This window comes from Pseudomonas sp. REP124 (assembly GCF_020164475.1).
Lineage (GTDB): Bacteria > Pseudomonadota > Gammaproteobacteria > Pseudomonadales > Pseudomonadaceae > Aquipseudomonas.
Map to the genome: position 1 here is coordinate 1 of NZ_JAIQWX010000014.1, position 57,671 is coordinate 57,671.

General features: G+C 60.9%; 50 protein-coding genes (1 of these 50 running past the window's edge). 22 read left to right on the top strand and 28 right to left on the bottom strand.

Annotation, left to right across the window (positions count from 1 at the left end):
* Positions 1–25 precede the first annotated feature (25 nt).
* The 3 genes from rssC to K9857_RS05625 all read right to left on the bottom strand — a co-directional run bounded on the left by rssC (position 26) and on the right by K9857_RS05625 (position 2,755).
* A complete protein-coding gene (gene rssC / locus K9857_RS05615) occupies positions 26–508 on the bottom strand; it encodes an anti-sigma factor antagonist RssC (protein ID WP_110967230.1) in 483 nt (160 codons plus the stop codon).
* Positions 505–1,689: a two-component system response regulator RssB gene (rssB, locus tag K9857_RS05620; RefSeq protein ID WP_224533868.1), complete on the bottom strand. Its 1,185-nt coding sequence runs from the start codon at positions 1,687–1,689 to the stop codon at positions 505–507. The genes rssC and rssB overlap by 4 nt, the downstream gene beginning before the upstream one ends.
* Before the next feature lie 376 nt (positions 1,690–2,065).
* Positions 2,066–2,755, bottom strand: coding sequence for a VacJ family lipoprotein (locus tag K9857_RS05625; RefSeq protein ID WP_224533869.1), 690 nt, complete (start codon positions 2,753–2,755; stop codon positions 2,066–2,068).
* Between the two features lie 197 nt (positions 2,756–2,952).
* Here K9857_RS05625 and K9857_RS05630 point away from each other — a divergent pair, with 197 nt between their 5' ends.
* Positions 2,953–3,573 carry an HAD family phosphatase gene (locus tag K9857_RS05630; RefSeq protein WP_224533870.1) on the top strand — a complete coding sequence of 207 codons (621 nt, stop codon included), beginning with the start codon at positions 2,953–2,955 and terminating at the stop codon, positions 3,571–3,573.
* A gap of 108 nt (positions 3,574–3,681) precedes the next feature.
* Positions 3,682–3,945: a DUF4404 family protein gene (locus tag K9857_RS05635; protein ID WP_175378007.1), complete on the top strand. Its 264-nt coding sequence runs from the start codon at positions 3,682–3,684 to the stop codon at positions 3,943–3,945.
* 163 nt (positions 3,946–4,108) lie between these two features.
* Here K9857_RS05635 and queF read toward each other — a convergent pair whose 3' ends face one another.
* The gene (queF, locus tag K9857_RS05640; protein ID WP_224533871.1) at positions 4,109–4,939 is read right to left on the bottom strand and encodes an NADPH-dependent 7-cyano-7-deazaguanine reductase QueF; all 831 of its coding nucleotides are present in this window, start codon (positions 4,937–4,939) and stop codon (positions 4,109–4,111) included.
* 61 nt (positions 4,940–5,000) lie between these two features.
* Positions 5,001–5,519 (bottom strand): plastocyanin/azurin family copper-binding protein, encoded by a 519-nt coding sequence (locus K9857_RS05645; RefSeq protein WP_411961547.1) that lies wholly within the window; start codon positions 5,517–5,519, stop codon positions 5,001–5,003.
* Positions 5,520–5,692: 173 nt separating this feature from the next.
* On the opposite strand from K9857_RS05645, the gene K9857_RS05650 reads away from it, so the two are divergent.
* Positions 5,693–6,373, top strand: coding sequence for a heavy metal response regulator transcription factor (locus K9857_RS05650; protein ID WP_224533873.1), 681 nt, complete (start codon positions 5,693–5,695; stop codon positions 6,371–6,373).
* Positions 6,373–7,722, top strand: a complete 1,350-nt coding sequence (locus K9857_RS05655) for a heavy metal sensor histidine kinase (protein ID WP_224533874.1) — start codon at positions 6,373–6,375, stop codon at positions 7,720–7,722. The genes K9857_RS05650 and K9857_RS05655 overlap by 1 nt, the downstream gene beginning before the upstream one ends.
* Before the next feature lie 100 nt (positions 7,723–7,822).
* Here the strand turns inward: K9857_RS05655 and K9857_RS05660 are convergent, their stop codons facing one another.
* From K9857_RS05660 to K9857_RS05670, 3 genes are all read right to left on the bottom strand, one after another.
* Positions 7,823–9,067, bottom strand: coding sequence for a lipoprotein-releasing ABC transporter permease subunit (locus K9857_RS05660; RefSeq protein WP_224533875.1), 1,245 nt, complete (start codon positions 9,065–9,067; stop codon positions 7,823–7,825).
* 67 nt (positions 9,068–9,134) lie between these two features.
* Positions 9,135–9,818, bottom strand: a complete 684-nt coding sequence (lolD, locus tag K9857_RS05665; RefSeq protein WP_224533876.1) for a lipoprotein-releasing ABC transporter ATP-binding protein LolD — start codon at positions 9,816–9,818, stop codon at positions 9,135–9,137.
* A 7-nt stretch (positions 9,819–9,825) separates the two neighbouring features.
* On the bottom strand, positions 9,826–11,076 hold the full coding sequence (locus K9857_RS05670) for a lipoprotein-releasing ABC transporter permease subunit (RefSeq protein WP_224533877.1): 1,251 nt from the start codon (positions 11,074–11,076) through the stop codon (positions 9,826–9,828).
* Positions 11,077–11,170: 94 nt separating this feature from the next.
* Here K9857_RS05670 and K9857_RS05675 point away from each other — a divergent pair, with 94 nt between their 5' ends.
* Positions 11,171–11,752 (top strand): PilZ domain-containing protein, encoded by a 582-nt coding sequence (locus K9857_RS05675; protein WP_224533878.1) that lies wholly within the window; start codon positions 11,171–11,173, stop codon positions 11,750–11,752.
* A gap of 14 nt (positions 11,753–11,766) precedes the next feature.
* On the top strand, positions 11,767–12,489 hold the full coding sequence (locus tag K9857_RS05680; protein ID WP_224533879.1) for a glycerophosphodiester phosphodiesterase: 723 nt from the start codon (positions 11,767–11,769) through the stop codon (positions 12,487–12,489).
* 42 nt (positions 12,490–12,531) lie between these two features.
* Here the strand turns inward: K9857_RS05680 and sthA are convergent, their stop codons facing one another.
* The 4 genes from sthA to K9857_RS05700 form a co-directional block, all read right to left on the bottom strand.
* Positions 12,532–13,926: a Si-specific NAD(P)(+) transhydrogenase gene (sthA, locus tag K9857_RS05685; protein WP_020798487.1), complete on the bottom strand. Its 1,395-nt coding sequence runs from the start codon at positions 13,924–13,926 to the stop codon at positions 12,532–12,534.
* A gap of 207 nt (positions 13,927–14,133) precedes the next feature.
* On the bottom strand, positions 14,134–15,144 hold the full coding sequence (locus K9857_RS05690) for an FAD:protein FMN transferase (protein WP_224533880.1): 1,011 nt from the start codon (positions 15,142–15,144) through the stop codon (positions 14,134–14,136).
* Positions 15,145–15,374: 230 nt separating this feature from the next.
* Entirely contained in the window at positions 15,375–16,838 is a 1,464-nt protein-coding gene (locus K9857_RS05695; protein WP_224533881.1) for a glyceraldehyde-3-phosphate dehydrogenase, read from the bottom strand.
* Between the two features lie 98 nt (positions 16,839–16,936).
* Positions 16,937–17,089: a hypothetical protein gene (locus tag K9857_RS05700; RefSeq protein ID WP_224533882.1), complete on the bottom strand. Its 153-nt coding sequence runs from the start codon at positions 17,087–17,089 to the stop codon at positions 16,937–16,939.
* A gap of 111 nt (positions 17,090–17,200) precedes the next feature.
* Here K9857_RS05700 and mfd point away from each other — a divergent pair, with 111 nt between their 5' ends.
* Genes mfd through K9857_RS05715 form a run of 3 tightly spaced genes read left to right on the top strand, consistent with a single transcriptional unit; the run spans position 17,201 to position 23,932 of the window.
* Entirely contained in the window at positions 17,201–20,650 is a 3,450-nt protein-coding gene (mfd, locus tag K9857_RS05705) for a transcription-repair coupling factor (protein WP_224533883.1), read from the top strand.
* A gap of 10 nt (positions 20,651–20,660) precedes the next feature.
* Positions 20,661–21,227: a CsiV family protein gene (locus K9857_RS05710; protein WP_224533884.1), complete on the top strand. Its 567-nt coding sequence runs from the start codon at positions 20,661–20,663 to the stop codon at positions 21,225–21,227.
* A gap of 11 nt (positions 21,228–21,238) precedes the next feature.
* Positions 21,239–23,932 carry a DEAD/DEAH box helicase gene (locus K9857_RS05715; protein ID WP_224533885.1) on the top strand — a complete coding sequence of 898 codons (2,694 nt, stop codon included), beginning with the start codon at positions 21,239–21,241 and terminating at the stop codon, positions 23,930–23,932.
* Between the two features lie 142 nt (positions 23,933–24,074).
* On the opposite strand, the gene K9857_RS05720 is transcribed toward K9857_RS05715, so the two are convergent.
* From K9857_RS05720 to psrA, 3 genes are all read right to left on the bottom strand, one after another.
* Complete coding sequence (locus tag K9857_RS05720) at positions 24,075–24,812, bottom strand: S-methyl-5'-thioinosine phosphorylase (protein WP_224533886.1); 738 nt, start codon at positions 24,810–24,812, stop codon at positions 24,075–24,077.
* Positions 24,813–24,824: 12 nt separating this feature from the next.
* Positions 24,825–25,823 carry a beta-N-acetylhexosaminidase gene (gene nagZ / locus K9857_RS05725; RefSeq protein WP_224533919.1) on the bottom strand — a complete coding sequence of 333 codons (999 nt, stop codon included), beginning with the start codon at positions 25,821–25,823 and terminating at the stop codon, positions 24,825–24,827.
* A 170-nt stretch (positions 25,824–25,993) separates the two neighbouring features.
* Complete coding sequence (gene psrA, locus K9857_RS05730; protein WP_175377992.1) at positions 25,994–26,701, bottom strand: transcriptional regulator PsrA; 708 nt, start codon at positions 26,699–26,701, stop codon at positions 25,994–25,996.
* A 229-nt stretch (positions 26,702–26,930) separates the two neighbouring features.
* On the opposite strand from psrA, the gene lexA reads away from it, so the two are divergent.
* On the top strand, positions 26,931–27,539 hold the full coding sequence (lexA, locus tag K9857_RS05735; RefSeq protein ID WP_175377991.1) for a transcriptional repressor LexA: 609 nt from the start codon (positions 26,931–26,933) through the stop codon (positions 27,537–27,539).
* 10 nt (positions 27,540–27,549) lie between these two features.
* The gene (gene sulA, locus K9857_RS05740; protein ID WP_224533887.1) at positions 27,550–28,029 is read left to right on the top strand and encodes an SOS-induced cell division inhibitor SulA; all 480 of its coding nucleotides are present in this window, start codon (positions 27,550–27,552) and stop codon (positions 28,027–28,029) included.
* Between the two features lie 83 nt (positions 28,030–28,112).
* On the opposite strand, the gene K9857_RS05745 is transcribed toward sulA, so the two are convergent.
* From K9857_RS05745 to K9857_RS05775, 7 genes are all read right to left on the bottom strand, one after another.
* Positions 28,113–28,346 (bottom strand): hypothetical protein, encoded by a 234-nt coding sequence (locus tag K9857_RS05745; RefSeq protein WP_224533888.1) that lies wholly within the window; start codon positions 28,344–28,346, stop codon positions 28,113–28,115.
* Between the two features lie 155 nt (positions 28,347–28,501).
* Positions 28,502–29,026 carry a DUF6586 family protein gene (locus K9857_RS05750; RefSeq protein WP_224533889.1) on the bottom strand — a complete coding sequence of 175 codons (525 nt, stop codon included), beginning with the start codon at positions 29,024–29,026 and terminating at the stop codon, positions 28,502–28,504.
* Positions 29,027–29,151: 125 nt separating this feature from the next.
* Positions 29,152–31,779 carry a type I DNA topoisomerase gene (topA, locus tag K9857_RS05755; protein WP_224533890.1) on the bottom strand — a complete coding sequence of 876 codons (2,628 nt, stop codon included), beginning with the start codon at positions 31,777–31,779 and terminating at the stop codon, positions 29,152–29,154.
* A 114-nt stretch (positions 31,780–31,893) separates the two neighbouring features.
* Positions 31,894–32,130 carry a DUF1653 domain-containing protein gene (locus tag K9857_RS05760; protein ID WP_224533891.1) on the bottom strand — a complete coding sequence of 79 codons (237 nt, stop codon included), beginning with the start codon at positions 32,128–32,130 and terminating at the stop codon, positions 31,894–31,896.
* A 98-nt stretch (positions 32,131–32,228) separates the two neighbouring features.
* Positions 32,229–33,404 (bottom strand): acetyl-CoA C-acyltransferase FadA, encoded by a 1,176-nt coding sequence (gene fadA / locus K9857_RS05765; protein ID WP_224533892.1) that lies wholly within the window; start codon positions 33,402–33,404, stop codon positions 32,229–32,231.
* 29 nt (positions 33,405–33,433) lie between these two features.
* A complete protein-coding gene (fadB, locus tag K9857_RS05770; RefSeq protein WP_224533893.1) occupies positions 33,434–35,581 on the bottom strand; it encodes a fatty acid oxidation complex subunit alpha FadB in 2,148 nt (715 codons plus the stop codon).
* A 608-nt stretch (positions 35,582–36,189) separates the two neighbouring features.
* A complete protein-coding gene (locus tag K9857_RS05775) occupies positions 36,190–36,627 on the bottom strand; it encodes a hypothetical protein (protein ID WP_224533894.1) in 438 nt (145 codons plus the stop codon).
* A 104-nt stretch (positions 36,628–36,731) separates the two neighbouring features.
* Here K9857_RS05775 and K9857_RS05780 point away from each other — a divergent pair, with 104 nt between their 5' ends.
* Positions 36,732–37,172: a universal stress protein gene (locus K9857_RS05780; RefSeq protein WP_224533895.1), complete on the top strand. Its 441-nt coding sequence runs from the start codon at positions 36,732–36,734 to the stop codon at positions 37,170–37,172.
* Between the two features lie 187 nt (positions 37,173–37,359).
* On the opposite strand, the gene K9857_RS05785 is transcribed toward K9857_RS05780, so the two are convergent.
* Positions 37,360–39,279, bottom strand: coding sequence for an ATP-binding cassette domain-containing protein (locus K9857_RS05785; RefSeq protein WP_224533896.1), 1,920 nt, complete (start codon positions 39,277–39,279; stop codon positions 37,360–37,362).
* 213 nt (positions 39,280–39,492) lie between these two features.
* Between K9857_RS05785 and K9857_RS05790 the strand changes: the two genes are divergently transcribed.
* Positions 39,493–41,421: a transglycosylase SLT domain-containing protein gene (locus tag K9857_RS05790; RefSeq protein WP_224533897.1), complete on the top strand. Its 1,929-nt coding sequence runs from the start codon at positions 39,493–39,495 to the stop codon at positions 41,419–41,421.
* 88 nt (positions 41,422–41,509) lie between these two features.
* On the opposite strand, the gene K9857_RS05795 is transcribed toward K9857_RS05790, so the two are convergent.
* Complete coding sequence (locus K9857_RS05795; RefSeq protein WP_224533898.1) at positions 41,510–43,297, bottom strand: ABC transporter transmembrane domain-containing protein; 1,788 nt, start codon at positions 43,295–43,297, stop codon at positions 41,510–41,512.
* A gap of 251 nt (positions 43,298–43,548) precedes the next feature.
* On the opposite strand from K9857_RS05795, the gene K9857_RS05800 reads away from it, so the two are divergent.
* On the top strand, positions 43,549–43,728 hold the full coding sequence (locus K9857_RS05800; RefSeq protein ID WP_224533899.1) for a PA1571 family protein: 180 nt from the start codon (positions 43,549–43,551) through the stop codon (positions 43,726–43,728).
* A 196-nt stretch (positions 43,729–43,924) separates the two neighbouring features.
* Here K9857_RS05800 and pdxB read toward each other — a convergent pair whose 3' ends face one another.
* Positions 43,925–45,067 carry a 4-phosphoerythronate dehydrogenase PdxB gene (pdxB, locus tag K9857_RS05805; RefSeq protein ID WP_224533900.1) on the bottom strand — a complete coding sequence of 381 codons (1,143 nt, stop codon included), beginning with the start codon at positions 45,065–45,067 and terminating at the stop codon, positions 43,925–43,927.
* Between the two features lie 307 nt (positions 45,068–45,374).
* On the opposite strand from pdxB, the gene K9857_RS05810 reads away from it, so the two are divergent.
* Complete coding sequence (locus K9857_RS05810) at positions 45,375–46,775, top strand: MATE family efflux transporter (protein WP_224533901.1); 1,401 nt, start codon at positions 45,375–45,377, stop codon at positions 46,773–46,775.
* A gap of 144 nt (positions 46,776–46,919) precedes the next feature.
* On the opposite strand, the gene tusA is transcribed toward K9857_RS05810, so the two are convergent.
* Together tusA and rlmM are read right to left on the bottom strand one after the other, a co-directional pair.
* Positions 46,920–47,171 (bottom strand): sulfurtransferase TusA, encoded by a 252-nt coding sequence (gene tusA, locus K9857_RS05815; RefSeq protein WP_224533902.1) that lies wholly within the window; start codon positions 47,169–47,171, stop codon positions 46,920–46,922.
* Between the two features lie 192 nt (positions 47,172–47,363).
* Positions 47,364–48,437 (bottom strand): 23S rRNA (cytidine(2498)-2'-O)-methyltransferase RlmM, encoded by a 1,074-nt coding sequence (rlmM, locus tag K9857_RS05820; protein ID WP_224533903.1) that lies wholly within the window; start codon positions 48,435–48,437, stop codon positions 47,364–47,366.
* A 327-nt stretch (positions 48,438–48,764) separates the two neighbouring features.
* Here rlmM and acnA point away from each other — a divergent pair, with 327 nt between their 5' ends.
* From acnA to K9857_RS05835, 3 genes are all read left to right on the top strand, one after another.
* Positions 48,765–51,506 carry an aconitate hydratase AcnA gene (gene acnA, locus K9857_RS05825; RefSeq protein ID WP_224533904.1) on the top strand — a complete coding sequence of 914 codons (2,742 nt, stop codon included), beginning with the start codon at positions 48,765–48,767 and terminating at the stop codon, positions 51,504–51,506.
* 209 nt (positions 51,507–51,715) lie between these two features.
* Positions 51,716–52,507: a CPBP family intramembrane glutamic endopeptidase gene (locus K9857_RS05830; RefSeq protein ID WP_224533905.1), complete on the top strand. Its 792-nt coding sequence runs from the start codon at positions 51,716–51,718 to the stop codon at positions 52,505–52,507.
* Positions 52,508–52,612: 105 nt separating this feature from the next.
* Complete coding sequence (locus K9857_RS05835; RefSeq protein WP_224533906.1) at positions 52,613–54,178, top strand: methyl-accepting chemotaxis protein; 1,566 nt, start codon at positions 52,613–52,615, stop codon at positions 54,176–54,178.
* Between the two features lie 188 nt (positions 54,179–54,366).
* On the opposite strand, the gene K9857_RS05840 is transcribed toward K9857_RS05835, so the two are convergent.
* Positions 54,367–55,044, bottom strand: a complete 678-nt coding sequence (locus tag K9857_RS05840) for an alpha/beta family hydrolase (protein ID WP_224533907.1) — start codon at positions 55,042–55,044, stop codon at positions 54,367–54,369.
* An 86-nt stretch (positions 55,045–55,130) separates the two neighbouring features.
* On the opposite strand from K9857_RS05840, the gene ccoN reads away from it, so the two are divergent.
* The 4 genes in view from ccoN to ccoP are tightly spaced (at most 10 nt apart) and all read left to right on the top strand, a layout consistent with a single transcriptional unit that may run on beyond the window.
* Entirely contained in the window at positions 55,131–56,555 is a 1,425-nt protein-coding gene (gene ccoN / locus K9857_RS05845) for a cytochrome-c oxidase, cbb3-type subunit I (protein WP_224533908.1), read from the top strand.
* Positions 56,556–56,565: 10 nt separating this feature from the next.
* Positions 56,566–57,174, top strand: coding sequence for a cytochrome-c oxidase, cbb3-type subunit II (ccoO, locus tag K9857_RS05850; RefSeq protein ID WP_224533909.1), 609 nt, complete (start codon positions 56,566–56,568; stop codon positions 57,172–57,174).
* Positions 57,175–57,177: 3 nt separating this feature from the next.
* The gene (locus K9857_RS05855; protein ID WP_224533910.1) at positions 57,178–57,375 is read left to right on the top strand and encodes a cbb3-type cytochrome oxidase subunit 3; all 198 of its coding nucleotides are present in this window, start codon (positions 57,178–57,180) and stop codon (positions 57,373–57,375) included.
* On the top strand, positions 57,372–57,671 hold the 5' portion of the coding sequence (gene ccoP, locus K9857_RS05860; RefSeq protein WP_224533911.1) for a cytochrome-c oxidase, cbb3-type subunit III. Its footprint extends 654 nt past the window's final position; only the first 300 of its 954 coding nucleotides appear in the window; its start codon is at positions 57,372–57,374; its stop codon lies beyond the right edge, outside the window. The genes K9857_RS05855 and ccoP overlap by 4 nt, the downstream gene beginning before the upstream one ends.

Consider the following 57,671-nt stretch of genomic DNA (forward strand, 5'->3'; position numbering starts at 1 on the left):
AGGAGCGAGGCTTGCCCGCGAAGCTTTAATGCCGCTCCAGCGCATTCACCAGGTCATGAAACGCTTCCCGATTGGAATCGTTCAGCCCCATGAGGATCTTGTGCGCTTCGAGCACCTTGATCCGCACTACCTCTTCGGACTGGTCCTGATCCGGCAGGTCGTCCAGGCATTCCGGGCACGGAATCGGCTTGTTGACGATGTTGAACACCTGCTCGAAGCCCATGGACTGCAACAGTCGCGTGATGTCTTCGTGGGTGGTGACGACGGTCGGCAGCAGGCCGACTTTCTGCCTCGACAGGATCGACAACTTGGCCAGAAGGCCGAGGGTCGTGCTGTCGATGCTGCGGGTTTCGGTCAAATCGATCACGATCGCGTTGAAATTCATCGCGGTGAAGATTTTCTCAATAGTCGCATCCAACGCCGAACACAGGGTCAGGCGAACTTCACCGACGAACTTCAGGACGAAGGTGCCGTCCTGCTCGGCGAACTGGATTCTACCGGTACTCATTGAAGATTCCTGCTCAACACCAACAGGGCGATATCATCCGGCATCTCCCCTAGCGTGGCCAATCCAAAAACCTGCCGCAGGCCATCCAGGCTGCCGCCCGCTGCCTTGACCCGTTGGGGCAACGCAGCTTCTTTCTCTTTGAGTGTGGGTTCTGGCAAAAGGTCCAGAATGCCATCAGACATCAGCGTCAGGCTGAACGTCTCTGGCAGCTCCAGTACGTGGTCTTCATAGGTGGCTTCATTGAAGAGGCCCACCGGCAAGCCACGCCCTTCCAGATAACGCACACTGTCGGGTGTGTACAACACAGGCAACGGCAAATGACCGCCGATGCTATAGGTCAACAAACCTGTCTCCTCGTCGATGACTCCACCGACCATTGTGACGTGTTTACCCAGCTTACAACTGATCAGGCCCCGGTTGATATGACCAAGAACCTCTGAAGGCTTGAATTCCGGCAAGGTGCCGCTGCGCTTGGACTCGAACAGCAGGCGCGTGGTCATGAACTTCAGCAGCACGGTGACGAAGGCTGAAGAGGCGCCATGCCCGGATACGTCCGCCAGGTAGAACGCTACCCGGCGCTCGTCGACCCGAAAATAGTCGACAAAATCACCCGACAGGTACAGCGACGGGATGATCTGGTGCGCAAACTTGAAATCGTTGATCGCCCAGGGGCTGCCCGGCAGCATGTTCATCTGCACCTGGCGACCGGCGTTCTGGTCTTCCTGGAGCAGGTTCAGGCTGGCGGCGAGCTCGCGGTTGGCCTTTTCCAGCTTCTCGCGGTAGCGCTGGTTTTCCACCAGCAGGCGCGCGCGATCCAGGGCCCGGCGCACGGAGTGCTCGAGCACGGCCAGATCTTCGAGAGGTTTGATCAGGTAGTCCGCCGCGCCCAGGCGAAGCGCCTCGACCGCGTCGTTCATCACGCCGGCACCCGACACCACGATCACCGGAGTCTGCGGCGACAGTTCGGTAACCTGGCGAATGAGTTCGAGTCCACCCATCTGCGGCATGCGCAGATCGCAGATGACCAAGTCGGGCTTGTCTTGCTCGAATACCTGAAGACCCTGCTGACCATTGCTGGCCTGCAAGACGCTGAAACCACTGTCTTCCAAATAGGCCGCGAGGCTCGCGCGCACTACTTCGTCATCATCGATTATCAGCAGCGTGGCACTGGTTTTTGGCATGTGGGCAAACGGCGCCAGAATTAGGTTGGCGTAGCGGCACGGACGTTGACCCGTTTCACGCTACTGGATTCGCTTTCTAGCCTCTCTGCCGCACCGTTTTCGAGCGTTTGCCCTAAAGCCGGTACACCAGAGGTGCCCTTCTAAGGCGCAGACGGTACTCCCATCCGCGAGGCGTTTCAAGCACACACCGATGGTCGCTTTACGGTGTGCGCGGTTGAAATCACCGGGAGTTATAAGAACCCTTCCAACCGTAACTTAATTGTAGGAGCGAGCTTGCTCGCGATGGAGGTTCGGCCACCGCGGGCATTCAAGCAGCCAGCGTTATCGTTGACGACCATCGCGAGCAAGCTCGGCTCCTACAGGTCCAGCGATCGAATCAGAAGTCGTCTTCGACCTGGCCGTCCTTCACCTTGAATTCGCGGTTCTGCAGGTACGCGTTGCGAATGAAGATGTACTTGTCGCCCGTGATCAGCTTCTCGGAAGACAGCAGGCTGGCGCGGGTATCGACGACATTCAGGCCAAAGATCGAGTTACGCACCGGCACATCGTTGATGTAGCGGTAAGGGCCGGTGTAGCTGTCGACGTATTTCGAAGGCGCATCACGCAGGGTGCTTGGACCCAACAGCGGCAGCACTACATACGGGCCGCTGCCAACGCCCCAGTAACCGAGGGTCTGGCCGAAATCTTCGTCGCTGCGTTGCAGGCCCATCTTGGTGCCGACGTCGAAGAAGCCCAGCAGACCGAACGTGGTGTTGAAGATCAGACGTGCAGTGTCGACGCCGGCCGCCGCTGGCTTGGCCTGGAGGATGTTGTTGGCCAGGTTGGTCACATCGCCGACGTTGCGGAACATGTTGTGGATCCCGTCCTCGAGGAACTGCGGCGTCACGAACTGATAGCCCTGCGCCAGAGGCTTGAGTGCGTAGGTGTCGATGACGTCGTTGAATTCGAAGATCGGGCGGTTGACGCTTTCCCAAGGGTCGTCTTCCGAGGCTGCCTGGGCAACGAACGGAACCAGCATGGCGCTGGCGCACACACAGAAAGAGGCTAGAGGATGGGTCCAGCGCATAAAAAACTCCTTGGGGTTGTACCGGCACGGGCGCCTGGCCCGGCAACAAGCTGGCAAGTATAAGTCGGAAACACCTGACAGGCATATTGCACCAAGCCTGCCGGCAACGATTGAAAGCAAATGTGAGCGATTCACATCAATGTCACCCAACTGTCACCGCCGCGCTCTAGTCTTCCTGCTATTTCAGGGACGCTCACATGCCACACGCCGATGTCTTGCCGCAAAACGCACCCAACCTGACCGCCGTACTGTTCGGGCTCAGTGGATGTCTGGTGGATTTTGGCGCACACACGCACAAATACGGCAGCCACTCTGCCGAACACAGCGAAGCCACGCCCGGCGCCCTCGACAGCCTGCTCAGCCTGCAGCGCCAGCAAATCCCCTGCGCCTGGCTCGATGAATTGTCCCCTGCTCTCAGCCAGTCCCTGGCCGCGACGTTGCCGGACTGGATCAAATCTTCGCAACACGGCGCAACAATTCAACCTTGGCCGGCACCGAATGCCTGCTGGCAGGCGCTGATGGCATTGAACGTTGAACGACTGGATGGTTGCGTGCTGGTCAGCGGCGAACCGCGTTTGCTGCAATCGGGATTGAACGCCGGACTGTGGACCATTGGACTGGCGTCCTGCGGCTCGCTGTGCGGGCTCTCGCCCGAGCAATGGCAGGCGTTGCCGCCCCAGGACCGGGATATCAAGCGCGGCAAGGCCACCATGCAGCTGTTCGGCCTTGGCGTGCATTCGGTAATCGATCACCTGGGCGAGCTCGACACTTGCCTGGCGGACATCAGCCTGCGTCGGCTCAAGGGCGAAAAGCCCTGATCGAGATCATGCAGGTTGCCCGGGAGTGGATTAATCTTAGGAAAGCCATAGATCTTTGGCGTGCCGCCACGGTCTATGCCAGTGCCTATAGAGAAAAGGAACGACGCCATGCCCGCCCGCGAACTGCAAGAACAGCTCAATGCCCTGCGCGAGCAACTGGAACAGAATCCTCCGCTGTCCGAAGCCGAGCGCGAGAATCTGCACGAACTGATGCAACAGATCGAACTCAAGATCGAGCTCGAAAACCAGACCCACGACACCAGCCTCGCCGATGGCGTCAACCTCGCCGTCGAGCGCTTCGAACTCGAACACCCGACACTCGCCGGCACCCTGCGCAACATCGCCCAGGCGTTGGGCAATATGGGTATCTGACTTCATGGGACATAAAAAGCCCCGCTGACGATGGCGGGGCTTTTTTTGCTTGAAATGCAACCCCTTGTGGGAGCGGGCTTGCTCGCGAATGCGGTCGTTCAGCCGACATTTTTGTTGGATGTGCCGCCGTCTTCGCGAGCAAGCCCGCTCCCACATTGGATCTTCATTGACGAACCAGGCGATGGTTCGGCAACTGCACTTCTTCCGTACTGCGATACGGGTTGATATCCAGCCCGCCGCGGCGCACATAGCGCGCATACACCGTCAATTTCTCCGGCTTCAGCAAGCGCTGCAGATCGAGGAAGATCCGCTCCACGCACTGCTCATGGAAATCCGAATGCTGGCGGAAGCTGACGATGTACTCCAGCAGGCTGGCGTGATCGAGCGCCGAACCGCGGTACTCCACCACCACGCTGCCCCAGTCCGGCTGGCTGGTCACCGGGCAGTTGGACTTGAGCAAATGGCTGTGCACGCTCTCCTCGACAACCCGCGATGAATCGCAACGCAGCAGCTCCGGACGCGGATGCTCATAGTTGCTCACGCTGATATCCAGATCATCGACGCACACGCCCGGCAAGGCCACGACGCCCTCGGCCTCGACGTCCTTCAGACTGCGCACGCGCACACCGACCGGTTTGCCGGCACCGGCCGACAGATCCTTGACCAGCGTCGCCTCAAGGGTCGCGGTGTCGGCAAATGGCGTCTGGTTCAGAGAGTTGAGGTACAGCTTGAACGACTTGGATTCGATGATGTTCGGCGAATCGGCCGGAATGCTGAACTCGCCGATCGCCACCACCGGCTTGCCCGATGGCAGCAGCCAGGACAGTTCGAAGCAGTTCCAGAAATCCACGCCCTTATACGGCAGCGTGTCAGCCGTCAGGCCCAGTTCGGCCCACTTGGCGGTACGCGGGATCGGGAACAGCAGGGACGGCGTGTAAGTGGCGATGTATTCGCTGGATTTGCCCAGCGGCGAGTGTTCGGCTGCGGGATGCATGGCGGAAACCTGACTGAAGAATCAGCGGATTCTATCAGCCTTTGCTTCCGCCTTTGAGTGCTTACTGACTGACTGTCAGTTTGCCGACCATGCCCGCCTGGTAATGGCCGGGGATGTTGCAGGCAAATTCCAGGTTGGTGGCCTTGCTGAAGGTCCAGGTCAGTTCGGCCGTTTTGCCCGGCTCCACCAGCACGCTGTTGGGATCGTCGTGCTTCATGCCGTGCCCCATCGCTGCGTGATCCATGCCCGCCATGGAGCCGTGATCCATGTCCTTGATCCCCGTCGGCGTCAGCATCCCGCTTTGCTGCATCTTGAGCATTTCCTGCTGGTGGCTGGCGTGCATCGCCGCGTCGCCAAGGTTGAACTCGTGCAGCAACTGGCCCTTGTTCACCAGCACAAAACGCACGGTCTCCCCGGCCTTGACCTCGATGGCCTTGGGGGTGAACGACATATCGCCCATCACCACTTCGACACTGCGGGTCGCCTTAGCCGCCGGCGCTGGCTGGCCGAAGTCGTAGCTATGGCCGGGCGCGGCCCAAACCTGCGAACTCAAGGCCAGTACACAGGTCGCCAGCAGCATGGATTTACGCAAAAACATGGTCGTACTCCAACTCGATAAGGTTCAGCCTGTGGAAAACTCTAAACTGTCGGCGCTGCCCGTAACCTGACAGGCAGATTACAACTTTGTCAGGTTGGCCTGCACCGTCGCCAGCCACGGTATAACGCATTCGTTCCATTTAGCCCGAGTCGCCCATGAAACTGCTGATCGTCGAAGACCAACCGAAAACCGGCCACTACCTGCGTCAGGGCCTGGCCGAAGCCGGTTTCAATACTGAGCTTGTGGCCGACGGTAGTACCGGCCAGCAATTGGCGTTGAGCGGCGATTATGCGTTGTTGATTCTCGACGTGATGCTGCCGGGTCGCGACGGCTGGCAGATTCTGCAAGCGGTGCGCGGCGCGGGCCTGGATACGCCGGTGCTGTTCCTGACCGCACGGGATGCCGTGGAAGACCGGGTTCATGGCCTGGAACTGGGCGCCGACGATTACCTGGTCAAGCCCTTCGCCTTCTCCGAACTATTGGCCCGGGTGCGCAGCCTGTTGCGTCGTGGCAGCGCGATGCCCCAGGAAACCAGCCTGCAACTGGCCGACCTGCGCCTGGACCTGATCCGCCGCCGCGTGGAGCGCAGCGGCCAACGCATCGACCTGACCGCCAAGGAATTCGCCCTGCTGGAGATGCTCCTGCGCCGCCAGGGCGAAGTGCTGCCCAAATCGCTGATCGCCTCCCAGGTCTGGGACATGAATTTTGACAGCGACACCAACGTCATCGAAGTGGCGATCCGCCGTTTGCGCCTGAAAATCGACGATGACTTCCCCAACAAACTGATCCACACCGTGCGCGGCATGGGTTATGTGCTCGAAGAGCGCAGCGCCTGATGCCGCGGCTTTCGTTAAGCAGCCGCCTGGCCCTGCTGTTCGCCGCATGCACGGCCGTGGTGTCGCTGTTCGCCGGGGTGCTGTTCAGCCGCGCCAGCGAGGCGCACTTCATCGAACTTGACCAGCAATTGCTCGAGGGCCAGTTGATCGGCCTGCGCCGGGCGTTGCACGACCTTCAATCGAGCGACAGTGAAGTCAGGCTGAACGATGAAATGAGCCGCCAGGCCGAGCTGTCGCTGCGCATCAGTGGCAGCGACGGCAAGCGTTGGTATGACAGCTCGGCGAACTTGCCTTCGATGCTGCCGCAAACTGCCGGATTGTCGACGATCAACAGCGCAGGCACCGACTACCGAGTGCTCAATGCGCCGCTGTTTCCCGAGAAGGCCGATTCGCCGCAATTGACCCTGCTGCTGGACATCACCCACCACCAGCATTTCCTGCAGCGCATGCAGCGCTTGATCTGGCTGACGGTCGGCCTGTCGGCCCTGGCCACCGCGCTACTCGGTGCCTGGGCAGCGCGCAGCGGCTTGCGTCCGCTGCGGCGCATCAGCGCCGTCGCCAAGGGAGTGTCGGCACAATCGCTCAACGCCCGCCTGCCCGAAGAAAACATGCCGCCGGAAGTGGCGGAAATGGCTCGCCACTTCAACGCCATGCTCGGACGCCTTGACGATTCCTTCCAGCGGCTGTCGGCGTTCTCCGCGGACATTGCCCATGAACTGCGCACACCGCTGTCGAACCTGCTGACCCACACCCAGGTCACCCTCACCCGCCCGCGCCCCATCGAAGACTATCGCGAAGCGCTGCACAGCAACCTGGAAGAACTGCAATGGATGGCGCAACTGGTCAACGACATGCTGTATCTGGCGAAAGCCGATCACGGCTTGCTCGCGCCCAAGCGTGAAACGCTGGACCTGGCGGAGGAAGTGGATGTGTTGCTGGAGTTCTTTGCGCCTTTGGCCGAGGACGCGCGGGTGACGCTGGGCCGCGAGGGCAGCGCGCGCATCGAGGGTGATCGGGGGATGTTGCGTCGAGCGCTTTCGAATTTGCTGGATAACGCGTTGCGCTTTACTCCGGCGGATGGGGAGATTTGGATACGTATCGATGATCGGACCGAGGGTTTGCGTCTGACGGTGGCGAACAGTGGCGAGGGGATTTCCGGGGAGTTGCTGCCGCGTTTGTTTGATCGCTTCTACCGGGCGGATCCGGCGCGTCATGAGGGCAGCAGTGAGCATGCGGGGTTGGGGTTGGCGATTACCCAGTCCATTGTGCGGGCGCATGGGGGGCAGATTGGGTGTGAATCAGGGGATGGGTGGACCAGGTTTGTGATCGAGTTGCCAAGGGGGGATTGAGGCAAGCAACACCGGCCCTTTCGCGGGCAAGCCTCGCTCCTACAGTGTTTTGCGTGAGTGCTGTAGGAGCGAGGCTTGCCCGCGAAGGCGATTTCAGAGATTACGAATACCGCAACGCATGCGCAGGCTCAACCTTCGCCGCCCGCCACGCCGGATAAACCGTGGCCAAAAAGCTCATCACAAACCCCGCCGTGCAGATCAACGCCACATCCCCACCCTGCAACTCGGAAGGCAGGTTGCTGACGAAATACACATCGGAACTGAAGATGTGCTGGCCGGTAACCCGCTCGACCCAACCCACCATCTCGCTGACGTTCAACGCCGCAATCACCCCGAGGATGCCGCCGATCAGCGTGCCAACGATCCCGATCACCGTGCCCTGAACCATGAAGATCGCCATGATCTGCCGTGGTGTGGCGCCGATGGTGCGCAGGATCGCGATGTCCGCGCCCTTGTCGTTCACCACCATGATCAGAGTCGCGATGATGTTGAACGCCGCTACAGCGACGATCAGCAGCAACAACAGACCGATCATGGTCTTTTCCATTTTCATCGCGCTGAACAGGCTGCCCTGGGTGTGGGTCCAGTCGTCAGCCTTGTACGCCTCGCCCAGGCCCGTGGCGATGGCGCTCGAGACCTGAGGCGCCGCGTACAGGTCCTTCACCGCCAGGCGCACGCTCTGCACCTGATTCGGCTCCCAGTGCTGCATCTGCGCGGCGTCCGCGACATGGATCAGCGCCATAGAACCGTCCAGCTCGGCACCGACCTTGAACACGCCGACCACATTCAAGCGCTGCATGCGCGGAGTGATGCCGCCCGGCGCGGTGCTGACTTCCGGCACGATCAGAGTGATCTTGTCGCCGACGTTCAGGCGGAAGCGGCGCGCGGTGATCTCGCCGATCACCACACCGAATTCACCCGGCTTCAAGGCATCCAGACGCCCCTGAACGATGTGCTTGGCAACGATGGACACCTGACCTTCCAGCGCCGGATCGACGCCGCTGACCTGGATCGGCTGCATCGTGCCCTTGTAGGAGAGCATGCCTTCCATTTCGGTGAACGGTACGGCCGCCGTAACTTCCGGATTTTTCATCGCGGCCGCCGCGACCGGTTGCCAATCGTCAATCGGGTTGACTCCAACGATGGTCGCGTGGGGCACCATGCCGAGGATGCGCGAGCTCATTTCGCGCTGGAAGCCGTTCATCACCGACAACACCACGATCATCGCCAGCACGCCCAGGGCGAGGCCGATCATCGAGGTCATCGAGATAAAGGAGACAAAGCGATTGCGGCGCTTGGCGCGGGTATAGCGCGTGCCGATAAAGATCGATAACGGTCTGAACATTCGCTGGGGCACCGTATAAAAACAAAAAGACCCGACGCACTGTTCAGTCACGTCGGGTTTCGACCAGTCAGATAGGCGTCAGGCGACCTTCCTGCAAATGCAGGACGCGGTCCATCTGGCGAGCCAGGTTCATGTCGTGGGTCACGACCAGGAACGCCGTGCGCATCGAGGTGCTGAGTTCCAGCATCAACTCCTGAATGCCTTCGGCCGTGTGCAGATCGAGGTTGCCGGTCGGCTCGTCGAGCATTACCAGGCCAGGCTTGTTCACCAGCGCACGGGCGATGGCCACGCGCTGGCGTTCGCCACCGGACAACTCAGCCGGCTTGTGCTCCAGGCGATGGCCCAGCCCTACCCGCTCCAGCAACGCGGTGGCCCGCTGGCGCGCTTCCGGGATCGCGGTCTTGCCGATCAGCAGCGGCATGCAGACGTTTTCCAGCGCGGTGAACTCGGGCAGCAAGTGGTGGAACTGGTAGACGAAGCCCAGCGCACGGTTACGCAGCAGGCCGCGCTTCTTCTCGCTCAGGGCCGACAGTTCTTCACCGTCGAGCCAGACGCTGCCCTGGGTTGGCGTGTCGAGGCCGCCGAGCAGGTTGAGCAAGGTACTTTTGCCCGAGCCCGACTTGCCGATGATCGCCACGCGCTCGCCCGGGTGCAGCTCCAGCTGCAGACCGGCCAGCACTTCCACCGACTCCGGGCCTTCCTCGTAGGACTTGCCCAGGTTGCGGCAGCTCAGGATTGCTTTATCACTCATGCGCGACTCACTCATAACGTAGCGCCTCCGCCGGCTGGGTGCGCGCGGCACGCCAGGCTGGATACAGGGTGGCGAGGAAACTCAGGACCAACGCCGCGGAGCAGACCATGATCACGTCCTGGCTCTGCACCTGCGACGGCAGGTAATCGATGAAGTACACATCGGCGTTGAGGAACTTGTGACCGATCAGGCCTTCGAGCGCCGAGATCGCGGCGCTGACATTCAGCGCGGCGAAGATCCCGAGCACCGCGCCGATGGCGGTACCGACCACGCCGATCACCGTACCCTGGACCATGAACGTGCGCATGATGGTCCCAGGCGTGGCGCCGAGGGTACGCAGGATCGCGATGTCGCTCTTCTTGTCATTGACCACCATCACCAGCGTGGAAATGATGTTGAACGCGGCGACAGCGACTATCAGCAGCAACAGCAGGCCGATCATGGCTTTTTCCATGCGGATCGCCTGATACAGGTTGCCGTGGGTGCGGGTCCAGTCCCGGGCGTAGTAATGATCTTCGCCCAGTTCACGGGCGATGTTCCACGCGGTGCGCGGTGCCTGGAACAGATCGTCGAACTTCAGGCGAATGCCCTGGACCTGATCCGGCTTCCAGCGATGCAGGCGAGCCAGATCCTGAAGATTGGTGATGCCCAGGTAGCCGTCGATTTCACCGGCGCCGACATGGAAGATGCCGACCACAGTGAATCGCTTCATGCGCGGGAACATCCCGGCCGGGGTCACGGTGACTTCCGGCGCGACGAAGGTCAGCTTGTCGCCGATGGCCGCACCGAGCTTGGCCGCCGCCTTGTCGCCGATGACGATACCGAACTCGCCGGGCTTGAGGTCGTCGAGTTTGCCCTGCTGCATGAAGTTATCGATGATCGAAACCTGACGCTCCAGCGCCGGGTCGATGGCGTTGAGCAGGACCTTGGAAACCTTGCCGTTGTTGGTCAGCAAACCCTGCATCTGCGTAAACGGCGCCACGGCCGTGACCTGCGGGTTCTGCTTGACCTTGGTGGCCAGGCCTTGCCAGTCGCTGATCGGCTCGGCGGACTCGATGGTCGCGTGGGGCACCATGCCCAGCACACGGGTACGCATCTCATGATCGAAGCCGTTCATCACCGATAGCACCACGATCATCACGACCACGCCCAGGGCGAGCCCGATCATCGAAGTCAGGGAAATGAATGACACGAAGTGATTGCGACGCTTTGCACGGGTGTAACGCGTGCCGATAAATACGAAGAGAGGTCTGAACATGTCGGGGCTTGTTCGGAGGGAAAAGGAACGTCCTTGTGGCGGGGGTCGATAACCAGCTTTACACTCAGACCACCGCCGCTACCATGGGTTCGCCATGTCGACATTAGATGAAGAAGATCGCCGCGAATACTACCGTATCGAGGACATGATCGCACTGGAAATTCGGCCCCTGTCCGCCGCCGAGGCCGCAGGCCAGGAAGTGTTGCAGGATGCTTCCCCACTCTTCAATCTGCTCAGCGAATTGCACCTGAGCGAATTCGAGTCGCAACATCTGTTGCGCCAGATCAGCGAACGCGACCGCAATCTCGCTGCCTTTCTCAAATCCCAGAACAAACGCATCGATCTGCTCAGCCAGGTGATCGCCATCACCGTGCTTGGCCAGATCGGCGAGCCGCAGCCGGTGGTCATTTCCGAAGGCGGCCTCGAGTTCCGGCACCCTACCCCGATTGCAGCCGACTCACTCCTGTCGGTCAAGCTGGTGCTGATGCCCCAGGCCCTTGGCCTGTTGCTGCGCGCCCGCGTCATCCACTGCGACCGCAAGGGCGAGAGCTACGACGTCGGCACCGAGTTCGAACACCTGACCGACGCCCAGCGCCAACTGCTCGCCCGTCACATCTTGCAAAAGCAGGCCCAGGAACGACGTCTGGCCCGCGAACAACTCGACTCAGGCATTTAAATTAAGGAAGAACCGTGACCCTCATCTACGGCCATCGCGGCGCCAAGGGCGAAGCACCGGAAAACACCCTGACCAGCTTTCAGGAATGTCTCAAGCACGGCGTACGCCGCTGCGAACTGGACCTGCACCTGTCCATGGATGGCGAGCTGATGGTCATCCACGACCCGACGCTCAAGCGCACCACCGACCGACGCGGCAAGGTGGTGGAGCACACTGCGGCGGAGCTCAAGACCTACGACGCGCGCAAGGGCGGCCCGGGCTGGATCAAGCCCTGCCCGATTCCGACGCTGGAAGAACTGTTCGAAAAATGCGATTTCGAGCACTGGCAACTGGAGGTCAAGAGCGCTTCACGCACCCGCGCGGCGACCACTGTGCTGGCGATTCGTGAAATGGCGCAGCGTCACGGCCTGCTGGACAAGGTGACCATCACCTCGAGTTCACGGGAGGTATTGAAAGCCGCACTGGATCTGGTGCCGGATGTGTCTCGCGGACTGGTAGCCGAATACGCCTGGCTCGACCCGTTGAAGGTCGCGGCAAGCTATGGCTGCGAGATTCTGGCGCTGAACTGGACCCTGTGTACGCCGGAACGCCTGCAGAAGGCGCAGCGTCAGGGGCTGCATGTGTCGGTGTGGACCGTCAACGAGCCTGCGCTGATGCGCAGACTCGCCGACTTCGGCGTTGACAGCCTGATTACAGACTTTCCCGGTTTGGCCACTGCCACCCTCGAGAATTGCTGAAATCGGTCTCCCCGGCCGGCTCAGGCCACCGGCCGGAGCCGCTCAAAAAAGCCGGTTGAGGCCGTCGTATGCCGCTACCCGGTAGGCTTCGGCCATGGTCGGGTAGTTGAACGTCGTGTTGACGAAATACTTCAGGGTGTTGAGCTCGCCCGGCTGGTTCATGATCGCCTGGCCGATGTGCACGATCTCCGAAGCCTGGTAGCCGAAGCAGTGCACGCCCAGCACTTCCAGAGTTTCGCGGTGGAACAGGATCTTCAGCATGCCTTGCGGCTCGCCGGCGATCTGCGCGCGCGCCATGCTCTTGAAGAAGGCCTTGCCCACTTCGTACGGCACCTTCGCCTGGGTCAGTTCCTGCTCGTTCTTGCCGATCGAGCTGATCTCCGGAATGGTGTAGATGCCGGTCGGCACGTCATTCACGAAACGCCAGCTGCCGTTGTCGACAATGCTGCCAGCGGCCGAACGGCCCTGGTCGTGGGCGGCACTGGCCAGGCTCGGCCAGCCGATCACATCTCCCGCGCCGTAAATGTTCTGGATGCCGGTACGGTAGTTTTCGTCGACTTCGATCTGGCCACGGCTGTTGACCTTCACGCCGATGTTTTCCAGACCCAGCTGATCGGTGTTGCCGGTACGGCCGTTACACCAGAGCAAGGCGTCGGCCTTGATCTTCTTGCCGGACTTGAGGTGCAGGATCACGCCGTTGTCCACGCCTTCGACGCGGTCGTACTCTTCGTTGTGGCGAACGGTGATGTTGTTGTTGCTGAAGTGGTAGCTCAGCGCCTGGGAAATTTCCGAGTCGAGGAAGCTCAGCAACTGACCACGGTTGTCCACCAGCTCGACCAGAACCCCCAGACCGCTGAAGATCGAGGCGTATTCGCAACCGATCACACCGGCGCCGTAGACGATCAGTTTGCGCGGGGTGTGGCCCAGGCTGAGGATGGTGTCGCTATCGTAGATACGCGGGTGGTGGAAATCGATGTCGGCCGGGCGATACGGGCGCGAGCCGGTGGCGATGATGATGTGCTTGGCCACCAGTTTCTCGACCACGCCGTTGGCGCAGACCACTTCGATGGTTTGCTCGTCGGCGAAGCTGCCGGTCCCGAAGAACACGTCGACGCGGTTACGGGCGTAGTAGCCGGTACGCGAGGCGACTTGTTTGGAGATGACTTTCTCGGCGCTTTTGAGCACGTCCGGGAACGAGAACCAGCGCGGCTCACCAATGGCCCGGAACATCGGGTTGGTGTTGAACTGCATGATCTGCCGGACCGAGTGACGCAGGGCCTTGGACGGGATGGTACCCAGGTGGGTGCAGTTGCCGCCGACCTGGCGACGGCTATCGACCATCGCCACCTTGCGCCCTGCCTTGGCGGCGTTCATTGCCGCGCCTTCTCCCGCCGGACCGGAACCCAGCACCACCACGTCGTAGTTGTAGACAGCCATGCGTACTCCTCAGAACAGGCCGCGGCGCCATCGGCACCTGCGGCTAAATCACGCCAGTCAGTGGCGTGAAGGAACAATTTGGGGCCAATACAGAACCCGGACACAGTCTATAGAAGCGTCATCGCCGCGCACATTAACCCTTGGTCGCGTCGTAGGCTAGTTTTGCCTGCACGACAACGCCAGCCTTCGATGCTCGAATCGCCGCAATCACTCGGTTTTGCCGCCGGCGAGGCGCTCGAAAGCGTGACTGGTTCGTGTGACGAATCCTGTATCGGCACGAATCACAAAAAATGCGCCGATATCGTGTTTTTCCGCGTAATCCCAACCGCGCTCCGGGCCGAGAATCAGCAACAGCGTCGACAGGCCATCGGCCAACATCGCTGAAGGATGAATCACCGTGACGGACGCCAGGGTGTGCGAGACCGGCGCACCGGTGCGGGCATCGAAGGTATGGGAATAACGCTGGCCGTCCTGCTTGAAGTAGTTGCGGTAATCGCCTGAGGTGGACAGCCCGAAGCCGTCGATGGCGACAATGCGCTCGGCGACCTGTTGATCGTCGCGTGGTTCTTCCAAAGCAATACGCCACGGCGAGCCGTCGAGTTTTCTGCCTGCGGCCTTGAGTTCGCCGGTAGCTTCGGCCAGGTAATTGTGGATGCCCAGCGCTTCGAGCCTGGCCGCGATCAGGTCCACCGCGTAGCCGGCGGCGATGCTGTTGAAATCGACTTCGACGGCGGCGTCCTTGCACAGCTGATCGCCTTCGATGCGCAGATGACCGTGGCCGACGCGCTGCCGGGTTTCGGACAGCGCCTGCGCTGTGGGGACTTTTTCTTCGCGAGCCTGGGGACCGAAACCCCAGAGATTGAGCAGCGGCTCCACCGTCAGATCAAACGAGCCGTCGCTCTGCACCGACAGCTGCTCGCCGACGCGGATCAGTTCGAGGACTGATGCGGGCATCTGCTGACAACGGTTGGCGGGTAGCTGGTTGAAGCGTTCGATATCGGAGTCGCTGCGATAGGTCGAGAGTTGGCGGTCGACATCGGCCAGGATCTTTTCCACTTCGGACTGAACCAATGCGGGTTTGGGCAGACCGGCGTGACGCACGTACTTGATCGAATAGGTGCTGCCCATGGTCGGGCCGCCGAAGCTTTCCATGGCGTCGTCGTTGCCGCAGGCGGACAACGCGCCCGCAAGCACCAGAAGAATACCCCATCGCCCCATCAACGAATCCCCTCCTGACACACCACCAAAGCCAGCCATTATGCAATACAACTGTGGGAGCGGGCTTGCTCGCGAAAGCGGTGTGTCAGTCAGGAGTGATGTTGACTGGCACACCGCATTCGCGAGCAAGTCGAATCGTCGCACCGCCGCTCCCACATTTTAGAATGCATGAACTCCACAAACAAAAACGCCCCGAACAAGTCGGGGCGTTTTCATTCAGCAACTGAAGCTTAGCGCGGGAACGACGGCGGGTTCACACCAGCCATGTCTTCCATCACGCGAACCACCTGGCAGCTGTAACCGAATTCGTTGTCGTACCAGACGTACAGAACGACGCGGTTATCCTGGGTGATGGTTGCTTCGGCATCCACGACGCCAGCGTGGCGCGAGCCAACGAAGTCGGTGGAAACCACTTCCTGGGAGCTGACGTAGTCGATCTGCTTGTGCAGATCCGAGTGCATGGCCATCTGGCGCAGGTACTCGTTGATTTCGTCGCGGGTGGTGGCCTTTTCCAGGTTCAGGTTCAGGATGGCCATCGACACGTTCGGCGTAGGTACGCGAATCGCGTTGCCGGTCAGCTTGCCCTTGAGCACTGGCAACGCCTTGGCGGCTGCGGTGGCAGCACCGGTCTCGGTGATAACCATGTTCAGCGGCGCGGCGCGGCCACGACGGCTGCCCTTGTGGAAGTTGTCGATCAGGTTCTGGTCGTTGGTGAACGAGTGAACGGTTTCGACGTGACCGTTGACGATGCCGTATTGATCGTTGACTGCCTTGAGCACCGGCACGATGGCGTTGGTGGTGCAGGAAGCGGCCGAGATGATCTTGTCGTCAGGGGTGATTTCGCCATGGTTGATGCCGTGAACGATGTTCTTCAGCGCGCCCTTGCCAGGTGCGGTGAGGATCACGCGGGCAGCGCCCGGGCAGGCCAGGTGCTGGCCCAGGCCGTCGGCGTCACGCCATACACCGGTGTTGTCGACGATCAGAGCGTTTTCGATGCCGTACTGGGTGTAGTCGACTTCGGCCGGGCTCTTGGCGTAGATCACCTGGATCAGGTTGCCGTTGGCGGTGATGGTGTTGTTGGCTTCATCGATGGTGATGGTGCCATCGAACGGACCATGGACCGAGTCGCGGCGCAGCAGGCTGGCACGCTTGACCAGGTCGTTCTCGGAACCCTTGCGGACAACGATGGCGCGCAGACGCAGGCCGTCGCCACCACCGGTTTTCTCGATCAGGATGCGCGCCAGCAGACGGCCGATACGACCGAAGCCGTAAAGGACAACGTCGGTGCCTTTGCGAGCGGAGGCGTTCTGCTGACCAACGACGTCGGCCAGTTCTTCACGGACGAACTGCTCGGCAGTGCGGCCATTGCCTTCGGACTTGAATTTGGAGGCCAGCTTGCCCAGGTCTACCGAAGCGGCGCCGAGCTTGAGCTCGCTCATCGCCTTGAGCAGCGGGAATGTTTCGTGGACGGACAGTTCGGTGTCGTCGGACTGACGGTGACGAGCAAAGCGGTGAGCTTTGAGAATCGCGATGACTGAACGGTTGATCAGGCTGCGGCCATAGATCGAGCTCACCACGTTGTTGTTGCGGTAGAGCTGACCGATAAGCGGAATCATCGCTTCTGCGAGTGCTTCACGGTCGATCCATTCACCAAGACACTGGTCGGGCTTCTGAGTCACGGGAACCTTCCACATGTAGGGGCAGAAAAAAGGGGCTACATTATGCCGCCGAGTGCAACGCGTAGCAATGCGCGCTTGTCGTACAGCCCGTAACATTTTTCCGTTCAAAAAAATCACGCCACGCTGAAACCCAGTAAAACCGGGCCTTTCAGCATCGTCAATTTTTTGGGAACAGCGCAGCCTTGTCCGTAACCATCCGTAACACCCGTTGTTTTTGCCACTACATAATCAACGATTTTCAGCAAAAAACCACCCGATTTTGTCATTACCACTACATTTCGCCCCAGCCGCGTAATAGACACATCAGCAACTGACAGCCGGCATCACAGACCGCTACAATTACCGACTTTGTCGCAACGCTTGGAGCTCAACCTTCCGTGCCCGTTCTGCGTCTACCGCATCTTCCTGCCGAGGCAGGTAAACAGCATTGGGGCAACCTGCCCGGTGCCTCCTTGAGCCTTGCCATCGCCGAGGCCGCCAGCGCTGCGAAGCGCTTTACCCTGCTGCTGACCGCCGATAGCCAGAGTGCCGAACGGCTGGAGCAGGAGCTGGGCTTCTTCGCCCCGGATTTGCCCGTGCTGCATTTCCCCGACTGGGAAACCCTGCCCTACGATCTGTTCTCGCCGCACCAGGACATCATTTCCCAGCGCATTGCCAGCCTGTATCGCCTGCCGGAATTGTCCCACGGTGTACTGGTGGTGCCGATCACCACCGCCCTACACCGCCTGGCGCCGACCAAGTTCATGCTCGGCAGCAGCCTGGTGCTGGATGTCGGCCAGAAGCTCGACGTCGAGCAGATGCGCACCCGGCTTGAAGCCACCGGTTACCGTTATGTCGATACCGTGTACGAGCACGGCGAATTCACGGTGCGCGGCTCGCTGATCGACCTGTTCCCGATGGGCAGCAAGCTGCCTTATCGCATCGACCTGTTCGACGACGAAATCGAAACCCTGCGCACCTTCGATCCGGAGAACCAGCGTTCCATCGACAAGGTCGATTCGGTCAAGCTGCTGCCGGCCAAGGAATTCCCACTGCAGAAAGAAGCCGTGACCCGCTTCAAGGCGCGGTTCCGCGAGCGCTTCGACGTCGACTTCCGACGCTGCCCGATCTTCCAGGACTTGAGCAGCGGGATTACCCCCGCCGGCATCGAGTACTACCTGCCGCTGTTCTTCGAGGAAACCTCGACCCTGTTCGATTACCTGCCCCAGGACACCCAGGTGTTCTCGTTGCCGGGCATCGAGCAGGCGGCGGAAAACTTCTGGAACGACGTGCGCAACCGCTACGAAGAACGGCGCGTCGACCCGTCCCGTCCTTTATTGCCGCCCGCCGAGTTGTTCCTGCCGGTGGAAGACTGCTTTGCGCGTCTCAAGAGCTGGCCGCGAGTGGTGGCCAGCCAGCAGGATGTGGAAACCGGTGGTGGCCGCGAACGCTTCCCGGCACGGGAACTGCCGAACCTGGCCATCGAAGCCAAGGCCACCCAGCCGCTGGCGGCCCTGTCGGAATTCCTCGACCAGTTTCCCGGACGCGTGCTGTTCACCGCCGAGTCTGCGGGCCGTCGCGAAGTGCTGCTGGAACTGCTCGAGCGCCTGAAGCTGCGACCGAAGACCGTCGACAGCTGGCCGGACTTTGTCACCGGCAAGGATCGCCTGGCGATCACCATCGCACCGCTGGATGAAGGTTTGCTGCTGGACGATCCCGCCCTGGCGTTGGTCGCCGAGAGCCCGTTGTTCGGCCAGCGCGTGATGCAGCGCCGTCGCCGCGAAAAACGCGCCGACGCCAACAACGACGCCGTGATCAAGAACCTCACCGAGCTGCGTGAAAACGCGCCGGTGGTGCATATCGATCACGGCGTCGGTCGTTACCTGGGCCTGGCGACGCTGGAAATCGACAATCAGACCGCCGAATTTCTTGCGCTGGAATACGCCGAGGGCGCCAAGCTCTACGTGCCGGTGGCCAACCTGCACCTGATCGCGCGTTACACCGGCAGCGACGACGCCCTGGCGCCGTTGCATCGCCTGGGCTCCGAGACCTGGCAGAAAGCCAAGCGCAAGGCCGCCGAACAGGTGCGCGACGTGGCCGCCGAACTGCTGGACATCTATGCCCGCCGCGCGGCCCGCGAAGGTCATGCCTTCACCGACCCGAAAGCCGATTACGCCACCTTCAGCGCCGGCTTCCCGTTCGAAGAAACCCCCGACCAGCAAACCGCCATCGAAGCCGTGCGCGAAGACATGCTCGCGCCGAAACCGATGGACCGGCTGGTCTGCGGCGACGTCGGCTTCGGCAAGACCGAGGTGGCGATGCGCGCGGCGTTCATCGCCGTCCACGGCGGCCGGCAAGTGGCGATTCTGGTGCCCACCACCCTACTCGCCCAGCAGCACTACAACAGCTTCCGCGACCGCTTCGCCGACTGGCCGGTGACCGTGGAAGTGATGAGCCGCTTCAAGTCAGCCAAGGAAGTGAATGCCGCAGTGGCCGATCTGGCCGAAGGCAAGATCGACATCGTCATCGGCACCCACAAGCTGCTGCAGGACGATGTGAAAATCAAAAACCTGGGGCTGGTGATCATCGACGAAGAGCACCGCTTCGGTGTGCGTCAGAAAGAACAGCTCAAGGCCCTGCGCAGCGAAGTCGACATCCTCACCCTGACCGCCACGCCGATTCCGCGCACGCTGAACATGGCGGTGTCGGGCATGCGCGACCTGTCGATCATCGCCACGCCGCCGGCCCGTCGCCTGTCCGTGCGTACTTTCGTGATGGAACAGAACAAGAGCACGGTCAAGGAAGCGCTGCTGCGTGAATTGCTGCGTGGTGGCCAGGTCTACTACCTGCACAACGACGTGAAAACCATCGAGAAGTGCGCCGCCGACCTCGCCGAACTGGTGCCGGAAGCGCGGATCGGCATCGGTCACGGGCAGATGCGCGAGCGCGAACTCGAACAGGTGATGAGCGACTTCTACCACAAGCGCTTCAATGTGCTGATAGCCTCGACCATCATCGAGACCGGCATCGACGTGCCGAGCGCCAACACCATCATCATCGAGCGCGCCGACAAGTTCGGCCTGGCTCAGCTGCACCAGTTGCGCGGCCGGGTCGGACGCAGTCACCACCAGGCCTACGCCTACCTGCTGACGCCGCCGCGCCAGCAAATCACCCCGGACGCGGAAAAGCGCCTGGAGGCGATCGCCAACACCCAGGACCTCGGCGCAGGCTTCGTGCTCGCGACCAACGACCTGGAAATCCGCGGCGCCGGCGAGCTGCTTGGCGATGGCCAGAGCGGACAGATCCAGGCCGTCGGCTTCACCCTGTACATGGAAATGCTCGAACGCGCCGTCAAGGCGATCCGCAAGGGCGAGCAACCGAATCTCGACCAGCCGCTGGGCGGCGGTCCGGAAGTCAACCTGCGAGTTCCGGCGTTGATTCCCGAGGACTACTTGCCGGACGTGCACGCCCGCCTGATTCTGTACAAGCGCATCGCTTCGGCCACCGACGAGGAAGGCCTCAAGGATCTGCAAGTGGAGATGATCGACCGATTCGGCCTGCTGCCGGAGCCGACCAAGAATCTGATGCGCATCACCGCCCTGAAATTGCAGGCCGAAGTGCTGGGCATCAAGAAAGTCGACGGCGGCCCGCAGGGCGGTCGTGTCGAGTTCGCGGCGCAGACGCCGGTCGATCCGCTGACACTGATCAAACTGATCCAGAGCCAGCCAAAACGCTACAAATTCGAAGGCGCCACGATATTCAAGTTCATGGTTCCGATGGAGCGCCCGGAAGAGCGCTTTAATACGTTAGAGGCGCTGTTCGAGCGCCTCATCCCGAAAACTGCTTGAAGGACGCCGCATGCGCCTGTTTCGCTCGTTGACTGTATTGATGGCATTGGCCGCTCCTTCGGCATTCGCCGATGATCTGTATCAGGTTGAAATGATTCTGGTGCGGCAGAATGCCGTGCCGGCGATCGTCAGCCGCGCCGCGCCGGAAGACTGGGATGCCGGCGCGCAACGCCTCAACCCCGACAGCCTGCGCACCCCGAGCCTGAACGGCGAAGTGGAAAAGCTCACCGCCAGCAATGAATACACGGTGTTGCTGCACAAGGCCTGGCAACAGAACCTTGGCGAGCAAGCCAGCAAGGTGGCGATCAGCGACGGTAAGGAACAATTCGGCCAATTCCCGATCGAGGGCACATTGAGCATCAAACAGGGCCGCTTCACCGACGTCGAAGCCGATTTCTGGGTCAACCAGATCAACAACGACGGCCTGGTCACTGCCAGCGAGCGCCTGAAGACCGACAGCCACACCAAGAACGGGCAGCTGAACTTCCTCGACGCCGGCCATCTGGGCATGCTGATCAAGATCACCTCGCTGACCGCCCCTGCGCCTCGGCCAGTTCCTGAAGAAATTCCGGACTGATTGAGCCCCCTATGTCCGCGACCCTGAGCAAACCCCTGGCACCCTCCTGGGTCAGCCGATTCAAGGAACAGAGCCTGGAGCGCGGCCGACGCTACGCGCTGGAAAACCGCGTCCGGATCGTCGAAGCCGGCGACGCCACCATCGTCGCCGCGTGCGAAGGCTCTGGCGGTAACGTTTACCGTCAGACCATTCGCCTGCGAGAGTCGGCCAAAGGCACTTTGCTGATGATCGACGCCACCTGCTCCTGCCCCGTCCACAGCAACTGCAAACATTGCGCGGCGGTCTTGCTGCAAGTGCAGGAAACCCTCAATTACCCGGCTGCCGCCAAGGACGCCGAACTGCTGGAAAAGCTGCAGGCCGTCCTCGAAAACCGCAGCCCGAAGGCGCCACCACAAGTGCTGGTGGACAACGTGCAGCCGGTGCCGCGCCTGTGGCTGGCGAGCATCGAATTCAGCGCCTTCGAACCGCGCAACGGGCGGATGCAGCGTTACATCCAGCACCGCGCGGCGCTGTCCTTCAGTTATCTGGACGAATACGTCTCCGGGCAGAAAAACTCCGACATCCTGATTCGTCAGGAGACACAGACGCTGCGGATAAAACGTCACCCGGAAGTGGAACAGTCCTACAGGGAACAGCTACGCATTCTCGGCTTCAGGATCGCCACCCGGCAGAGCAAGGCTCTGCCTGAGAGCGCCGGCGAACTGTACGAGATGGTCAACGACAGCGCCTGGCTGACCTTCACCTTGAACGAACTGCCGAAGCTGCGCACCCAAGGCTGGGAGCTGCAGATCAACGAAGACTTCGGTTTCGACCTGACGGCGGTGGACGACTGGTACGCCACGGTCGAGCAGGCGCCGGAGCGCGACTGGTTCGATCTGGAACTGGGCATCATCGTCAATGGCGAACGCCTGAGTTTGCTGCCGATCCTGTTGAACCTGATGCGCTCGCACACGGAGATCCTCAACCCGGAGCGCCTGGCCCGTCGTCGCGATGACGAGCTGATCCTGGTGAACATCCCCAATCGCCCGAACTCCGAGCACGGCCCCCTGCAGGTCGCCCTGCCCTTCGGCCGCTTGAAACCGGTGCTGGCGACCCTCGGCGAGTTCTATCTGCAAGAGCCCGGCGAAACCACACTGCGCCTGAGCCGGGCCGACGCCACGCGCCTGAACTCGCTGGAAGACCTGCCACTGCTCTGGGAAGGCGGCGATCAGATTCGCACCTTTGCCCAGCGCCTGCGGGACATCAAGGACTACACCGCCACGGTGCCGGAAGGCCTGAACGCGACCTTGCGCCCGTATCAGCTGGAAGGCCTGAGCTGGATGCAGTCGCTGCGTCAGCTGGAGGTCGGCGGGATCCTCGCCGACGACATGGGCCTGGGCAAAACCCTGCAAACCCTGGCCCATGTGCTCAGCGAGAAGAACGCCGGACGCCTCGACCGGCCCTGCATGGTGGTGATGCCCACCAGCCTGATCCCCAACTGGCTCGACGAAGCCGCGCATTTCACGCCGCAACTCAAGGTGCTGGCGCTGTACGGTGCCAGTCGCAAGAAGCATTTCGACAACCTTGCCGATTACGACCTGATCCTGACCACCTACGCGCTGCTGCCCAAGGATGTCGAAGCCCTGGCCAAGCAACCGCTGCACGTGCTGGTGCTGGACGAAGCGCAGTACATCAAGAACCCGGGCAGCAAGGCCGCGCAGGCCGCCCGCGAACTCAATGCACGCCAGCGCCTGTGCCTGAGTGGCACGCCGCTGGAAAATCACCTGGGTGAGCTGTGGTCACTGTTTCACTTCCTGCTACCGGGCTGGCTTGGCGATGTGAAGAGCTTCAATCGCGATTACCGGGTGCCGATTGAAAAGCGCACCAGCGAAGTCAGACTTCAGCACCTCAACGGTCGGATCAAACCGTTCCTGTTGCGTCGGACCAAGGAACAGGTCGCCACTGAACTGCCGCCGAAAACAGAAATCATTCACTGGGTCGAGCTCAACGAAGCCCAGCGCGATGTGTACGAAACCATGCGCCTGGCGATGGACAAGAAGGTGCGCGACGAAATCACCCGCAAGGGTGTCGCCCGCAGTCAGATCATCATCCTCGAGGCGCTGCTGAAACTGCGCCAGGTGTGCTGTGACCTGCGCCTGGTCAACGATGCCGCCCTGCCCGCGCGCGGCAGCACTTCGGGCAAGCTCGACAGCCTGATGGAAATGCTTGAGGAGTTGTTTGAAGAAGGCCGGCGAATCCTGCTGTTCTCACAGTTCACCTCGATGCTGTCCTTGATCGAGGACGAGCTGAACAAACGGGGCGTGGCCTACGCCCTGCTGACCGGGCAGACCCGCGACCGTCGTACGCCGGTGAAGGATTTCCAGAGCGGCAAGCGTCAGATCTTTCTGATCAGCCTGAAGGCCGGCGGTGTTGGCTTGAACCTGACCGAAGCCGACACCGTGATCCATTACGACCCGTGGTGGAACCCGGCAACCGAGCACCAGGCCACCGACCGCGCCTATCGAATCGGCCAGGAAAAACCTGTGTTCGTCTACAAGCTGATCGCCCGCGGCACGGTGGAAGAGAAGATTCAGCTACTGCAAAAAGAAAAATCCGACCTAGCGGCCGGTGTTCTGGATGGGCGTCAGGCTGGAGACTGGAAGCTGCAGAGTGATGATATCGAGGCGCTGTTTGCGCCGTTGCCGGATAAGCTCGAAAAGCGCTGAGGCTTGTGGGGCCCGATAGATTGCTTTCGCGGGCAAGCCTCGCTCCTACAGGTTTTGTGTCGATCATGATGTTTGTGATCCACATCAAACCTGTAGGAGCGAGGCTTGCCCGCGAAGAATTCAACTCGGTAATCAGCCGAACTCAGCCCATGAGCACCCGAGCCAGCGTCGACTTCACCTTGCCCATTCCGCCAAGCAGCGCCTGTTCGATCTCGGCCATGGTGATCACCGACGTCGACTTGCCCGCCGCCGGATTCACCACCAGCGCCAGGCAGGCGTAATCCAGCTCCAGCTCACGGGCCAATGCCGCTTCCGGCATTCCGGTCATGCCGACGATGTCGCAACCATCACGCTCCAGACGGGCGATCTCGGCAACGGTTTCCAGCCGCGGGCCCTGGGTGCAGGCGTACACACCCTGCGCGCTGTAACCGACGCCTTCGGCCGTCAGCGCCGCGATCAATTGCTGGCGCAGCGGTTCGCTGTACGGATAGCTGAAATCGATGTGGGTGACCTGCTCCAGGTCATCGGCGAAGTAGGTGTGCTGACGACCGTAGGTGTAGTCGATCAACTGATGAGGCACGCAGAAATGTCCGGTGCCCATCGCCGCATGAATTCCGCCTACGGCATTCACCGCCAGAATCGCCTCGGCGCCTGCCTGTTTCAACGCCCAGAGGTTGGCGCGGTAGTTCACCTGGTGCGGCGGGAAACGGTGCGGATGACCGTGACGGGCAAGGAACAGCACTTCCTTGCCCGCGTACTCGCCGATCTGCACCTCGGCCGACGGCGTGCCGTACGGTGTGTCGACCATCAGGGACTGACGAATACTCAAGCCTTCGAGTTGAGTCAGGCCAGTGCCACCGATAATCGCGTAAACCGTCATGGCAGCCTGTCCTCAGTCAATCAATTGAGCTTCTTTGAGCGAACCAACGGCGGCCAGCCAGCGAGGATCCTGACGGTAGTCGGTGCAGGCATGCGCCTGACCGCGCATCCGCGCGATGCGCGCCGACGGCTTGACCTTCAGGCGTTGCGCGGCGCTCAGCGCCAGCTCCGCGGCAGCGCGATCGTTACACACCAGGCCCATGTCGCAGCCGGCCGTCAGCGCCGCCTCGATGCGGCTGGCGGCATCGCCCACCACATGCGCGCCGGCCATGGACAGGTCGTCGCTGAAGATCACTCCGTCAAATTGCAGCTCGCCGCGCAGGATGTCCTGCAACCAGCGACGGGAGAAGCCGGCGGGTTGCGCATCGACCTGTGGATAAATCACGTGAGCCGGCATGACGGCGGCCAGTTGCTTGCTCAGTTTGGCGAACGGCACCAGATCCTTGGCGCGGATCTCGTCGAGACTACGCTCGTCATTCGGGATCGCCACGTGGGAATCGGCCTCGGCCCAGCCATGACCCGGGAAATGCTTGCCGGTTGCGGCCATGCCGGCGCTGTTCATGCCGCGTATGAAGGCGCCGGCCAGCAGCGCGGCGCGCTCCGGATCACCTTCGAACGAGCGGGTGCCGACCACGGCGCTGCGCTGGTGATCGAGGTCCAGCACCGGGGCGAAGCTCAGGTCCAGGCCGACGGCCAGGACTTCGGTGGCCATGATCCAGCCACATTGCTCGGCCAGGTATTCGGCGTTGGGGTTGTCGGCAATGGCGCGCATGGCCGGCAGACGCACGAAGCCCTGACGCAGGCGCTGGACCCGCCCGCCTTCCTGATCCACGGCCAGCAGCAGATCAGGGCGAATGGCGCGAATTGCCGCGCTCAACTCGCGAACCTGGCGCGGATGCTCGATGTTGCGGGCAAAAATGATCAGGCCGCCCACTTCGGGCTGGCGCAACAATTGGCGATCTTCGGCCGTCAGCCAGGTACCGGCGACGTCCACCATCAACGAGCCTTGCAGGCCAGCAGTCATAGAGATTCCTTGATAACGAAAAATCCGCCTCTCACGGATTCGCCGCCGTGGGCTGTGCCCGGCAGGTCGGCGATATCAGTGGGAAGCGGATTCAGAACGAGAGTCGGCATGGGCGGCTAGCTTAACGGATGTCAGCTGCCGCGCCCACCCGTGCAGGGTCAAACCTTGGCGGCGACCTGTGTCGATTTGCTACGTGGACGCAATTGCGCCGCGGCCATGGCAGCGTCGGTGACGCCGGTCTCGGCGCGCATGCCGGCGGCGAGAAACGGCACCATCAGGCGCATGACCTGCTCGATGGAGGTGTTCACACCGAAGTCGGTTTCGGCAATGGCACGCAATGCCTTGATACCCGACATGCTGAACGCAGCGGCACCGAGCATGAAGTGCACGCGCCAGAACAGCTCGATCGGCGGAATACGCGGCGCAGCCTCGTTTACCAGCATCATGTAACGGCGGAAAACCTTGCCGTACATGTCTTCCAGATAACGACGCAAATGCCCCTGGCTCTGGCTGAAGGCCAGGCCGAGCAAGCGCATGAAGATCGAGAGATCGTTGCCACTGCGGGGCTGCACCACCAGAGCCTGTTCGACCAGGATTTCCAGCAGTTCTTCGAGGGAAGGCTTGATTTCAGGTTTGGCCTGGCGCCGCTCCAGCTCTTTATCGAGGCTGATGCAGAATGGCCCGAGAAAACGCGAAAAGACCGCTTGAATCAGCGCCTTTTTCGATCCGAAGTGATAGTTCACCGCAGCCAGGTTGACACCGGCCTTGCTGGTGATCAGACGCAATGAGGTTTCGGCGAAACCTTTTTCCGCGAACAACTGCTCGGCAGCATCGAGAATGCGTTCAACGGTTTCCGACTGGGCCATGGCTACTCCGCCTGACAAACACTTGTTTGAAACATACGTTTCAAGCTATGTCTTGTCAAGTCTGGCAGTTCGTTTTGGGAATGGTCGGTCAGACATTTAACCATACAACCGCAAAGCTTCCATCCACCGGTTTCTCGACCGTCCGGCAGCCTGGAGAAAAAGGGGCATTGCCAAGACCGCTTCACTGTATATAATCCCAGTCACTGTATAAAAAAACAGAGCGATCAATATGCTAAAGCTGACGCCACGCCAAGCCGAGATTCTGGCTTTCATCAAACGCTGCCTGGAAGACAACGGCTACCCTCCGACCCGCGCGGAAATCGCTCAGGAACTGGGTTTCAAATCGCCAAACGCTGCTGAAGAACACCTCAAGGCGCTGGCCCGCAAGGGCGCCATCGAAATGACCCCGGGCGCGTCCCGCGGCATCCGTATCCCTGGCCTAGAAGCCAAGGCCGACGACTCCACCCTGCCCATCATCGGACGCGTAGCTGCCGGCGCACCGATCCTGGCCCAGCAGCACGTCGAAGAGTCCTGCAACATCAATCCTTCCTTCTTTCATCCCCGCGCCGACTATCTGTTGCGAGTGCACGGCATGAGCATGAAGGACGTGGGCATTTTCGACGGTGACCTGCTGGCCGTGCACACCACTCGCGAGGCCCGCAACGGCCAGATCGTGGTGGCGCGCATCGGCGATGAAGTGACCGTCAAGCGCTTCAAGCGTGACGGCAGCAAGGTCTGGCTGATCGCCGAGAACCCGGAATTCGCCCCTATCGAAGTGAACCTCAAGGATCAGGATCTGGTGATCGAAGGTTTGAGTGTCGGCGTCATTCGCCGCTAACGGAGGCTTTATGCATTTCCCGCACACATCACCACAGCAAGCCCAACTGCCGTTGCTGTTCGAGGCATTCCTGGCCCAGCCTCTGGCGCCGATCCTGGAGGAAGTGGTCGAGTCGCCCTGGAGCGCCGAACCCGAGGTCTTCAGTGAGCTGTCTCTACGTGGTGCGGCGGGGAATTGCCTGAACCTGCTGGCCCCGATCCTCAGGGAACTGAGCCAGGACAAGGACGCACGCTGGCTGACCCTGATCGCCCCGCCCGCCAGCGTGACCCAGGCGTGGCTTCGGGATGCCGGCCTCAATCGCGAACGCATCCTGCTGCTGCAACCGAGTGGCACCCAGAGCGCCCAGCAATTGACCTGCGAAGCCTTGCGTCTCGGTCGCAGTCATACAGTCGTCAGCTGGCTCAACCCGCTGAGCACCAGCGCGCGCCAACAACTGATCAGCGCCGCCCGGACCGGGGACGCACAAAGCCTGAATATTCGATTGGGTTAACGTCGCGCCTGAAACGGCGCAGGGCTTCTCCTGGGGCAGAGAAGCCGATCTGTGGCGGTATTGGCAGAAACCGACGGGCGGGATCAGTGCAGGACCCGCGGCCCCTCATCTTTTTCCAGTTCGCCTTCAACCAGGCGCCCGGCCATCTGCACACCAACGCTCAGCATCGCCTTGGCGACTTCGACATGCTGGCCTTGCAGGAACGCCTTGGCATCCTCCGAGAAATCCAAAGTAACCAGAGAACCCTCGTCCTCGGCCCTGCGCAGCTCGATTCGGCCGTCTGGTAACTCGACAATTTCTAAAAAGGACGTTGGCATAAAGGTGTGTTCTCCAGGAAAGGCGGGGATTATATAGCCATCAATCGGGCTTCGCTCGGGATCTTGACCAGCTGCCACCACGAAGAGAAATTTCCGACAACTCTCTTCCCTCGAATGGCAGCCTTTGCGTGCCGCCCGTCAAAGACCCCTGACCCTCAGCATTCGTTCAAGCCTTCTCGAAAACGCAGCGCCAGGCTCTTGAGGTTCTGGCGCCAGCTCTCCAGTTCTTCACGGCTCAACTCATCGGGCGTTTCTTCTTCGTCGAGGTTCACCGCCTGAATCAAAGGCTGCGTGACGTCGCCCTTGGGCTTGCGGGGCGCACGAGGCGGCTGGAACAGCGCCGAGTGGGCCGCGAGCAGTCTGGCCAGCCAGGTTTCTGGATTGTTGGCCAGCTCGATCATCTCGGCCAATTCGGGAATGGCGATGGTTTCCAGCACTTCCCGAGTCAGCAGCGTTTCCGCGCGCTGGGAATTGGCCTGTGGCAGGCGATAGAACCCGGCGATTTCATGGCACAGACCCAACAGGGCGCCATACAGATGAAACAACGCCGATTCGCGACCCGCCTGAATCAGCGCCAGGGAATTCATCGACCGCGCCTCTTCAGCCTTGGCCAGCGCTTCCAGCGAAAGGCCGGCAAAATAAATCTTCTGGTTGGTACGGGTATAGAGTTCGTGGGCCATGACGGCAGCCTCCACAACGAAATGATGCATCACGCAGGTCGAACAGTGTCGGGGATCAACCGAGTCCACCGCAAGCGCAAAAAAAGGCCGCATGGTGACATGCGGCCTTTTCGGTTCAGCTCAGATCAAGACTTTGCGGCAGGCCGCTTGTCTTCAACGGTCCACTTGCCACCGTCGTAATACGCTTTCCAGCCGGTCGGCTTGCCGTCGACTTCGGTCTGCACGTATTGCTCCTTGGTCTTGCGGCTGTAGCGGATCACCGCAGGCAGGCCATCCGGATCTTTCTTCGGTGCTTCACACAGGAAGTGATACTTCGGATCGATCTCGTCCTTGTGCGGGATGATCTCGGACACCAGCGGCGCACGGGTCTCGCGGTTTTTCGGGAACTGGCTGGCTGCCAGGAACAGGCCGGAAGCACCGTCGCGCAGGATGTAGGTGTCGTTGACCTTTTCGCATTTCAGCTCAGGCATCTTCACCGGGTCCATCTTCGGCGGCGCCGCATCACCGCTCTTCAGCAGTTTGCGGGTGTTCTTGCAGGTCGGGTTGGTGCAACCGAAGAACTTGCCGAAACGACCGGTCTTGAGTTGCATCTCGCTGCCACACTTGTCGCATTCCAGGCTCGGGCCTTCATAGCCCTTGATGCGATAGGTGCCCTCCTCGATCTCGTAGCCTGCGCAATCCGGGTTGTTACCGCAGATGTGCAGCTTGCGCTTCTCGTCGAGCAGATAGGCATCCATCGCCGTGCTGCAGATCGGGCAACGGTGTTTGCCACGCAGTACCAGCGATTCCGACTCACCTTCGTCGTCCGCGGCGATTTCATCGCCCGGCACCAGGTTGACGGTGGCCTTGCAGCGCTCTTTCGGTGGCAGGCTGTAGCCCGAGCAGCCGAGGAACACGCCGGTCGACGCGGTACGGATCTGCATCGGACGACCGCAGGTGGTGCACGGAATGTCGGTCATGACCGGCTGGTTGGCACGCATGCCGTTGTCCGGGCTCTCGGCCACTTCGAGCTTCTTCTTGAAGTCGCCGTAGAACTCGTCCAGTACGTTCTTCCAGTCGCGTTCGCCCTGGGCCACGTCATCGAGGTGCTCTTCCATGCCGGCGGTGAAGCCGTAGTCCATCAGGTTGGAGAAGCTCTCGGCCAGACGCTCGGTGACAATGTCGCCCATCTTTTCCGAGTAGAAACGACGGTTGTGCAGCGCCACGTAGCCGCGGTCCTGGATGGTGGAAATGATCGCCGCATAGGTCGAAGGACGACCGATACCGCGCTTTTCCATCTCCTTGACCAGGCTGGCTTCGGAGTAACGCGCCGGCGGCTTGGTGAAGTGCTGGGTCGGATCAAGCTGGATCAGCTTCATCGCATCGCCCTGGGCCATGTCCGGCAGCACGTCATCATCGCCCGGCTTGGCGATTTGCGGCATCACGCGGGTGTAGCCGTCGAACTTGAGGATACGGCCCTTGGCACGCAGCTCGAAGTCGCCGGCAGCGACGGTGACCGTAGTCGACAGGTATTGCGCAGGCAACATCTGGCAAGCGAGGAACTGGCGCCAGATCAGCTCGTAGAGACGCTCGGCATCGCGCTCCATGCCCGACAGCTTGGCCGGCGTGGTATTGGCGTCGGAAGGACGAATCGCTTCGTGAGCCTCTTGTGCGCCTTCCTTGCTGCTGTAGACGTTCGGAGTTTCGGGCAGGTACTTCTTGCCGAATTCGTCTTCAATATAAGTACGCGCCATCGCCACGGCATCGGCCGAGAGGTTGGTGGAGTCCGTACGCATATAAGTGATGTAGCCGGCTTCGTACAGACGCTGGGCCATCATCATGGTTTTCTTCACACCGAAGCCCAGGCGGTTGCTCGCGGCCTGTTGCAGGGTGGAGGTAATGAACGGTGCCGACGGCTTGCTGCTGGTCGGTTTGTCTTCACGCTTGACGATGCTGTAGCTGGAAGCCTTGAGCTTTTCCAGCGCGGCCATGGCCTGGGCTTCGTTCAGCGGCTTGAAGGCTTCGCCTTTCTCGCGAGCGACTTCGAAACGCACGGATGCGCCTTTGGCGGTGCCCAGGTCAGCGTGGACTTCCCAGTACTCTTCCGGGATGAACGCGCGGATTTCACGCTCACGCTCGACCACCAGCTTTACCGCAACCGACTGCACGCGACCGGCAGACAGGCCGCGAGCGATCTTGGCCCAGAGCAGCGGCGAAACCATGTAACCCACAACGCGGTCGAGGAAACGACGCGCCTGCTGGGCGTTTACACGGTCGATGTCCAGCTCGCCAGGCTCGGAGAAGGCTTCCTGGATGGCTTTCTTGGTGATTTCGTTGAACACCACCCGCTTGTAGCGGCTGTCGTCCCCACCGATGGCTTCGCGCAGGTGCCAGGCAATGGCTTCCCCCTCGCGATCCAAGTCGGTTGCGAGATAGATGGTGTCAGCATCCTTGGCGAGCCGGCGCAGCTCTTCGATGACCTTTTCCTTGCCTGGAAGGATCTCGTACTTGGCTTTCCAGCCATGATCGGGATCGACCCCCATGCGAGCGACCAGCTGCTTGCGTGCCTTTTCTTTCGGCGACAGCGCCGGCGCTTCGCCCCCAGCAGCCTTGCCGCGCTTGGCGGCAGGCTCTTTGGCGGCGCTAGCCGAACCGCTGGTGGGCAGGTCTCGGATATGGCCGATACTCGACTTCACCACGTATTGGTTGCCCAGATACTTGTTGATGGTCTTGGCCTTAGCCGGGGATTCCACAATGACCAGCGATTTGCCCATGGATCAGAAAATTCCTGAATTCTAGAAGTGAAAGGCGGTTGGCGCCTGACGCGGCACCGCTATATATAGTGGCTACAAGGTGAGGTCAAGCGCAGGGTTTTGCGCGCACTCAGCTCATGGCTTGTTAAAAACACTCTCTTCGGCCTGCACCAAAGCAAAGCGTGGCACCTGCTCGCCGTCAACTTCGACCGACTCCAGGAACATGCTCAAGGGACGTACCCAAAAGCCGTAATCGCCATACAGGGCTTGGTAAAAGACCACTTCTTCCTCGGTCTCGGAATGCCGCGCGACACTGAATACGCGGTACTGCGGACCTTTGTAATGTTGGTAGAGCCCTGGTTGTATCGGCATGCTTCGGCCCTCACTCAAATTTTTTCAAAATAAAAACAAATTAAACCCGGAAAAACAAAAACCGGGGCACTTGGCCCCGGCTTCCGTCAACGACTCGCTTAAACGCGTTCGAAGACGGTGGTGATGCCCTGGCCGAGGCCAATGCACATGGTGGCTACCCCGAGGGTACCGCCATTTTGCTTCATCACATTGAGCAAAGTGCCGGAGATACGGGCACCTGAGCAACCGAACGGGTGACCCAGGGCGATCGCGCCGCCGTGCAGGTTAACCTTCTCGTTCATCTTGTCGAGCACTTTCAGGTCTTTCAGCACTGGCAGGGCCTGTGCGGCGAAAGCTTCGTTGAGCTCGAAGAAGTCGATATCGTTGATAGCAAGGCCTGCGCGCTTCAGTGCTTTTTGTGTAGCCGGTACTGGACCATAGCCCATGATCGCCGGATCCACACCTGCCACTGCCATCGAACGGATCACCGCCATCGGCTGGATCCCCAGGTCCTGTGCACGCTGCGCCGACATCACGATCATGCACGAAGCACCATCGGTGATCTGCGACGAAGTACCGGCAGTCACGGTACCACCTTTAGGGTTGAACGCCGGCTTCAGAGTCGCCAGGCTTTCCAGGGTAGTTTCCGGACGAATGGTTTCGTCGTAGTCGAACAGTTTCAGGAAACCGTTCTCGTCATAGCCCTGCATCGGGATGATTTCGTCCTTGAACTTGCCTTCCACGGTCGCCTTGTGGGCGAGTTGGTGGGAGCGCAGACCAAAGGCGTCCTGCTGTTCGCGGGTAATGCCGTGCATTTTGCCGAGCATTTCCGCGGTGAGGCCCATCATGCCCGAAGCTTTTGCCGCGTACAGCGACATGTGCGGGTTCGGATCGACACCGTGCATCATGCTCACGTGGCCCATATGCTCGACGCCACCAACGACGAAAACGTCACCGTTGCCGGTCATGATCGCCTGCGCAGCGGTGTGCAGGGCGCTCATGGACGAGCCACACAGACGGCTGACGGTCTGGGCGGCCGAGGTGTGCGGGATCTGGGTCATCAGCGACGCCATGCGCGCGATGTTCCAGCCCTGCTCCAGGGTCTGGTTCACGCAACCCCAGATCACGTCCTCGACTTCGTTCGGGTCGATCTTGGTATTGCGTTCCAGCACTTTGCTGATCAGGTGCGCCGACATGTCTTCGGCACGGGTGTTGCGGTGCATGCCGCCCTTGGAGCGGCCCATCGGAGTACGACCGAAGTCGACAATCACGACGTCTCTAGGATTCAAGCTCATAAGTTCACTCTCACTCTAGTTGGGGGCGCTTAACCGAAGAAGCTCTGGCCGTTCTTGGCCATTTCGCGCAGCTTCGCGGTCGGGTGGTACAGCGCGCCCAAATCAGCGTACTGGTCAGCCAGGGCAACGAACTCGGCCACACCGATCGAATCGATGTAGCGCAGCGCACCGCCACGGAATGGAGGGAAACCAATACCGTAGACCAGACCCATGTCGGCTTCGGCGGCGGTTTCGACGATGCCGTCTTCCAGGCAGCGTACGGTTTCCAGGCACAGCGGGATCATCATCCAGTTGATGATGTCTTCGTCAGTGACTTCACGCTGTTCGAAGACAACTGGCTTGAGCACTTCAAGCACCGACGGATCGACGACTTTCTTCTGCTTGCCCTTCTTGTCGGCCTCGTAGGCGTAGAAACCCTTGCCGTTCTTCTGACCCAGACGATTGGCTTCGTACAGCGCGTCTACAGCCGAACGAGTGTCGTCTTTCATGCGGTCAGGGAAACCTTCAGCCATGACGTCGCGACCGTGGTGGCCGGTGTCGATGCCGACCACGTCCATCAGGTACGCCGGGCCCATCGGCCAGCCGAATTTTTCCATGACCTTGTCGATGCGCACGAAGTCGACACCGGCGCTGACCAGTTTGGCGAAACCGCCGAAGTACGGGAACAGGACGCGGTTGACCAGGAAGCCCGGGCAGTCGTTGACCACGATCGGGTTCTTGCCCATTTTCTTGGCGTAGGCAACGGTGGTGGCAACGGCCAGTTCGCTGGACTTCTCGCCACGGATCACTTCCACCAGCGGCATCATGTGCACCGGGTTGAAGAAGTGCATGCCGACGAAGTTTTCCGGATGCTTGAGGGCCTTGGCCAGCAGGCTGATGGAAATGGTCGAGGTGTTGGAAGCGAGGATGGTGCCTTCCTTGACCTGGGATTCGACTTCGGCCAGAACGGCTTGCTTGACCTTAGGGTTCTCGACGACCGCTTCAACCACCAGGTCCACGTGACCGAAATCACCGTAGGACAGGGTCGGGCGAATGCCGTTGAGCACTTCAGCCATTTTCGCGGCGGTCATGCGGCCTTTTTCGACACGACCAACCAGCAGTTTGGCGGCTTCGGCCAGCCCCTGCTCGATACCGTGCTCGTTGATGTCCTTCATCAGGATCGGCGTGCCTTTGGAAGCCGACTGATAAGCGATACCGCCACCCATGATGCCGGCGCCCAATACGGCGGCCTGCTTCACGTCCTTGGCGATTTCGTCGTAGGCCTTGGCCTTTTTCTTCAGTTCCTGATCGTTCAGGAACAGACCGATCAGGCTTTGTGCAGCCGGGGTCTTGGCCAGCTTCACGAAACCGGCGGCTTCGACTTCCAGCGCCTTGTCACGACCGAAGTTCGCGGCTTTCTGGATGGTCTTGATCGCTTCGACCGGTGCCGGGTAGTTAGGACCCGCCTGACCGGCTACGAAACCCTTGGCGGTTTCGAAAGCCATCATTTGCTCGATGGCGTTGAGCTTGAGCTTTTCCAGCTTCGGCTGGCGCTTGGCCCTGTAATCGAACTCGCCGGAAATGGCGCGCTTGATCAGTTCCAGCGCAGCTTCCTGCAATTTCTCAGGGGCAACCACGGCATCGACGGCGCCGACTTTCAGCGCGTCTTCGGCACGGTTTTCCTTGCCGGCGGCAATCCATTCGATGGCGTTGTCGACACCGATCAGACGCGGCATGCGCACGGTACCGCCGAAGCCCGGGTAGATGCCCAGCTTGACTTCCGGCAGGCCGATCTTGGCGTTGGTGGACATGACGCGGTAGTCCGCGGCCAGGCACATTTCCAGACCGCCACCCAGCGCAATGCCATTGATCGCGGCAACGGTCGGAACGTTGAGGTCTTCGAAATCGCTGAAAATCTTGTTGGCTTCCAAATTGCCAGCAACCAGCTCTGCATCCGGCAGCTTGAAGTTCTCGACAAATTCGGTGATGTCGGCGCCGACGATGAACACGTCCTTGCCACTGCTGACGATCACGCCCTTGATCGAAGCATCTGCCTTGATGGCGTCCACGGCCTGACGCAGTTCGTTCAGGGTTAGACGGTTGAACTTGTTGACGGACTCACCCTTGAGGTCGAACTTCAGTTCGACGATACCACTTTCAAGAGCCTTAACCGTGATGGCTTTACCTTCGTAAATCATCAACTGATCTCCACGATATGGAAGCTGAACAGTACACGTCGGAAGCAGGCGAAGGGCTGGCAGGGACGTCTTTCGTCGATGCTACGCCTATCCACCCGGCACACCCGCCAACGCGATAGTCGGGATTCTGTAGGAGCGGTTTAAAAACAAACGCTCAATTCATACGCCCGTTTGATTTGGGTACGCCACCTTCACGGAATTTCCGCCAATTGTCAATCGCCCAAAATGCGGGTTGAAATGCGACTTTGCGGTCATTTCTGTAGGACAACGACCTAAAACATGCGTTTGCATGTAGAGACATTCATAGGATCAATCATTAGAAAAGTCGCCCTAATTCGCGGCAGCCTTTATTTAACAAGCTACGCTGGCGAAACCTCAGAAGGGATTTGTACGCCACTGGCGAATGCCGGACGCGAGATGAAACAAAATTAATTTACCGGCCTGCCTGGCCATCCCGCCCGATGATGTTGTCGGGCTTTTTATTTTCGCTTTCTGCTTTGTGTAGGAGCGAGCTTGCTCGCGATGGTGGACGCTACACCGCGGGGCATCAGGCTCCCAGCGTTATCGTTGACGTCCATCGCGAGCATGCTCGCTCCTACAGGGGTCTGCTACGCCAATGCCTTGAGAGTGGCATCGATGTGCTGCAAGACCTCGGCCTCGCCCTTCTCGCCCCAATACAGGGCGATCATCTGTTTGTCGGCCTCGACCTTGTAGACATTGCCCGGAAACTTTTCGAAATGATCGAGCAGCGCCCGATCCTCGCAAGGCTCCTGCCACTGGTTCACCCACAAGCCCGGTGATTTTTGCCAGAAACTCCAGCAGGCCGGCTGGGTACCGCGTCTGGGCCGGTGGTACTGCGCACACGGGTTTGGCGGCTCCTGACTGAGCCAGTGCGGCCATTCCTGAGGGGCGAGTTGCATTGCCAGGCCGATGCGTCGCGCTTCCATGCGCAGGGCCATGCGACCACTCTGATGGCGCGAGGGGCGCAACCATGCCAGGGGGCTGAGAACCACCAGCAGGATTGACACCACTATCCAGACCGTCATATCTGTACTCCCGATTTTGAATGAGCGGATTGAGTCACTTTGGAACCAATGCGCTTGAAACCAGCCATACTTACCAATATTGCGTTTCTCAGGAGGAGCACCTCATGCCCTACGATCATATTCTGGTCGCTGTAGATCTCACCGAAGAGTGCGACCCTGTCATCCACCGCGCTCGCGAACTGGCGGTCGGCAACGGCGCAAAATTGTCCATGGTTCACATCGTCGAGCCAATGGCCATGGCCTTTGGCGGTGACGTGCCGATGGACCTGTCACAACTGCAACAGCAGCAGTTCGACCAGGCCAAGGAGCGCCTCGATCGCCTGATCGTGAAGTATCCGGAGCTTTCCCGGGAAAACTGTCACCTGACCTACGGCCAGCCGCGCCAGGAGATTCACCACCTGGCCAAGGAACATAACTGCGACATGATCGTGGTGGGCAGTCACGGCCGACATGGCCTGGCATTGCTGCTGGGCTCTACCGCCAATGACGTCCTGCACGGCGCGCCTTGCGATGTGCTGGCGGTGCGCCTGCAAAGCAAAAACTGATCTCGACCTCTGTAGGAGCGAGCACGCTCGCGATGGTAGACAGAGCACCGCGGGGTTTCAGGTAGCCAGCGTCATCGTTGGCGACCATCGCGAGCAAGCTCGGCTCCTACAGATACAGGGATCGGGTCAGACGTGAAAAAGCCCGGCGCTCATCGCTGAACGCCGGGCTTTTTCATGGCCGGATCAATCACGCATCCAGTTCGGCCCAGCGCTCGACCATCACGTCGAGTTCAGCCTGCAACTGCGCCAGCTGAGCGATCACCGCAGCTGTCTCGGTCGCCGGACGCAGATAGAAACCGGCATCCGCCATCTGCGCTTCAACGGCAGCGATCTGCTGCTCCATGTCGTCAATCTGCCCTGGCAACGCTTCCAGTTCACGCTGCAACTTGTAGCTGAGCTTCTTCTTTGCCGCCGGTGCTTCGGCAACTGGCGCAACCGGTGCCGGTTCAGCCTTGACGATCGCGGAGTTCAAATCGGCTTTGCCGGACTTGCTTTCCGTCACGCCCAACAGGCGCGGCGAGCCGCCCTGACGCAGCCAGTCCTGGTAACCGCCGACGTACTCGCGAATCTTGCCTTCGCCTTCGAACACCAGGGTGCTGGTCACCACGTTATCAAGGAATGCCCGGTCGTGGCTGACCATCAATACGGTGCCGCTGAAAGTCAGCAACACTTCTTCCAACAGTTCCAGGGTTTCAACGTCGAGGTCGTTGGTCGGTTCGTCGAGGACCAGCAGGTTCGCCGGCTTGCTGAACAGCTTGGCCAGCAACAGACGGGCACGCTCACCACCTGACAACGCCTTGACCGGCGTGCGGGCACGCTGCGGGCTGAACAGGAAATCGCCGAGGTAGCTCAGCACGTGGCGGCTCTGGCCGTCGATATCGATGAAGTCGCGACCTTCGGCGACGTTGTCGATCACGGTTTTTTCCAGATCCAGCTGGTGACGCAGCTGGTCGAAGTAGGCCACGTCGATCTTCGTGCCCTCTTCCACCTTGCCGCTGGTGGGCTGCAAGCCGCTGAGCATCAGTTTGAGCAGCGTGGTCTTGCCGGTACCGTTGGCGCCGAGCAGACCGATACGGTCGCCGCGCTGCAGGACCATGGAGAAATCCTTGATCAGGAACGGACCGTCCGGGTGGGCGAAGCTCACGTTCTCCAGCACCATCACCTGCTTGCCGGATTTTTCCGCCGTGTCCAACTGAATGTTGGCCTTGCCGGTACGCTCACGACGCTCGCTGCGCTCGACGCGCAGTGCCTTGAGGGCGCGAACTCGGCCTTCGTTACGGGTACGCCGGGCCTTGATGCCCTGGCGAATCCACACTTCTTCCTGGGCCAGGCGCTTGTCGAACAGCGCGTTGGCGGTGGCTTCGGCGGCCAGCTCCGCTTCTTTATGCACCAGGAAGCTGGCGTAGTCGCCGTTCCAGTCAATCAGCCCGCCGCGATCCAGTTCGAGGATGCGGGTGGCGAGGTTTTGCAGGAAGGAACGGTCGTGAGTGATGAACAGCACGGCGCCCTGGAAATCCTTCAGCGCTTCTTCGAGCCAGGCGATGGCGCCGATGTCCAGGTGGTTGGTCGGTTCGTCGAGCAACAGCAGATCCGGCTCGGACACCAGGGCCTGGGCCAGCAGCACGCGACGACGCCAGCCGCCGGACAGTTCGGCGAGGGTCTTGTCGGCCGGCAGTTGCAGGCGGCTGAGGGTGCTGTCGACCAGGGTCTGCAGACGCCAGCCGTCACGGGCTTCGAGGTCGTGCTGGACGTGCATCAGCTTTTCCAGATCGGCGTCGGTGACGATGTTCTGGCTCAGGTGGTGATATTCGGCCAGCAGCGCACCGACACCGTCCAGGCCCGCAGCCACGACGTCGAACACCGTCCGCTCGTCGGCTACCGGCAATTCTTGCGGCAATTCGCCGATCTTGAGCCCGGGCATGCGCCAAACGGAGCCGTCATCGGGCTTCTGGTCGCCCTTGACGAGCTTCATCATGCTGGACTTGCCAGTGCCGTTGCGGCCGATGATGCACACCCGCTCTCCACGGGCGATCTGCCAGGACACCTTGTCCAACAACGGCATAGCGCCGAAAGCAAGGGACACATCGCTGAATTTGAGCAGGGTCATGAGCTTCTCCAAAAACCGGGCGCGCATTCTACCTGAATCGAGGCTTCAGAAGGCCGGCAATTTCACTGTCGAAGCACTCTGCAGTACAAATGTTGCGAACTGATGCAGACAGGTCCGCAAACCTTTCACCGGCTGCTGGCAAAAGGCTAAGCTACGGATAATTCAGTGCCGGCATCGTCGACACTTGTCATGGTTTTTCTGTCCGGACGTCTCATGCGCAGTCGCCTTTTCAATCTTTTGTCGTGTTTTTTACTTTCTGCCGCTGCCGTTCAATCCGCCCAGGCAGTGGATCTGTCCACCCAACGCCAGTATTACGATGAAGCCAAACGCGCCCTGGCCAAGGGCGACACCGGTCCTTATTTCCGTTACAGCCAGGCCCTGGCCGACTATCCGCTGGAACCTTACCTGGCCTATGACGAGCTGACCGCGCGCCTGAAAACCGCGAGCAATGCCGAAATCGAAAAATTCCTCGCCGAACACGGCGACCTGCCCCAGGCCAACTGGATGAAGCTGCGCTGGTTGCGCTGGCTGGCGGATCGCGGCGACTGGGCGACCTTCGTCAAGTATTACGACCCGAAGATGAACTTCACTGAACTGGACTGCCTGAACGCGCAGTACCAGATCAGCCACAACCTCAAGGCCGAAGGTTACGCCAACGCCAACAAGCTCTGGCTGACCGGCAAATCCCAGCCAGCAGCCTGTGATGCGTTGTTCGGAATGTGGGCCGCCGAAGGCCAATTGACCGAACAGAAACGCTGGGAGCGCACCAAGCTTGCAGCCCAGACGCGCAACTACCCGCTGGCCACCAGCCTGGTAAACGGCCTGACCACCCTCGCCCCTCGCGGTCGTCTGCTGATCGACGTGGCGCAGAATCCCGAACTGCTCAATCAGCCGTCGCGCTTCACGCCGCCGGACGAGGCGATGTCGGACGTAGTCAGCCTTGGCCTGCGCCGTCTCGCCCGGCAGGACCCGGACCGGGCCATGAACCTGCTCGACAGCTACGCCAGCAGCATGCACTTCTCCCGCGATGAAAAAGTGGCGATCGCCCGGGAAATCGGCCTGACCCTCGCTCGCCGCTTCGACGCCCGCGCGCTGGACATGATGACCAAGTACGACCCGGAGTTGCGCGACAACACGGTGTCCGAATGGCGCATGCGCCTGCTCCTGCGCCTGGCTCGTTGGGATGATGCCTATCAGCTGACCCGTCGCCTCCCTCAGGACCTGGCCACCACCAATCGCTGGCGCTACTGGCAGGCCCGTAGTCTGGAACTGGCGCAGCCGCAGAATCCAGAAGTCCAAACTCTCTACAAGAACCTCGCTCGCGAGCGCGACTTCTACGGCTTTCTTGCCGCCGACCGTTCGCAATCGCCTTATTCGCTACTCAACAAGCCACTGGTGCTGAGCCAGGCCACCATCAATAAGGTGCGGAACACCCCTGGCATTCGTCGCGCCCTGGAATTCCATGCCCGCGGGCAGATCGTCGACGGTCGTCGCGAGTGGTATCACGTCAGCCGCCACTTCAGTCGTGACGAGATGGTCGCCCAGGCGAAACTGGCCTACGACCTGAAATGGTATTTCCCGGCGATTCGCACCATCAGTCAGGCCCAGTACTGGGATGATCTGGACATCCGTTTCCCGATGGCCTACCGCAACACACTGGTGCGTGAAGCGAAGAATCGCGGTCTGCACTCGAGCTGGGTGTTCGCCATTACCCGTCAGGAAAGTGCCTTCATGGACGACGCCCGCTCCGGTGTCGGTGCCTCCGGTCTGATGCAACTGATGCCCGCCACCGCCAAGGAAACTTCGCGCAAGTTCAGCATTCCCTACGCCTCGCCGCAGCAACTGTTCGACCCGGACAAGAACATCCAGCTCGGCGCCGCTTACCTGAGCCAGGTCCACAGTCAGTTCAACGGCAACCGCGTCCTCGCCTCCGCCGCCTACAACGCCGGCCCCGGCCGTGTTCGCCAATGGCTGCGCGGCGCGGACCACCTGAGTTTCGACGTGTGGGTGGAAAGCATTCCGTTCGACGAGACGCGGCAGTATGTGCAGAACGTGCTGTCTTATTCGGTGATCTACGGGCAGAAACTCAATTCGCCGCAGCCGCTGGTGGATTGGCATGAACGGTATTTTGATGATCAGTAATCGTTAAACGCCCTGCCCATGTAGGAGCTGTCGAGTGAAACGAGGCTGCGATCTTTCAAGATCAGAAGATCGCAGCCTGCGGCAGCTCCTACAGGTGAAGATCGAGTTCACTTTTGCCATCACTGAACTGCAACGCCGCCAATCGCGCATACAGCGCATTACTGGCAATCAACTCCTGATGCGTCCCCACCGCTACCAGTTTCCCTTGATCCATGACGGCAATGCGATCGGCATTCTTGACGGTCGCCAGTCGATGGGCGATGACCAGGGTGGTGCGGTTTTTCATGAGGCTAGGCAGCGCCTGCTGAATCAGGTGTTCGCTCTGGGCATCAAGGGCGCTGGTCGCTTCGTCGAGCAACAGAATCGGCGCATCCACCAGCAGCGCTCGGGCGATGGCCAGTCGTTGGCGCTGTCCACCGGACAAACCTAGCCCACCATCCCCCAGATGCGTCTGATAACCGTTGGGCATCGCCTGGATGAAGTCATGGGCATAGGCAATCTTTGCCGCTTCCTGAACTTCTTCCAAAGTCGCCGTCGGCTTGCCGTAGCGGATGTTGTCTTCGATGCTGCCGAAAAACAGCGCCGGGGTTTGCGAGACCAGGGCGAAGCAACGACGCAGGTCCAGTGGATCGAGTTGCTTCAGTGGCACGCCATCGAGCAGAAGGCGTCCTTCGGCGGGGTCGTAGAAACGCAGCAACAAGTCATACACCGTCGACTTGCCCGCACCGGACGGCCCGACCAGCGCCAGTGTCTCACCGGCCCTGACCGTCAGGCTCAAACCATCGACCGCATAGCTTTCCGGGCGTGACGGGTAGGAAAAGCGCACGTCCTGCAATTGCAAATTGCCCAGCACCCGCGCAGGCAGCTTCACCAGGTCGCTGGCCGGCGGCACGATGATGTTTTCCGAGCGCAGCAATTCCGCGATTCTTTCCGCCGCCCCTGCCGCCCGCTGCAATTCGCCGATCACCTCGCTCAAGGTGCCGAACGCACTGCCCACGATCAGGCTGTAGAAAACGAACGCCGCCAGCTCGCCCGCGGAAATCCGCCCGGCAATCACGTCCATGCCGCCCACCCAGAGCATCACGCCCACGGCGCCCAGCACCAGCAGGATCACCAGGGTGATCAGCCAGGCACGTTGAAAAATACGTTTACGCGCGGTGTTGAACGCCTCTTCCACGGTCGCGGCAAAACGTTGCTCGTCCTGCGCCTGATGGTTGTAGGCCTGCACGGTCTTGATCTGGCCGAGGGTTTCCGAAACGTAGCTGCCGATGTCGGCGATGCGGTCCTGGCTTAGCCGCGACAGATTGCGCACCCGTCGGCCGAAGATCAGGATCGGCGCGATGACTAGAGGCAAGGCGACGACCACGATGCTGGTGAGCTTGGGGTTGGTGACAAATAGCAGGACGATCCCGCCGATGACCATCAACAGGTTGCGCAGGAACATCGACAGCGAAGAGCCGATCACCGATTGCAGCAACGTGGTGTCAGCGGTCAGGCGTGACTGGATTTCCGAGCTGCGATTGTTTTCGTAGAAACCCGGATGCAGATAAATCAGATGGTTGAATACCCGCTGGCGGATGTCGGCGACGCAACGCTCGCCGATCCACGACACCAGGTAAAACCGTGCGAAGGTGCCCACCGCCAGGCCCATCACCAGCAGCATGAACAAGCCGATGGATTGATTGAGCAAGTGCGGTGACTGGGTCATGAAACCCTGATCCACCAGCAAGCGAATGCCCTGCCCCATGGACAGGGTGATGCCCGCCGTGACGATCAAGGCAAGCAAGGCACCCAGGGCGTGCCAGCGATACGGCGCGATGAAGCGGCTGGCGAGGCGAAGGGCGCGGCGGTGGCGAACTGAAAGCATCGGCATCATCCAACAGGAACAATTGACAGGTTCACCCTGCACCCGCTCAACGGAGCGGAACTCGGTGAATCACAATGAGTCAGGTTAATTATGACCGGCTATACCAGACCCTAGTCGTTATCGATCTAAAGTCCGGGTAGCAACGTCGAGTTATTTCTGGTGGACTGGTGTTGCCGCCATGAATTGATCGAAGGGAGTTGTCACAGCCCGGTCACCTGACGGTTCTACATTAGGCACACAACCTGAAGAGGAGACAGGCCATGTCCTTGCAAAACAGCAGCGAAGACAAAATTGAAGTGATCCGCACGCAGCCACACCAGTCTCTGGGTTGCTCGATTATCGATAAGGACGGGCGCGAAGTACCGATCACTGAAGACATGATCCAGAAAGCCTGCCGCGATCTGGACAAGCGATTGGTCAAGCCTGCCGAACAAAAGTGATATAGCCAACGTCTTCTGAACCCGGCCCTTGGTGGCCGGGTTTTTTATGGGTGTTTTCTGACAGATCTGCGGCGTCTGCATTCGCGAGCAAGTCGAATCGTCGCACCGCCGCTCCCACAATTTGATCGCATTCCACCTGAAGGAACCGGGTCAAATTGTGGGAGCGGGCTTGCTCGCGAAGAGGCCAACCTGGTCTCTAAACTGCCGACGCCCCCAACGCCGCCACAATCTGCCGCAATGCCGGGCTCTCGCCTTCGATCCGCACCTTCAATCCATCTATTTCCCGACGCGACGGGTAGTTCTTGCGCAAGGCATCGAACGCCGCCCGCTGCTGACTGACACTACCGACCAGACTGCGGCGGAAATCCGCGTCGTCACGGCGCGGGTCGTAGACGCCACGGCACAGCATCGCCAGCGCCCAGGCCGGATCGGTTTCGGCGTCCAGGGTCACTTGTGACAGCCAGGGTGCAGGCAGCAGATCGCTCAGATTGACCCGGGCCGGCTGGCCGAGGAAATCGCAATACGCCTGATAGATCTGCGCCGTGCCCCGCTGCTTGCCGTCGAGGCTGTAACCGGCAATGTGCGGCGTCGCCAACACACAGAGATCGGCCAGCGCCGCATCGACTTCCGGCTCGCCTTCCCAGACGTCCAGCACTGCTTGCAGGTCTTCCCGGTCCAGCAGCACATCGCGCAAAGCCGCGTTGTTGACCACCGGACCGCGGCTGGCATTGATCAGCCAGGCACCGGGTTTGAGTCGGTTCAGCTGCTTCTTGTCAAACAAATGCCAGGTCGACTGCGGGCCTTTTTTGGTCAGCGGCGTGTGCAGGCTGATCACGTCGCATTGCTCGATGATCTGTTCCAGGCTGACGTAATCGCCCCCTTCGGCGGCTTGCCGTGGCGGATCGCAGACCAGGGTTTTCCAGCCCAGACCCTGCAGGACCTTGACCAGACGCCCTCCGACCTGACCGGCCCCGACCACGCCGTAGGTGCGTTGAGTCAGGTCGACGCCTTCGATTTCGGACAGGGTCAGCAGGCTGCCGAGCACATAGTCGACCACCCCCCGGGCATTGCAGCCCGGTGCGCTGGACCAGGTGATGCCGGCCTGGGCGAAGTAATCCAGATCCAGGTGATCGGTGCCGATGGTGCAGGTGCCGACGAAGCGAACGTTGCTGCCCTCGAGCAGTGCGCGGTTGACGTTGGTCACCGAGCGCACCAGCAGCACATCGGCCTGCTCGACGGTGGCGCGGTCGATGGAACGTCCCGGCACCCGGCGGATTTCGCCGAAACCTTCAAAGAAGGCGTCGAGCAGGGGGATATTTTCGTCGGCAACAATCAGCATGGCAGGCTCCTTTGGCGGATCGGCAGTGTAGGCGGATAACGCCCGCCGCGCACCCCCGCCACATCGATGAAATCTCTCGCTTGATCGTTCCCACGCTCCGCGTGGGAATGCCTCATGTGACGCTCTGCGTCACGCTTTTAAAAAGGGACGCAGAGCGTCCCGGGCTGCATTCCCACGCGGAGCGTGGGAACGATCAGATCAGAAACCGAATGCGTAATTACAAATCCCCAACACAGTCTTTTCCTGACCATTGCGTCAAGGCGTAGAATGCGCCGCCTTGCGCATCAAAACCCTGGACGCTTTGCCTGTGAATTCCGTAACTGACACTTCCACCCAAATTCGCACCACGCCGGTTCGCGTCGAACTCAAGGGCCTGCTCGGGCTCGCCGTGCCGATCATGATCGCGCAGCTGGCCACCACGGCCATGGGCTTCGTCGACGCGGTCATGGCCGGGCGTGTCAGCCCGCGAGACCTGGCCTCGGTGGCGCTGGGCAACTCGATCTGGATTCCGGTTTACCTGTTGATGTCCGGCGTGCTGTTGGCCACCACCCCCAAGGTTGCCCAGCGTTTTGGCGCCGCGCAGTTCGACCAGATCGCTCCGCTGGTGCGCCAGGCCCTGTGGCTGGCGCTCTGTGTCGGATTGATCGGCAGCGGACTGCTGCTCAGCGCCGAGCCGATCCTGCACTGGATGAAGGTCGATCCGCAGTTGATCGAGCCGAGCATGGGCTACCTGCACGGCATCGCCTTCGGTTTTCCCGGCATTGCCTTTTATTACGTACTGCGCTGCTACAGCGATGGCATGGGCCGCACCCGCCCGAGCATGGTCATCGGCCTGTGCGGCCTGTTGCTGAACATCCCGCTCAACTATGCGCTGATTTATGGCCATTTCGGCTTGCCCGCATTGGGTGGTGTCGGTTGCGGTTGGGCCAGCGGCATCGTGATGTGGTTCATGGCCTTGAGCATGGCCGGCTGGACTTTCTGGGCGCCCTTCTATGCCCGCACCCGGGTCCTGGCGCGTTTCGATCGTCCACAATGGGCCGTGATCAAACGGTTGGTGAGCATCGGCCTGCCGATCGGCATCGCCGTGTTCGCCGAGTCCAGCATCTTCGCAGTCATCGCCCTGCTGATCGGCAGCCTCGGCCCGACGGTGGTCGCCGGGCACCAGATTGCTCTGAACATCAGTTCACTGCTGTTCATGATTCCGTATTCCCTGGGGATGGCGGTGACCGTGCGGGTCGGTCAGGCACTGGGCGCCGGCAATCCTTATCAGGCGCGCTTTGCGGCCAAGGTCGGACTGGGCGCGGCACTGGTGTTCGCGGCGTTCTCGGCCAGCCTGATCATGTTGCTGCGCGAACCGATCGCTTCGATCTACACCCCCGACAGGACGGTGATCCAGATCGCTTCGATGCTGATCGTGTATGCCGCGCTGTATCAGTTCTCCGATGCCATCCAGGTAATCTGCGCCGGAGCGCTGCGTGGCTATCAGGACACTCGGGTGACGATGATCCTGACGCTGTTCGCCTACTGGGGCATCGGTTTGCCGGTGGGTTATGTGCTGGGGTTGACCGACTTGTTCGGCCCGGCCAGCGGCCCGAGCGGGCTGTGGGAAGGTTTGATCGCGGGCTTGAGTTGCGCAGCGCTGATGCTGTCGATCCGCCTGACACGCAGTGCGCGCAAGCGGATTCGCAGCGGCCATTCGGCGGGCTGAGCCCTTTCCACAAAAACTCTGGAAGCTAAATAACTGTGGGAGCGAGCCTGCTCGCGATAGCGGTCAGTCAATCAACACCGATGTTGAATGGACCACCGCATCGCGAGCAGGCTCGCTCACACAGGGTTGGTGTCTGGTCTGGCCTTAGCCGGACTTCTTGCGAATCCAGTACAGATAGGTACCGGCGTCTTCGTGCTGCGCCACCAGTTCGTGGTCGAGAAACACGCAGAACTTGGGAATGTCGCGGCGGGTCGACGGGTCGGTGGCGATCACCTTGAGCAGACCGCCAGGCGCCAGGTCACGGATGTGCTGGTGCAGCATCATCACCGGCTCCGGACAGTTGAGGCCGGTGGCGTCGAGGGTGCCGTCTACCGGCGTATCAAGCATTTCACTCATGATTCACTCCTGAAACTGGCCGGCATTGTCGCGCATTGTCGGGGTTCGGTCATCTGCGACGTGGCGTCACGCCGTCCCTGTAGGAGCGAGCATGCTCGCGATGGACCAGAGAGCGCCGTTGGGTGTCAGGTACCCAGCGTTATCGTTGACGACCATCGCGAGCATGCTCGCTCCTACAGGAATCAAAAACGATCAGCGGGATTTCGGCTTTTTCACGTCCAGTCGACGCAAATGGCAGGTGACCTCTTCACGATCGTGGTACAGCTGCTTGCAGCCCACCTCGACCTTGATGCCCCGCGCCTTGAAGCCGTCGGCGATGCGTTCCAGCAGGCGCTTCACCTCGGCATAACGCTGCTTCATTGGCAACTTGAGGTTGACCACCGCTTCGCGGCAATGCCCCTCACCAATCCACTCCTCCAGCATCGCCGCGTTGCGCGCCGGCTTCTCGACGATGTCGCAGACCATCCAGTCCACCGGCTGCTTGGGCTTGAAGGTGAAACCGTCGGCCATCAGGTGCTGGACCAACCCCGTGTCCATCAGGCTTTCAGCCATCGGACCGTTGTCGATGGCGGTCACCAGCATGCCGCGGTTGACCAGTTGCCAGGTCCAGCCGCCGGGCGCGGCGCCGAGATCGACGCCGGTCATGTCGCTGTGCAGGCGGTCGTCCCACTGATCCCGCGGGATGAAGTGATGCCAGGCTTCCTCCAGTTTCAGCGTCGAACGGCTGGGTGCCTCCCGAGGGAATTTCAGGCGCGGAATGCCCATCGGCCACATCGCCTGATTGTCGGATTCCGCCAGGCCGACGAACACTTCACGGCCACTTTTGAAGGTCAGCAGCAAACGCGGCTTGCTGGCGTCGTCCACCAGCCTGCCGGCACCGACCAGCGCCTTGCGCAGCGGGCCTTCAAACTTCTTGCAGAAGGTCGACAGCTCTTTACCGTCGTTAGTGTCGACCACTTCCAGCCACAGGCTGCCGCAGGTCGGGAAATCCGCCAGATGGGCGAGGATCACGCTGATACGATCGGTTTCCGGCAAATCGAGGAACATCCCTCGTGCCCATTGGCGCGGGAAGATCAACTGGTCGAAACGCTGGCCGCGCATCAGGCGTTCCGCGCCACCTTCCTCGGTGCAGACGAATTCGGCACAGGCACTGGCGGGTTTGGCCTTGGCATAACCCGCCACGTTCAGCCGTGCGGCGATGTCGGAAATCTCGGAGCAGACTTCACCTTCGAAGCCCGGCCGGCAATGCATAAAAAGGGTATTCATTCTTACTCCTGGGCAGATGGCCAAGCGGGCCACTGCGCGATGTCCAGGCTTGCGCTGGAGCAAAGCCTGTCACGAAAACCGGCGCATGATAGCCGAGTTCGCAGCCCGGGACTTGTCTGATATCCATTGGTTTAGTGGCGCCACACCATCGGACGATGGCCGCCATCGGATCGAACGATCAGCATTGTCATGGACTCTGAGTATCGTACCCGCCGAGATGCAACACAGATCATCCGGTGGTTCGCCTTACGCACCAAACCGGGCTAGGTTTAATGCTCTGCCCGTTCCCTCAGTCCGTAGCCGTGCGGATGCAAAGGAGTGATCGCAATGCCGTCCCTCGATAGCCTGAAAACCCTCAAGACCCTGCAAGTCGACGACAAGACCTACCATTATTTCAGCCTGCCGGATGCCGCCAAAAGCCTGGGCGATCTGGACCAGCTGCCGATGTCGTTGAAAGTGCTACTGGAAAACCTGCTGCGCTGGGAAGACGCAAAAACCGTCACCGGCGCCGACCTCAAGGCGATTGCCGCCTGGCTCAAGGAGCGCCGCTCCGACCGCGAGATCCAGTACCGTCCGGCGCGGGTCCTGATGCAGGACTTCACCGGCGTGCCCGCCGTGGTCGACCTTGCCGCCATGCGCGCCGCGATGGCCCAGGCCGGTGGCGACCCGCAGCGAATCAACCCGCTGTCGCCGGTGGATCTGGTGATCGACCACTCGGTCATGGTCGACAAGTTCGCCAGCAGCAGCGCCTTCGAACAGAACGTCGACATCGAAATGCAGCGCAATGGCGAGCGTTACGCGTTCCTGCGCTGGGGCCAGAGCGCCTTCGACAATTTCAGCGTGGTGCCACCGGGCACCGGGATCTGCCATCAGGTGAATCTTGAATACCTGGGCAAAACCGTCTGGACCAAAGACGAGGACGGCCGCACCTACGCCTTCCCGGACACCCTGGTCGGCACCGACTCGCACACCACCATGATCAATGGCCTCGGCGTTCTCGGCTGGGGCGTCGGCGGTATCGAGGCGGAAGCGGCGATGCTGGGCCAGCCGGTGTCGATGCTGATTCCGGAAGTGATCGGCTTCAAACTCACCGGCAAGCTCAAGGAAGGCATCACCGCCACCGACCTGGTGCTGACCGTCACGCAGATGCTGCGCAAGAAAGGCGTGGTCGGCAAATTCGTCGAGTTCTATGGCGATGGTCTGGCCGATCTGCCGCTGGCGGACCGCGCGACTATCGCCAACATGGCCCCGGAATACGGTGCCACCTGCGGTTTCTTCCCGGTGGATGACGTCACTCTGGGGTACCTGCGCCTGTCGGGTCGCCCGCTGGAAACCGTGAAACTGGTCGAGGCCTACAGCAAGGCTCAGGGCCTGTGGCGCCTGCCGGGCAAGGAGCCGGTGTTCACTGACAGCCTGGCGCTGGACATGGCCAGCGTCGAAGCCAGCCTCGCCGGTCCCAAGCGTCCTCAGGACCGCGTGTCGCTGCCTAATGTTGCGCAAGCCTTCAGCGATTTCCTCGGTATCGCGCTCAAACCCACCAGTAAAGAGGAAGGCCGCCTGGAAAGCGAAGGCGGTGGCGGCGTGGCGGTGGGCAACGCGGACATGGCCGGGGAAGCAGACTATGAATTCGAAGGCCAGACCCACCGGCTGAAAAACGGCGCGGTGGTGATCGCCGCGATCACTTCTTGCACCAACACCTCAAACCCAAGCGTGATGATGGCCGCCGGTCTGGTGGCGAAAAAGGCTGTGGAAAAAGGCCTGCGGCGCAAACCTTGGGTGAAAAGCTCGCTGGCGCCCGGTTCGAAAGTGGTCACCGACTACTATAAGGCGGCCGGCCTGACGCAATACCTCGATGAACTGGGCTTCGACCTGGTCGGTTATGGTTGCACCACCTGCATCGGCAACTCCGGACCCTTGCCGGAACCGATCGAGAAAGCCATCCAGCAAGCCGACCTGACCGTGGCCTCGGTTCTGTCGGGCAACCGCAACTTCGAAGGCCGAGTCCACCCGCTGGTGAAAACCAACTGGCTAGCCTCGCCGCCGCTGGTGGTCGCCTATGCCCTGGCCGGCACCGTGCGCATCGACCTCAGTCGCGAGCCCTTGGGCGAGGACAAAAACGGCCAACTGGTTTACCTGCGCGATATCTGGCCGAGCAGCCAGGAAATCGCCGATGCCGTAGAGCGGGTCAACACTTCGATGTTCCACAAGGAGTACGCCGAGGTGTTCGCCGGTGACGCCCAGTGGCAGGCGATCGAAGTGCCGCAAGCGGCCACCTACGTCTGGCAGGACGATTCCACCTACATCCAGCATCCGCCGTTTTTCGACGGCATCGGCGGCCCGCCACCGGTGGTCAAGGATGTAAAGGCAGCGCGGGTGCTGGCGTTGCTGGGCGACTCGGTGACCACCGACCACATCTCGCCGGCCGGCAACATCAAGGCCGACAGCCCGGCGGGACGCTATCTGCGGGAGAAAGGCGTGGAACCGCGGGATTTCAACTCCTACGGTTCGCGACGCGGCAATCATGAAGTGATGATGCGCGGCACCTTCGCCAACATCCGCATTCGCAATGAAATGCTCGGTGGCGAAGAAGGCGGCAACACCCTGTACATCCCGACCGGGGAGAAACTGGCGATCTACGACGCAGCCATGCGCTATCAGGCGGCAGGTACTCCGCTGGTGGTGATCGCCGGCCAGGAATACGGAACCGGATCGAGCCGCGACTGGGCGGCCAAGGGCACCAATCTGCTGGGGGTCAAGGCGGTCATCGCCGAAAGCTTCGAGCGGATTCACCGCTCCAACCTGGTGGGCATGGGCGTGCTGCCGTTGCAGTTCAAGCTGGATCAGAATCGCAAGACCCTGAACCTTCGCGGCACCGAGACGGTGGATATCCTCGGCCTGACAGGCGTGGAGCTGACGCCGCGGATGAACCTGACCCTGGTCATCACCCGTGAAAACGGCATTCAGGAAAAGGTCGATGTACTGTGCCGGATCGATACGCTCAATGAAGTGGAGTACTTCAAGTCGGGTGGGATCCTGCATTATGTGTTGCGACAGCTGATCGCTTCGTAGCGTTGCCGCTGACAAAAACACCGCCTTCGGGCGGTGTTTTTCTGGACGCAATTTCATCACTGACACAGAGCTAATGTGGGAGCGGGCTTGCTCGCGAATGCGGTCTATCAGTCGACAAAGATGTGGCTGACCCACCGCATTCGCGAGCAAGCCCGCTCCCACAATGGACTGCGGCACGCTGTAGAGTTCACACCATTCAAGGATTTCACATGCTCGCTCTGCCATGGACCTGCCTCGCCCTTCTCTCCCTAGGTTACGGCATGGCCCTCACCTACGGCCATCTCGGCGGATTCGCCGCCATCTCCGTCGTGTTGCTGCTGGTCGCCGGCTTTGCCGTCCGCCAACAGAAACTCGCCCTGGGTCGCTACCTCGGCCACGGCCTGCTCATCATCCTCGCACTGGCCCTGGCGACCCACTGGCTGCCCGGTTTCTACAACGGCCGGGTCATCGACCCGCAACGCTTCACCGATGATGCCGTGCCGTTTTCCATGTATCTGAATCTGGACAAACCCCTGATCGGCTTCTGGCTGTTGCTGGTCTGCCCGTGGATTGTCGGCCGGCGCTCACTGCGATTGACCGGGTATGCAACGGCTCTATCGTTGCTGCTCAGTGCCGTACTGGCCCTGGGCGGCGCGCTGTTGCTGGGTGTCATCGACTGGGCGCCGAAATGGCCGGAACATGCCTGGCTGTGGCTGCTCAACAACCTGCTGCTGGTGACCCTGGTCGAGGAAGCCCTTTTTCGCGGCTACATCCAGGGCGGCCTGACTCGATGCTTCGAACGCCTGCCCCATGGCGAGAATCTCGCCCTGCTACTGGCGTCATTACTGTTCGGCCTGGTTCACATGGGCGCCGGCTGGCAATGGGTATTGCTGGCAACTCTGGCCGGTATCGGCTACGGCCTGGCCTACCGTTTCGGCGGGCTGGCGGCGGCGATTGCTACCCACTTCGGCTTGAACCTGCTGCATTTCGGCCTGTTCACCTATCCGATGCTCGCCGGCTGACGCAAGGGGCATTTTGCGATGCGCTAGTGATTATCGAAAAATATTCTCAACAAATCCTGACCGTGGCCGATACAGCACTTGAAAGCCTTGCGGACTAAAAAAGCCATGCGTAACAACCAGCCAATTACACAGCGCGAACGGACCTTCCCGGCTCAGCAACGGTTGATTTCCACCACCGATGCCAAGGGTGTGATCAGCTACTGCAACGACGCCTTCGTCGAGATCAGCGGCTTCACTCGTGAGGAACTGATCCGCGCGCCGCACAACCTGGTGCGTCACCCTGACGTTCCGACCGCGGTGTTCGCGCACATGTGGGCGACACTCAAGCAAGGCTTGCCATGGATGGGCATTGTCAAGAATCGCTGCAAGAACGGGGATCACTACTGGGTCAACGCCTATGTGACGCCGGTCTTCGAAGGCAATCAGGTGGTCGGTTACGAGTCGGTGCGGGTCAAGCCCACCGCCGAACAGATCAGCCGTGCCGAAGCGCTTTACCAACGCATCAACCAGGGCAAGCCGGCCGTTCCCTCGACCGATAAATGGTTGCCGATCCTGCAGGACTGGCTGCCGTTCATTCTGGTCAGCCAGCTGAGCTTCATGATCGGCGCCTCGCTCAACTCCCAATGGGGTTTTGCCCTGGCCGCCGGTCTTTCGGTGCCGCTGGGCCTGATGGGCCTGAGTTGGCAGCAGCGCGGCATCAAGCGTCTGTTGCGCCTGGCCGAACAGACCACTTCCGATCCGCTGATCGCGCAGATGTACACCGACAGTCGTGGCGCCCAGGCGCGTCTGGAGATGTCGATCCTCAGTCAGGAAGCCCGTCTGAAAACCTGCCTGACCCGCCTGCAGGACACAGCCGAGCATTTGACCGAGCAAGCGAAACAGTCCGATGCCCTGGCGCACAACAGCTCTTCGGGGCTGGAACGCCAGCGCGTGGAAACCGAGCAGGTGGCCACTGCCGTGAACCAGATGGCCGCCACCACTCAGGAAGTCGCCAGCCATGTGCAGCGCACCGCCGATGCGACTCAGGAAGCCAATCGCCTGACCGGACGTGGCCGCGATATCGCCGGGGAAACCCGCGAAGCCATTCAGCGCTTGTCTGTCGTGGTTGGCGAAACCGGCCAGACCGTGACCCAGCTGGCTCGGGACAGCGATGAGATCGGCGGTGTGGTCGATGTGATCAAGGGCATTGCCGACCAGACCAACCTGCTGGCGCTGAACGCGGCCATCGAGGCGGCCCGTGCCGGTGAGATGGGTCGTGGTTTTGCGGTGGTCGCCGATGAGGTGCGCCAGCTGGCGCAGCGCACCAGCGAATCCACGGGGCAGATCCATGCCTTGATCGCCAAGCTGCAACAGACCGCCGGGACCGCGGTGCAAACCATGGAAGCCGGGCATCGTCAGGCCGAGGAAGGCGTGGCGCGGGTACTGGAAGCGGACCAGGCGCTGGTGGGGATCAGCGAAGCGGTGGCCAACATCACCGACATGACCACCCAGATCGCTGCGGCGACCGAAGAGCAAAGCGCGGTGGCCGAGGAAATCAGCCGCAACATCAGCAACATTTCCGAACTGGCCGATCAGACTTCGGAACAGGCGCAGAACTCGGCGCTGCTGAGCGAAGAACTGACCAAGACGGCGAATACCCAGTATTCGTTGGTGGAGCGGTTTAACCGCTGATTGTTGGTGGCTCGAACAAAACCCGGACAGCGAAAGCTTCCGGGTTTTTTATTATTGGGCTTAAAGGTGTGTTGCTCTTACTGGCCTCTTCGCGGGCAAGCCTCGCTCCTACAAGGGTTTGTGATCGACACAGAACCTTGTAGGAGCGAGGCTTGCCCGCGAAGAGGCCCGCCAGGACAACACAAACCTCACTGCAGAAACGCAGCCACCCGCTCCGCCGCCGAAGCCAAATGTTGCTCATGACTGAACCCCGAAGCCTTCAGCGGCTTCAAATCATGATCCGCCGCCACCAGCCAGCACACCTCGATCGCGGGTGACAGTTCATACCCCGCCACCGCCTCGCGATTACCCAAAGCATCGCGCTCACCCTGCACGATCAACGTCCGCGTCTTCAACCCGGCCAGATGCTCGACCCGTGGCTTCTCCGGCTTGCCCACCGCATAGAACGGATACCCCAGGCACACCAGCGCATCCGCGCCGAGTTCATCGGCGAGCAGGCTGGCCATCCGCCCGCCCATGGATTTGCCGCCGATCGCCAGCGGCCCGGTGACATGGCGCCGCACCTGGGCATACACCTCGCGCCAGCATTCAAGCAATTTCGGCGCCGGGTTCGGCGGACGTTTGCCGCCATCGACACGCCGCTGTGCCATATAGGGAAACTCGAAGCGCAGCACGTTGACCCCAAGCGCCGCGAGGCGTGTGGCCATGTCATTCATCCAGTCGCTGTCCATGGGCGCGCCGGCACCATGGGCGAGGATCAATGTCGCCGAATCCGGTGCCACGGCGGCATTCCACAACCATCCGTGATCGCGCACGCACTGCGCCCATTGATCCCCGTCAATACCGGCCTTGTGCCGTTTGTCCATGCTTGCCTCGCATTTAGTCTGCCTATAACTCCGGTCCAGGGATGCGCCGCTGGCGCACGCCTGGACTGAACCGTGGATGGGGAACCATGAACACTTCTATCAGTACCGCCTACAACTATAAGGTGGTCCGCCAATTCGCCATTATGACGGTGGTGTGGGGCATCGTCGGCATGGGGCTCGGGGTTTTTCTCGCTGCCCAGTTGGTCTGGCCCGAACTCAACTTCAACTTGCCGTGGACCAGTTTCGGTCGCTTGCGCCCGCTGCACACCAATGCGGTGATCTTCGCCTTTGGTGGCTGCGCGCTGTTTGCCAGCTCGTTCTACTCAGTGCAGCGCACCTGCCAGACTCAATTGTTCGCGCCGAAAATCGCCGCGTTCTGCTTCTGGGGCTGGCAACTGGTGATCCTGCTGGCGGCCATCAGCCTGCCACTGGGCTACACCAGCTCCAAGGAATACGCCGAGCTGGAATGGCCGATCGACATCCTGATCACCATCGTCTGGGTCGCCTACGCGATCGTGTTCTTCGGCACGGTGATGCAGCGCAAGACCAAACACATCTACGTCGGCAACTGGTTCTTCGGCGGGTTCATCATCACCGTCGCCATCCTGCACATCGTCAACAACCTTGAGTTGCCGGTGAGCTTCACCAAGTCCTACTCGATCTACGCCGGTGCCACCGATGCCATGGTGCAGTGGTGGTACGGCCACAACGCCGTGGGCTTTTTCCTCACCGCGGGCTTTTTGGGGATGATGTATTACTTCGTGCCCAAGCAGGCCGAGCGCCCGGTGTATTCGTATCGCCTGTCGATCGTGCATTTCTGGGCGCTGATCACCCTGTACATCTGGGCCGGCCCTCACCACCTGCACTACACCGCGCTGCCGGACTGGGCGCAGTCGCTGGGCATGGTGATGTCGCTGATCCTGCTGGCGCCAAGCTGGGGCGGCATGATCAACGGCATGATGACCCTCTCGGGCGCCTGGCATAAGTTGCGCAGCGACCCGATCCTGCGCTTCCTCGTGGTGTCGCTGGCGTTCTACGGCATGTCGACCTTCGAAGGTCCGATGATGGCGATCAAAACCGTGAACGCCCTCTCCCACTACACCGACTGGACTATCGGCCACGTACACGCCGGCGCGCTCGGTTGGGTCGCGATGATTTCCATCGGCGCGCTGTACCACATGATCCCGAAAGTCTTCGGTCGCCCACAGATGCACAGCATCGGCCTGATCAACGCGCACTTCTGGCTCGCCACCATCGGCACCGTTCTGTACATCGCGTCGATGTGGGTCAACGGCATCGCCCAGGGCCTGATGTGGCGCGCGGTGAACGAGGACGGCACGCTGACCTACTCCTTCGTCGAAACCCTGGTGGCCAGCCACCCGGGCTTCATCGTGCGACTGATCGGCGGGGCGGTGTTCCTCAGCGGCATGTTGCTGATGGCTTACAACACCTGGCGCACCGTGCGGGCCTCGCAGCCTGCCGACGTCGCCGCTGCCGCGCAGATGGCTTGAGGAGCTCGCGATGAAACACGAAACGATTGAAAAAAACGTCGGCCTGCTGATGCTGCTGATGGTACTCGCCGTGAGCATCGGCGGCCTGACCCAGATCGTCCCGCTGTTCTTCCAGGACGTGACCAACAAGCCGGTGGACGGCATGAAGCCCTACACCGCGCTGCAACTCGAAGGCCGCGACATCTACATCCGCGAAGGTTGCGTGGGCTGTCACTCGCAGATGATCCGCCCGTTCCGCGCCGAGACCGAACGCTACGGCCACTACTCGGTTGCCGGCGAGAGCGTCTGGGATCACCCGTTCCTGTGGGGCTCGAAACGTACCGGTCCCGATCTGGCCCGGGTCGGCGCGCGCTACTCGGATGACTGGCACCGCGCGCATTTGTACAACCCGCGCAACGTGGTGCCGGAATCGAAGATGCCTGCCTACCCATGGCTGGTAGCCAACGCGCTGGACAGCAGTCACACCGAAACCAAGCTGCGCGCCATGCGCACCCTGGGCGTGCCTTACACCGACGAGGACATTGCGGGCGCGACCGAGTCGCTCAAGGGCAAGACCGAAATGGACGCACTGGTCGCCTACCTGCAAGTGCTCGGCACTGCCATCAAGAGCAAGAGGTGAACAATGGTCTTTGAAATGAGCACTGGAATGATCCGTGACCTGGGCACCGTGGTGGTGTTCGTGGCCTTCGTCGGCCTGACCCTGTGGGTGTTCAACGCCAAGCGCAGCCCGGAGTTCGCCGAAGCGCGTCTGCTGCCGTTCGCCGACGAACCACAACCCGACACGACCCAAGAATCAGCAACAAGGAGTACCCGGCCATGACCACCTTCTGGAGTACGTGGATCTGCGTACTGACCATCGGCAGCCTGATCGGCCTGACCTGGCTGCTGATCGGCACCCGCCGGGGCGAGACCAAGGGCAGCGTCGACCAGACCATGGGCCACAGCTTCGACGGCATCGAGGAGTACGACAACCCGCTGCCGCAATGGTGGTTCATGCTGTTCGCCGGCACTCTGGTGTTTGCCGTCGGCTACCTGATCCTCTATCCGGGCCTGGGCAACTGGAAAGGCATCCTGCCCGGCTACGAGAACGGCTGGACCGGCGCGCACGAGTGGGAA

Excerpts from the sequence above, each read along its gene's own strand:
- rssC (WP_110967230.1), bottom strand. The coding sequence starts at position 508 with ATGAGTACCGGTAGAATCCAGTTCGCCGAGCAGGACGGCACCTTCGTC.
- rssB (WP_224533868.1), bottom strand. The coding sequence starts at position 1,689 with ATGCCAAAAACCAGTGCCACGCTGCTGATAATCGATGATGACGAAGTA.
- K9857_RS05625 (WP_224533869.1), bottom strand. The coding sequence starts at position 2,755 with ATGCGCTGGACCCATCCTCTAGCCTCTTTCTGTGTGTGCGCCAGCGCC.
- K9857_RS05630 (WP_224533870.1), top strand. The coding sequence starts at position 2,953 with ATGCCACACGCCGATGTCTTGCCGCAAAACGCACCCAACCTGACCGCC.
- K9857_RS05635 (WP_175378007.1), top strand. The coding sequence starts at position 3,682 with ATGCCCGCCCGCGAACTGCAAGAACAGCTCAATGCCCTGCGCGAGCAA.
- queF (WP_224533871.1), bottom strand. The coding sequence starts at position 4,939 with ATGCATCCCGCAGCCGAACACTCGCCGCTGGGCAAATCCAGCGAATAC.
- K9857_RS05645 (WP_411961547.1), bottom strand. The coding sequence starts at position 5,519 with ATGCTGCTGGCGACCTGTGTACTGGCCTTGAGTTCGCAGGTTTGGGCC.
- K9857_RS05650 (WP_224533873.1), top strand. The coding sequence starts at position 5,693 with ATGAAACTGCTGATCGTCGAAGACCAACCGAAAACCGGCCACTACCTG.
- K9857_RS05655 (WP_224533874.1), top strand. The coding sequence starts at position 6,373 with ATGCCGCGGCTTTCGTTAAGCAGCCGCCTGGCCCTGCTGTTCGCCGCA.
- K9857_RS05660 (WP_224533875.1), bottom strand. The coding sequence starts at position 9,067 with ATGTTCAGACCGTTATCGATCTTTATCGGCACGCGCTATACCCGCGCC.
- lolD (WP_224533876.1), bottom strand. The coding sequence starts at position 9,818 with ATGAGTGATAAAGCAATCCTGAGCTGCCGCAACCTGGGCAAGTCCTAC.
- K9857_RS05670 (WP_224533877.1), bottom strand. The coding sequence starts at position 11,076 with ATGTTCAGACCTCTCTTCGTATTTATCGGCACGCGTTACACCCGTGCA.
- K9857_RS05675 (WP_224533878.1), top strand. The coding sequence starts at position 11,171 with ATGTCGACATTAGATGAAGAAGATCGCCGCGAATACTACCGTATCGAG.
- sthA (WP_020798487.1), bottom strand. The coding sequence starts at position 13,926 with ATGGCTGTCTACAACTACGACGTGGTGGTGCTGGGTTCCGGTCCGGCG.
- K9857_RS05690 (WP_224533880.1), bottom strand. The coding sequence starts at position 15,144 with ATGGGGCGATGGGGTATTCTTCTGGTGCTTGCGGGCGCGTTGTCCGCC.
- K9857_RS05695 (WP_224533881.1), bottom strand. The coding sequence starts at position 16,838 with ATGTGGAAGGTTCCCGTGACTCAGAAGCCCGACCAGTGTCTTGGTGAA.
- K9857_RS05700 (WP_224533882.1), bottom strand. The coding sequence starts at position 17,089 with ATGACAAAATCGGGTGGTTTTTTGCTGAAAATCGTTGATTATGTAGTG.
- K9857_RS05710 (WP_224533884.1), top strand. The coding sequence starts at position 20,661 with ATGCGCCTGTTTCGCTCGTTGACTGTATTGATGGCATTGGCCGCTCCT.
- K9857_RS05715 (WP_224533885.1), top strand. The coding sequence starts at position 21,239 with ATGTCCGCGACCCTGAGCAAACCCCTGGCACCCTCCTGGGTCAGCCGA.
- K9857_RS05720 (WP_224533886.1), bottom strand. The coding sequence starts at position 24,812 with ATGACGGTTTACGCGATTATCGGTGGCACTGGCCTGACTCAACTCGAA.
- psrA (WP_175377992.1), bottom strand. The coding sequence starts at position 26,701 with ATGGCCCAGTCGGAAACCGTTGAACGCATTCTCGATGCTGCCGAGCAG.
- lexA (WP_175377991.1), top strand. The coding sequence starts at position 26,931 with ATGCTAAAGCTGACGCCACGCCAAGCCGAGATTCTGGCTTTCATCAAA.
- sulA (WP_224533887.1), top strand. The coding sequence starts at position 27,550 with ATGCATTTCCCGCACACATCACCACAGCAAGCCCAACTGCCGTTGCTG.
- K9857_RS05745 (WP_224533888.1), bottom strand. The coding sequence starts at position 28,346 with ATGCCAACGTCCTTTTTAGAAATTGTCGAGTTACCAGACGGCCGAATC.
- K9857_RS05750 (WP_224533889.1), bottom strand. The coding sequence starts at position 29,026 with ATGGCCCACGAACTCTATACCCGTACCAACCAGAAGATTTATTTTGCC.
- topA (WP_224533890.1), bottom strand. The coding sequence starts at position 31,779 with ATGGGCAAATCGCTGGTCATTGTGGAATCCCCGGCTAAGGCCAAGACC.
- K9857_RS05760 (WP_224533891.1), bottom strand. The coding sequence starts at position 32,130 with ATGCCGATACAACCAGGGCTCTACCAACATTACAAAGGTCCGCAGTAC.
- fadA (WP_224533892.1), bottom strand. The coding sequence starts at position 33,404 with ATGAGCTTGAATCCTAGAGACGTCGTGATTGTCGACTTCGGTCGTACT.
- fadB (WP_224533893.1), bottom strand. The coding sequence starts at position 35,581 with ATGATTTACGAAGGTAAAGCCATCACGGTTAAGGCTCTTGAAAGTGGT.
- K9857_RS05775 (WP_224533894.1), bottom strand. The coding sequence starts at position 36,627 with ATGACGGTCTGGATAGTGGTGTCAATCCTGCTGGTGGTTCTCAGCCCC.
- K9857_RS05780 (WP_224533895.1), top strand. The coding sequence starts at position 36,732 with ATGCCCTACGATCATATTCTGGTCGCTGTAGATCTCACCGAAGAGTGC.
- K9857_RS05785 (WP_224533896.1), bottom strand. The coding sequence starts at position 39,279 with ATGACCCTGCTCAAATTCAGCGATGTGTCCCTTGCTTTCGGCGCTATG.
- K9857_RS05790 (WP_224533897.1), top strand. The coding sequence starts at position 39,493 with ATGCGCAGTCGCCTTTTCAATCTTTTGTCGTGTTTTTTACTTTCTGCC.
- K9857_RS05795 (WP_224533898.1), bottom strand. The coding sequence starts at position 43,297 with ATGATGCCGATGCTTTCAGTTCGCCACCGCCGCGCCCTTCGCCTCGCC.
- K9857_RS05800 (WP_224533899.1), top strand. The coding sequence starts at position 43,549 with ATGTCCTTGCAAAACAGCAGCGAAGACAAAATTGAAGTGATCCGCACG.
- pdxB (WP_224533900.1), bottom strand. The coding sequence starts at position 45,067 with ATGCTGATTGTTGCCGACGAAAATATCCCCCTGCTCGACGCCTTCTTT.
- tusA (WP_224533902.1), bottom strand. The coding sequence starts at position 47,171 with ATGAGTGAAATGCTTGATACGCCGGTAGACGGCACCCTCGACGCCACC.
- rlmM (WP_224533903.1), bottom strand. The coding sequence starts at position 48,437 with ATGAATACCCTTTTTATGCATTGCCGGCCGGGCTTCGAAGGTGAAGTC.
- acnA (WP_224533904.1), top strand. The coding sequence starts at position 48,765 with ATGCCGTCCCTCGATAGCCTGAAAACCCTCAAGACCCTGCAAGTCGAC.
- K9857_RS05830 (WP_224533905.1), top strand. The coding sequence starts at position 51,716 with ATGCTCGCTCTGCCATGGACCTGCCTCGCCCTTCTCTCCCTAGGTTAC.
- K9857_RS05835 (WP_224533906.1), top strand. The coding sequence starts at position 52,613 with ATGCGTAACAACCAGCCAATTACACAGCGCGAACGGACCTTCCCGGCT.
- K9857_RS05840 (WP_224533907.1), bottom strand. The coding sequence starts at position 55,044 with ATGGACAAACGGCACAAGGCCGGTATTGACGGGGATCAATGGGCGCAG.
- ccoN (WP_224533908.1), top strand. The coding sequence starts at position 55,131 with ATGAACACTTCTATCAGTACCGCCTACAACTATAAGGTGGTCCGCCAA.
- ccoO (WP_224533909.1), top strand. The coding sequence starts at position 56,566 with ATGAAACACGAAACGATTGAAAAAAACGTCGGCCTGCTGATGCTGCTG.
- K9857_RS05855 (WP_224533910.1), top strand. The coding sequence starts at position 57,178 with ATGGTCTTTGAAATGAGCACTGGAATGATCCGTGACCTGGGCACCGTG.